Source organism: Natrinema hispanicum (assembly GCF_004217335.1).
Classification (GTDB): Archaea; Halobacteriota; Halobacteria; order Halobacteriales; family Natrialbaceae; genus Natrinema; species Natrinema hispanicum.
The window spans coordinates 57672-108730 of sequence record NZ_SHMP01000010.1 but is presented as its reverse complement, the minus strand read 5'-3'; the positions used below and the strand labels follow the sequence as shown (position 1 = coordinate 108730).

General features: G+C 53.8%; 47 protein-coding genes and 3 pseudogenes (1 of these 50 only partly in view). 36 read left to right on the top strand and 14 right to left on the bottom strand.

All coding sequences use genetic code 11. From position 1 onward, the window contains the following. Positions 1-429 (top strand): annotated as a pseudogene (locus BDK88_RS22020) (methyl-accepting chemotaxis protein); the annotation flags it as partial. Between the two features lie 552 nt (positions 430-981). Here the strand turns inward: BDK88_RS22020 and BDK88_RS20495 are convergent. The 4 genes from BDK88_RS20495 to BDK88_RS20475 all read right to left on the bottom strand — a co-directional run bounded on the left by BDK88_RS20495 (position 982) and on the right by BDK88_RS20475 (position 4422). Continuing rightward, complete coding sequence (locus BDK88_RS20495) at positions 982-1251, bottom strand: HalOD1 output domain-containing protein (protein WP_092935003.1); 270 nt, start codon at positions 1249-1251, stop codon at positions 982-984. A gap of 1329 nt (positions 1252-2580) precedes the next feature. Continuing rightward, the gene (locus tag BDK88_RS20485) at positions 2581-2955 is read right to left on the bottom strand and encodes a hypothetical protein (protein WP_092935029.1); all 375 of its coding nucleotides are present in this window, start codon (positions 2953-2955) and stop codon (positions 2581-2583) included. Between the two features lie 124 nt (positions 2956-3079). Then, a complete protein-coding gene (locus tag BDK88_RS20480; protein WP_130501975.1) occupies positions 3080-3487 on the bottom strand; it encodes a hypothetical protein in 408 nt (135 codons plus the stop codon). Positions 3488-4194: 707 nt separating this feature from the next. Next, complete coding sequence (locus BDK88_RS20475) at positions 4195-4422, bottom strand: DeoR family transcriptional regulator (protein WP_008015403.1); 228 nt, start codon at positions 4420-4422, stop codon at positions 4195-4197. A gap of 145 nt (positions 4423-4567) precedes the next feature. On the opposite strand from BDK88_RS20475, the gene BDK88_RS20470 reads away from it, so the two are divergent. The 10 genes from BDK88_RS20470 to BDK88_RS20425 all read left to right on the top strand — a co-directional run bounded on the left by BDK88_RS20470 (position 4568) and on the right by BDK88_RS20425 (position 20015). Further along, a complete protein-coding gene (locus BDK88_RS20470; protein ID WP_130501974.1) occupies positions 4568-4822 on the top strand; it encodes a HalOD1 output domain-containing protein in 255 nt (84 codons plus the stop codon). A 721-nt stretch (positions 4823-5543) separates the two neighbouring features. Then, the gene (locus BDK88_RS20465) at positions 5544-5999 is read left to right on the top strand and encodes a pilin (protein WP_394342683.1); all 456 of its coding nucleotides are present in this window, start codon (positions 5544-5546) and stop codon (positions 5997-5999) included. Positions 6000-6041: 42 nt separating this feature from the next. Continuing rightward, positions 6042-7796, top strand: a complete 1755-nt coding sequence (locus tag BDK88_RS20460; RefSeq protein WP_130501973.1) for a hypothetical protein — start codon at positions 6042-6044, stop codon at positions 7794-7796. 62 nt (positions 7797-7858) lie between these two features. Then, the gene (locus BDK88_RS20455) at positions 7859-8668 is read left to right on the top strand and encodes a hypothetical protein (RefSeq protein ID WP_242611753.1); all 810 of its coding nucleotides are present in this window, start codon (positions 7859-7861) and stop codon (positions 8666-8668) included. Then, positions 8668-9873, top strand: a complete 1206-nt coding sequence (locus BDK88_RS20450; RefSeq protein WP_130501972.1) for a hypothetical protein — start codon at positions 8668-8670, stop codon at positions 9871-9873. Before BDK88_RS20455 ends, BDK88_RS20450 begins: the two co-directional genes overlap by 1 nt. A gap of 5 nt (positions 9874-9878) precedes the next feature. Next, a complete protein-coding gene (locus BDK88_RS20445; RefSeq protein WP_130501971.1) occupies positions 9879-13196 on the top strand; it encodes a VirB4 family type IV secretion system protein in 3318 nt (1105 codons plus the stop codon). Beyond that, a complete protein-coding gene (locus tag BDK88_RS20440; RefSeq protein ID WP_130501970.1) occupies positions 13189-14337 on the top strand; it encodes a hypothetical protein in 1149 nt (382 codons plus the stop codon). Before BDK88_RS20445 ends, BDK88_RS20440 begins: the two co-directional genes overlap by 8 nt. Then, positions 14327-17347 carry a TraM recognition domain-containing protein gene (locus BDK88_RS20435; RefSeq protein ID WP_130501969.1) on the top strand — a complete coding sequence of 1007 codons (3021 nt, stop codon included), beginning with the start codon at positions 14327-14329 and terminating at the stop codon, positions 17345-17347. Before BDK88_RS20440 ends, BDK88_RS20435 begins: the two co-directional genes overlap by 11 nt. Positions 17348-17703: 356 nt before the next feature. Then, a complete protein-coding gene (locus tag BDK88_RS20430; RefSeq protein WP_130501968.1) occupies positions 17704-18972 on the top strand; it encodes a phage NrS-1 polymerase family protein in 1269 nt (422 codons plus the stop codon). Between the two features lie 5 nt (positions 18973-18977). Next, on the top strand, positions 18978-20015 hold the full coding sequence (locus BDK88_RS20425; RefSeq protein ID WP_130501967.1) for a M48 family metallopeptidase: 1038 nt from the start codon (positions 18978-18980) through the stop codon (positions 20013-20015). Positions 20016-20229: 214 nt separating this feature from the next. Here the strand turns inward: BDK88_RS20425 and BDK88_RS20420 are convergent, their stop codons facing one another. Continuing rightward, entirely contained in the window at positions 20230-20976 is a 747-nt protein-coding gene (locus BDK88_RS20420; protein WP_130501966.1) for a hypothetical protein, read from the bottom strand. A 202-nt stretch (positions 20977-21178) separates the two neighbouring features. Here BDK88_RS20420 and BDK88_RS22450 point away from each other — a divergent pair. The 11 genes and pseudogenes from BDK88_RS22450 (at position 21179) to BDK88_RS20360 (ending at position 29630) form a co-directional block, all read left to right on the top strand. Continuing rightward, positions 21179-21639: pseudogene (locus BDK88_RS22450) on the top strand (hypothetical protein). A 157-nt stretch (positions 21640-21796) separates the two neighbouring features. Next, a complete protein-coding gene (locus BDK88_RS20410; protein WP_130501965.1) occupies positions 21797-22087 on the top strand; it encodes a hypothetical protein in 291 nt (96 codons plus the stop codon). Continuing rightward, positions 22087-22413: a DUF7558 family protein gene (locus BDK88_RS20405; RefSeq protein ID WP_130501964.1), complete on the top strand. Its 327-nt coding sequence runs from the start codon at positions 22087-22089 to the stop codon at positions 22411-22413. The genes BDK88_RS20410 and BDK88_RS20405 overlap by 1 nt, the downstream gene beginning before the upstream one ends. Before the next feature lie 92 nt (positions 22414-22505). Next, complete coding sequence (locus BDK88_RS20400) at positions 22506-22808, top strand: hypothetical protein (protein WP_130501963.1); 303 nt, start codon at positions 22506-22508, stop codon at positions 22806-22808. Further along, positions 22809-23321: a hypothetical protein gene (locus BDK88_RS20395; protein WP_130501962.1), complete on the top strand. Its 513-nt coding sequence runs from the start codon at positions 22809-22811 to the stop codon at positions 23319-23321. It begins immediately after the preceding gene. A 184-nt stretch (positions 23322-23505) separates the two neighbouring features. Further along, on the top strand, positions 23506-23799 hold the full coding sequence (locus BDK88_RS20390; protein WP_130501961.1) for a PadR family transcriptional regulator: 294 nt from the start codon (positions 23506-23508) through the stop codon (positions 23797-23799). Between the two features lie 188 nt (positions 23800-23987). Then, complete coding sequence (locus tag BDK88_RS20385; protein WP_130501960.1) at positions 23988-24260, top strand: PadR family transcriptional regulator; 273 nt, start codon at positions 23988-23990, stop codon at positions 24258-24260. Positions 24261-26044: 1784 nt separating this feature from the next. Then, the gene (locus tag BDK88_RS20375) at positions 26045-26941 is read left to right on the top strand and encodes a DNA-binding protein (protein WP_130501959.1); all 897 of its coding nucleotides are present in this window, start codon (positions 26045-26047) and stop codon (positions 26939-26941) included. 949 nt (positions 26942-27890) lie between these two features. Continuing rightward, on the top strand, positions 27891-28028 hold the full coding sequence (locus BDK88_RS22575) for a DUF7563 family protein (RefSeq protein WP_425607638.1): 138 nt from the start codon (positions 27891-27893) through the stop codon (positions 28026-28028). Positions 28029-28110: 82 nt separating this feature from the next. Next, positions 28111-29001, top strand: coding sequence for a biosurfactant protein 1 (locus tag BDK88_RS20365; protein ID WP_130501957.1), 891 nt, complete (start codon positions 28111-28113; stop codon positions 28999-29001). A gap of 191 nt (positions 29002-29192) precedes the next feature. Beyond that, positions 29193-29630, top strand: coding sequence for a DUF5518 domain-containing protein (locus BDK88_RS20360; RefSeq protein ID WP_242611752.1), 438 nt, complete (start codon positions 29193-29195; stop codon positions 29628-29630). Positions 29631-30002: 372 nt separating this feature from the next. On the opposite strand, the gene BDK88_RS20350 is transcribed toward BDK88_RS20360, so the two are convergent. After that, positions 30003-30827 carry an IS5 family transposase gene (locus BDK88_RS20350; protein WP_130501931.1) on the bottom strand — a complete coding sequence of 275 codons (825 nt, stop codon included), beginning with the start codon at positions 30825-30827 and terminating at the stop codon, positions 30003-30005. Between the two features lie 179 nt (positions 30828-31006). On the opposite strand from BDK88_RS20350, the gene BDK88_RS20345 reads away from it, so the two are divergent. The 4 genes from BDK88_RS20345 to BDK88_RS20330 all read left to right on the top strand — a co-directional run bounded on the left by BDK88_RS20345 (position 31007) and on the right by BDK88_RS20330 (position 34531). Beyond that, the gene (locus tag BDK88_RS20345; protein ID WP_130501956.1) at positions 31007-31429 is read left to right on the top strand and encodes a hypothetical protein; all 423 of its coding nucleotides are present in this window, start codon (positions 31007-31009) and stop codon (positions 31427-31429) included. Positions 31430-31668: 239 nt separating this feature from the next. Further along, the gene (locus tag BDK88_RS20340) at positions 31669-32169 is read left to right on the top strand and encodes a hypothetical protein (protein ID WP_130501955.1); all 501 of its coding nucleotides are present in this window, start codon (positions 31669-31671) and stop codon (positions 32167-32169) included. 6 nt (positions 32170-32175) lie between these two features. Continuing rightward, the gene (locus BDK88_RS20335) at positions 32176-32541 is read left to right on the top strand and encodes a DUF7568 family protein (RefSeq protein ID WP_130501954.1); all 366 of its coding nucleotides are present in this window, start codon (positions 32176-32178) and stop codon (positions 32539-32541) included. Between the two features lie 118 nt (positions 32542-32659). Next, positions 32660-34531: a cation:proton antiporter domain-containing protein gene (locus tag BDK88_RS20330; protein WP_130501953.1), complete on the top strand. Its 1872-nt coding sequence runs from the start codon at positions 32660-32662 to the stop codon at positions 34529-34531. 63 nt (positions 34532-34594) lie between these two features. Here BDK88_RS20330 and BDK88_RS20325 read toward each other — a convergent pair whose 3' ends face one another. Continuing rightward, a complete protein-coding gene (locus BDK88_RS20325) occupies positions 34595-36133 on the bottom strand; it encodes a TrkH family potassium uptake protein (protein WP_130501952.1) in 1539 nt (512 codons plus the stop codon). 235 nt (positions 36134-36368) lie between these two features. On the opposite strand from BDK88_RS20325, the gene BDK88_RS20320 reads away from it, so the two are divergent. Together BDK88_RS20320 and BDK88_RS20315 are read left to right on the top strand one after the other, a co-directional pair. After that, complete coding sequence (locus BDK88_RS20320; protein ID WP_130501951.1) at positions 36369-36614, top strand: hypothetical protein; 246 nt, start codon at positions 36369-36371, stop codon at positions 36612-36614. A 115-nt stretch (positions 36615-36729) separates the two neighbouring features. Further along, positions 36730-37416, top strand: coding sequence for a potassium channel family protein (locus BDK88_RS20315; protein WP_130501950.1), 687 nt, complete (start codon positions 36730-36732; stop codon positions 37414-37416). A 431-nt stretch (positions 37417-37847) separates the two neighbouring features. Here the strand turns inward: BDK88_RS20315 and BDK88_RS20305 are convergent, their stop codons facing one another. The 3 genes from BDK88_RS20305 to BDK88_RS20295 all read right to left on the bottom strand — a co-directional run bounded on the left by BDK88_RS20305 (position 37848) and on the right by BDK88_RS20295 (position 40831). After that, entirely contained in the window at positions 37848-39398 is a 1551-nt protein-coding gene (locus BDK88_RS20305) for a TrkH family potassium uptake protein (protein ID WP_130501948.1), read from the bottom strand. Between the two features lie 127 nt (positions 39399-39525). After that, positions 39526-40212: a potassium channel family protein gene (locus BDK88_RS20300; RefSeq protein WP_130501947.1), complete on the bottom strand. Its 687-nt coding sequence runs from the start codon at positions 40210-40212 to the stop codon at positions 39526-39528. A 268-nt stretch (positions 40213-40480) separates the two neighbouring features. After that, positions 40481-40831 (bottom strand): hypothetical protein, encoded by a 351-nt coding sequence (locus tag BDK88_RS20295; RefSeq protein ID WP_130501946.1) that lies wholly within the window; start codon positions 40829-40831, stop codon positions 40481-40483. Positions 40832-41062: 231 nt separating this feature from the next. On the opposite strand from BDK88_RS20295, the gene BDK88_RS20290 reads away from it, so the two are divergent. Beyond that, positions 41063-41803, top strand: coding sequence for an Lrp/AsnC family transcriptional regulator (locus tag BDK88_RS20290; protein ID WP_130501945.1), 741 nt, complete (start codon positions 41063-41065; stop codon positions 41801-41803). A gap of 77 nt (positions 41804-41880) precedes the next feature. On the opposite strand, the pseudogene BDK88_RS22000 reads toward BDK88_RS20290, so the two are convergent. After that, a pseudogene (locus BDK88_RS22000) lies at positions 41881-42092 on the bottom strand (IS200/IS605 family accessory protein TnpB-related protein); the annotation flags it as partial. A gap of 99 nt (positions 42093-42191) precedes the next feature. On the opposite strand from BDK88_RS22000, the gene BDK88_RS20280 reads away from it, so the two are divergent. Beyond that, on the top strand, positions 42192-42641 hold the full coding sequence (locus tag BDK88_RS20280) for a universal stress protein (RefSeq protein WP_130501944.1): 450 nt from the start codon (positions 42192-42194) through the stop codon (positions 42639-42641). Between the two features lie 16 nt (positions 42642-42657). Here the strand turns inward: BDK88_RS20280 and BDK88_RS20275 are convergent, their stop codons facing one another. Then, positions 42658-44955, bottom strand: coding sequence for an amino acid permease (locus BDK88_RS20275; RefSeq protein ID WP_242611751.1), 2298 nt, complete (start codon positions 44953-44955; stop codon positions 42658-42660). A 113-nt stretch (positions 44956-45068) separates the two neighbouring features. Between BDK88_RS20275 and BDK88_RS20270 the strand changes: the two genes are divergently transcribed. The 3 genes from BDK88_RS20270 (at position 45069) to BDK88_RS20265 (ending at position 46997) form a co-directional block, all read left to right on the top strand. Further along, positions 45069-45821, top strand: a complete 753-nt coding sequence (locus tag BDK88_RS20270; protein ID WP_130501943.1) for an Lrp/AsnC family transcriptional regulator — start codon at positions 45069-45071, stop codon at positions 45819-45821. A gap of 204 nt (positions 45822-46025) precedes the next feature. Next, positions 46026-46235: a DUF3899 domain-containing protein gene (locus BDK88_RS22445; RefSeq protein ID WP_165397021.1), complete on the top strand. Its 210-nt coding sequence runs from the start codon at positions 46026-46028 to the stop codon at positions 46233-46235. A 534-nt stretch (positions 46236-46769) separates the two neighbouring features. Then, entirely contained in the window at positions 46770-46997 is a 228-nt protein-coding gene (locus tag BDK88_RS20265) for a hypothetical protein (protein WP_130501942.1), read from the top strand. Between the two features lie 90 nt (positions 46998-47087). Here BDK88_RS20265 and BDK88_RS20260 read toward each other — a convergent pair whose 3' ends face one another. After that, on the bottom strand, positions 47088-48062 hold the full coding sequence (locus BDK88_RS20260) for a DUF2800 domain-containing protein (protein ID WP_130501941.1): 975 nt from the start codon (positions 48060-48062) through the stop codon (positions 47088-47090). 135 nt (positions 48063-48197) lie between these two features. Further along, positions 48198-48557, bottom strand: a complete 360-nt coding sequence (locus tag BDK88_RS20255; RefSeq protein WP_130501940.1) for a hypothetical protein — start codon at positions 48555-48557, stop codon at positions 48198-48200. A 595-nt stretch (positions 48558-49152) separates the two neighbouring features. Between BDK88_RS20255 and BDK88_RS20250 the strand changes: the two genes are divergently transcribed. From BDK88_RS20250 to BDK88_RS20235, 3 genes are all read left to right on the top strand, one after another. Beyond that, positions 49153-49488, top strand: a complete 336-nt coding sequence (locus BDK88_RS20250) for a hypothetical protein (protein ID WP_130501939.1) — start codon at positions 49153-49155, stop codon at positions 49486-49488. Between the two features lie 368 nt (positions 49489-49856). Further along, positions 49857-50177 (top strand): hypothetical protein, encoded by a 321-nt coding sequence (locus tag BDK88_RS20240; protein WP_130501937.1) that lies wholly within the window; start codon positions 49857-49859, stop codon positions 50175-50177. 165 nt (positions 50178-50342) lie between these two features. Next, positions 50343-51059, top strand: partial view of an ArdC-like ssDNA-binding domain-containing protein gene (locus BDK88_RS20235; protein ID WP_130501936.1) — the 5' portion only. It continues 219 nt past the right edge of the window; 717 of the gene's 936 nt are visible here — the first part of the coding sequence; the start codon lies at positions 50343-50345; its stop codon lies off the right edge, out of view.

Genomic DNA, 51059 nt, shown 5'->3' with positions numbered 1-51059 from the left:
TGCCGCCAGCACCGTGTCAAAAAACATCTCGTCGACCAGGGGACACCGCGGAAGAACCGATTCCGGGCACTCCTTGTGATGAAGCGCTGGGACGAGTTCGCAACCAAGCGTACGAACGGGAGCGGCATTTTCTGGACGCGAGACGATGTTCGGGATGCGCTTACTGCAATCCTTGGAAAGCGTCCCCACGCACAGACACTCAAGCGCGTGTGGAACGAGATGATCGCGATCGGAAGTTCGGACATCGATGTCACTGAACGGCGTGTCTCTGCGAAACAGACGCCAAAAGAGATCATTGCGATGGATATCGAGACTGCCGAGGGACTGTTTGAGTCTCGTTATCACCACCTCGAGTTGCTTGACTCGGATGGACAGGTCACTGGTGGTGTCACACCCGTTGTGACCCAGAACGACAGGGCAAAGGTGTGAGAAAGCGGTTGAACCCATCCCGAGAGGGAGCATCTCTCTAACGAGCACACCGAACGGATCTGGTCGTCGTCGTGGTCCGACGACGTCGTCGCTACCAATAGCTGCAGGTGTAAGAGAAGACCCTCCCTTTCAGAGACTGTGTTTGTTCCTCTAACGCTCGTTCTGGAGTTTCGGCTTTGGGCCCACTCACAACGGGTGTGATCATGACCGATTAGTTATGATCTGCACGATCGCTCTTTCACAGGAGAGGATCGTCGTGAGATCGACATGGTGAGATCCTGTCCAATAGAACGCCATGAATCACTGGGTAATATTGTGGTAATTAAGAAAGTCTGATATGACTTCAATCAAAACGGCGACTTGGGCGTGGGGAGAGTCAGGGGACAACCGTCCTCACGCTCAGTCAGAGGTACATCTCAGACACACGGTCCGTGTCGAATACTCGTCTCCGCACGAGTCGTCTGGGACAGACAGTACAACGTGGAGGGTGGGAGTGGCGTTCGGTAACTCCGGTGGCACCCTGTCCGGGAAGTGATTTCTGGTCAGAGTGTGTTACTCAACGAGTTCTGACTGTTCTTTGACTGTGAGTTCTGGATCGTTACCGAATTCTACAACAACTGTGTAGCCATTGTATTGGAACTCGACTCGGCCAGATCGATCCGTCCCGGTCTGGAACCCCGACGCAAAGAGATCGTCGAGTGCATCTGGGTCAACCGAATCGTACAATGGAGGCAGCTTCAGTGGGTCTGTCTGTTCTCTCTTAGCAACACAATCCACTATCTTCGAAGAAATATTATCTTCATTCCTAGGATTCTTTTTCATAGTAGTAGGTAGATCTCGAGAGCACAAATATATGTTGCCAAATATGCTAATTTCTGTACTCTTATTAGGAATTATTATAAGCTATGGCTAGACTACTTGTGTTTCGAGAGTAGCGTTGTGAGCTGTGTTTGAGCAGCGCTGCTTCTGCCGAAGTATCGCACAACAGTAGCAGAATTTCCAATCTGAAATTCCAAGAGATAGAGATCGATCTGCGCTCTTAATTTGTGCTCGAGCTTGGACCTCTCCCAGGAAGAGTAGTGTCGGTGATGGGGGTGGGGGAGGTAGTGCCTCCGTGAATCACTGTGGGAGGCAACTGATTGTTATTGGCGATCACTATTAATGATTCCTCTTCTGGTCATTTAGACAATAGATTCATACGATACCTATCCTAAAGACACGGATGGGGAGGACAGTGTGGCTCCAAACGGCTTCCTACAGGGAATGCAATCGTTTCGAGACACATCGCTCCTCGCCGCAACTGGGATTGCTCCACCACTACTTGGTGCCATCGTAATCTCAGATCACTCTCCAGTGACACACCATCTGGTTCATGAGTGCGCTGGCGTCGGCCTCTGGCCGGCGTTTCTACAAGATGCTAAAGTTTATATTCGAAGCCACAGCCGACAGCGATGATGGCACTGACTGATTGACAAGATGGTCTCCTAGTCGCAGTCGAATTGGCCGAGTTCTCAATTCACTACGAACAAGCTGATCCCGAACTCGCCGAATACGCTTAGCAGCTGGCCGTCGATCGTCTCCTCAAGCATGCTGTTGAGTCTGCCGCAATTGTCGACGTCGTTGAGGGTGGTTGGAGGTTCAGAAGACAGCAGGTGGAGCAGTATCCATTTCATACTGATCCGAGGCAAATATTCACTCGCCTTGGTACAGTTGGGGGAGGGCGTCATACAACAATTCTCACACCTCATTCTCGTCCCCTTTGTTCGCTTAATATAGGTAAAGAACTGTTTGATTCTCAGTTAAACAGGAGGGTGTTTGATTATTGTGTAGTAGGTGGTTTATTTCTAGATGTAACAGCGAGGTACATTATAATAGCCACTGCTTCGACAAGGAGAACAGGTAGAATACTACCCACGATAAACACAGCAACGATACTCAGGATAAAGATGCTACCGGCTAAAACAAGCGGCGAGCGGCGGTTTTGACTTGAAGCCTCACGATACACGAAGCGTGCAATGAACGCTTGGATGACAAGGTAGATGGGGGTACCAATTCCGAATCCAGGCATACAGCGAATACCTTATCGAGGAGACATATGTTTTCGGGTTATCGTTCAGTTTGCATACGTAGTTACCGGTCAGTACGGATACTCTAGTCAACGAATGATGAGAACGTTATCGATTCATCATTGACGGTGATGTGAAGTCCTTCTGCATCGCTCTCTCCATCAGACCATTCATACGTGTTCTCTAGGCCGTCTTCTGTACTAAGGATTACCTCGACTTGGGAGCCACTAACAACTTCCTCGTACTCCTCAGTGCTATCAACATCAATAGTGGCTGTTTCGTCAAGCAATAGCTCCTCGTTGGAGAGTTGAGTGACCTGAATATGTACGGTTACTGTATTTGATGCCTCATTTGAAATAGTGATATCTGTTGTCCCACTAGCATTTACGCCTAAACACCCAGACAGACCGAGTACTGCAAGCGAGAAACTACTAATGAAATCTCGCCTATTAGGTGTCATCATCTATATGTTTGCCTATGTTAGTAAGTGTTTTTGGGAGCTACACTCAATCGGAGCGTGTCATAGAATCGGTCACAGGCCTATTCGACTCCGTAGTGTGCGGTCAGTACAGGTCTTTCAATCGCTATTCAGATTGATACTGCCGTAACTCTCTAAAAAGAAGGAGTGCGCTGATCCCACTGATTATGAGAAGGATGAGTTGAGATGCCGAGCTGGGTGCTTGAGACCCAGCCATCTTAAAAGGGACTCCAGTCATGAAAGCGAGGACGAACAATTTTGTTCTAACAGATGCTAATTCTGATTTAGTAATATGAATATATGAAGATGAATCTTGTTTACTTTTTGCAAACTCATCTCTTTTCAGCGTATAATATGGGAGAACTAAGAAGCCACCAAGAGGAACAAGAATGGCTAGATCATATCGTTGAAATTCATCAAGATCAAATTGGCGCATATCTACATATACAATCCCAGAAAGCAGAAATTGGACAAAAATCGTAGCTATTAATACAAGTTCTGCTGTACCATCCATTTATCGAATGAGTTGATATTCAGACTGCATAAGTTTTCTTAACGATTGTTCAACCCGAGAAGTTCGCACATCTACTTACCGGCTGATTCAGCCAAAGGGAGATGAAACAAACTCTCTGCGGATCTTTCTATGACACGCTCTCAATCGGTGTATTCGCAGACCTACTGATCAGCCAATTCACTACCAATAGTTCTGGAATCTGCCACCTTGCGAGCTATTCTATGACGCCCTCACAGTTGGGGAACAAATTGATACTTCTATGGGGCATATGACGGGTTGGCGCGGACAAGGTGGGTCAACCTACACCCCTGTATCGTTGACCCTTCCTCGATCACAAGTCAGGGAACACTTGTCCACGCCGGCCGAGATCGGTACGTTCCACAAGATCCACAACTGGTTTCGTCCTCCGATCTCTGGTTTCGAGTGCCATCCGGCCTTCGAGAACCTCATGCTGGCCTTTGGCCGGCTTTTCTGTGAACTCGAGAGTGTATAGCTACTCACTCTCGATATGAAATGTCTTGAGAACTATTGTCTAGTTCAGTGCCTCTTCGGCAGATGTTCCGCTATCGAACGTTTGACTCGGTCGATCGTAGCTATGGTGGTGTCTAAACCGTCACAGTCAGCGGCGAGAGTTAGTTGAATTGACGTGTAAGAAGAGTAAAACAGTTGATCTGCGTTGAGGGAGTTTAAAATCACTTTTTGGCGGATTAGTCGCGCGGAAGCCACCAGACGAAGCGCTTGCCGACATCTTTCTGGTTCAACCGACCTTGTTGATGGAGTTGTTTCAGACGTCGCCGGGCAGTCTGCAAGTGATAGTCAAAATGGTCGGCGACCTCTTTGGTAGTCACAACTTCCTCTTCTTTCACATACTCGAGTAATTCATCGTCTGAAACCTGCTTCGTGAACGGACCACTTCTTCCACCGTCGTCTACCATATAGGAACAATCCTACATGGCTGCTACCCACTCTTATACAGATTTTATGCCTTCAAAAATAACGTCTTCAAAGTACGTGCTACAACATACATTCTAGAGCTACATTTTATGTTCATCGAACACGAAACTCATAGTGAGAGAATAGATGGTGGTTACAACCCAATACGATCCACATTCAGAGCAGACGATAGTATCCAGAATCGTTGAAACTGTATCTAATCTTGCAGAGCAAGAGGTAGAAGAACTCCCGCCCTTGTACGATTCAATAGATCCCGAAGCAGTTGAACGCCTGTTCAGACAGAGTGAGACTCAGGAACTCAAGCTGATCTTCCAATATTGTGGCTACACGATCTGGGTCAATGCAACCGGAACTATTGCGGTAGAAGCATCTCACCAGTGAGGATAGACGCTGTCAGAGAATTCATAGGGCCGTCCAGAGTCTTGCTTACAGCCTTCTATGGTGCATTGACCGTAAGGTGATCTGAGCACTTATCGAAAACACCTTGTTGAATAAATCAATATTCATTGATGGGATATGGAAGATACGCCAGTCATTCAGTTAGTAACTCTCTGGTTTGTTGTCCTTATTTACATACAAACGGGTTCTGGAGGTAGTGGCGCAGTTAATATGATTCTAGGTGCAGTTGCTATCCTTCTTGTGTATATTCTCCCACTTACTTTGATCATTTTTACTGTTCTGCGACTGGTTGACAACTAATTTAGCTGCATTCATTGTATATGGCTCTTCGTAAGTGGTTCTCCTTTCGAGAAGACAGCGGCGTCTCGATCCGAATAAATACTATTAGTAAGGGCCATGGGAAATTTTATATAGGATGGCTAATAAGAGTTCTATGCTAATAGGATCACAAAACAATAAAGCAGAGGTCGCATTCCTATGGACACTATCATCCCACAAATCGACGCAGTACCACACCTTTCGCAAATCGGACCAACTGCGGCCTCCATTAGATCGCAAGATGCACTGGGCGAACAGTTGCCCTCCGCTGAGACTGTCCTTCGTCGTCTTGGAATAGAGTTCAATGACTGGATCGGAGCGACCCACTGTGTGTGTGTGTGATTCGAGGTGCTGTTCGAATCATTGCGGACAGATATCTGTACCAATGAACACGGATACATCACATCAGTCGACAGAATCATCGCCGGAATGCCCTGATTCGGTGACTAGGATCCGACAAGCGTGGAGACGAGTCGTGCCAGTAGCAATCACGCTTGCTGTGTGGCTGGCCTTCTTCGCCCTCGCTTCTGGATCAGTAGCTGCCCAGTCAAATGTGGGTGACGTCTACTGTGGTACCGGTGTCGAGACCGGCATTGACATCGTCTTTGGGGCTGTTGCTGGTCTCGGCCTTCCGGCTACGGGGTTCTACGTCGGTCGAGCTGGCCTCTCGTACATGCGTGCGGGTGGAAACCCTGAGAAGAAAAATCAGGCCAAAGAGAAACTCGTGATGTCGTGTGTCGGGTTTGGGATCATCGTCCTTGCGCTGATCTCACCCGAACTGATTGACAAGGTTGGCAGTCAGATGGGATTCGGCTTCTCAGACTGTGTCCGACCATTCTGAACCACCAGAACCAGAACAGGACTTGCGGTTGCCTGAAGCCCAATGACCACGCCACGTGTGATCGACGTCGCCTTCCTGCTTCTCGTCGCAAGCGGAGGCGCTGTGTTCCTGGCTGTCGGTGTCACTGTTGCCGAGCCGAATTCGAGTACAGCGATCCCTGCTGATGGGCCCGATTACGGCGTGAACGAGACACGGTTCCCGCTGTTGTGGTCGGACGATCTCGATCAGCAAAACCGCTCGAGTGACGAGTTCGAAGAGACGGTTTCCTCTGCACCAGGATTTTCGACTCGGCTTGCAGGGTCGACAGACGTCCCGTTCGAGAAGCCAATCGAAGACGTCGAGAGGTGGAACAGCGGTGATCTCCAGGACTTTGACCCTGGTGGCGAGAAAACCTCAGTCCATCCACAACGGGCACACCTCGTGGATGGGCTCTACATTCGGGATGCGTACACGAGCATCGTTGCAGTCCAGCCGTCGACGGTGCTGCACTCGGAGAATACCTCGACGCGGTACATCACGCCAGACGGCGAGGTCCTTGCGATAGCCGATTACCGGGTCCGTGTCCCAGACGATGACACGAGCGGCTCTGTCCGCCACCGCTGGTCGATTGCTGACACTGCCGTTGACACGGTTGTCCTACAGACAGATAGTTGGGTGCTTGACGCTGATCGTGGCCATCGCTCCACCCTCGAGTATAGGAGATTGTCGAGAGCACAGAATCTGACTGTCGAGGCCACAATCACTGCTCGGCTTCGCCATGAAACCCGGACGTGCACTAATTACAATAGCACAATCGGATCCTGTGAGGGCTCGTGGGAGACGGAGGTCGACTATCCAACCGAACAGGTAACAGCGACTGACTCTCGCTACACAGTTGTCTCGCAGATTGACGACAGAGGCGGGAAGCGCGTTACGTTCGAAAACGATCCAACACACACTGGTGTCGTCATCCACCCCGGAACTCGGTGGTCGGCAATCGATGTTGGCAGTGATGCGCGTTTGCGTGGAAACTGGCGGTTCTATTCGGCGGGCGTCGACGGCTGGCGGACGATGGTGTCTCGGACGGAAACAGGGACGACTCGGACGAACTCGTCCGTTCGTCCGGCACAACTCCACGCTATCCCCACGCAGAAACGTCCGGATATGCCGAGCAAGGCAACAGACGATGCCGAGCCGCCGTTAGTGATCGAAGAAGCGTGGGGGAGCAAACACGCTGGCCCGTCCCTCTCGAGCGAGATCGCCATTCCGGTGGTTGGCAACTATACGAATGCGACGTCGATCGCCGTCCGATCGGAGACGCTTCCAGCAGCCACCTTCGACGAGGTGACCGTTCACGGGATCGTTCGTGGCCAGTCAGAGACGATTTCGGTCACCGACAACGGAACCGTTCGTGACACCACTCTCGAGTTGACGGTTCTCGAGGCGAACTCGTCGGGAACGCTCGTTCAGGCAACCGTCACGGAGACAACGACCGGCGATCCGGTTACGACTGGGCGAGTCGACATCGGCAATCAATCGGCTGCGCTGAACGCGAGCGGAATGGCTGTCCTTGAACTCGAGAAGCGGCCGTCGTCGTTCATCGATGGCCAGTACGTTCCAGCAGACTGGTGGCGTGCAGACCAGCTGTACTCCGCAGCCGAGGATCGGGCGACGGTTCCCCCGAACTATCCCAAGTTCAAGAAGCTTGTCCAGCTGTTCCTCGTAACGCTGCTCTGGTTCCTCCCGGTTGCTCTGGCTGTCTACGGTTTTGACTACCTGACTGGCGGTGCGGTCCTTGGACTACGAGACCATCCATGACAGAAAATACCAATCGAGACGACAGTGGTATCGCTCGCCGAGCAGTCCTTGCTAGCCTTGGTGTGAGTACCGCCGCCCTTGCCGGCTGTACGTCGGACACGTCCACAGACCCATCAAACAGCAGTAACAGTACGGATGGCAACGGGATTAGTGCAGAAGGGAGTGACGTCTTCACCTCTGTCGAGATGGGTGACACAACCCTCGAGATCGAGGTTGCCGATGATGCGTCGGTAGAGTTCATCAATCTCATCGATCCGAACGGCGAGTTGTTTGATCAACAACGCCTTGCGACCGGTGAGACTACGACATCGTTCGAAATTCTCGGTCGCTACGAGGACAGTATCCCCACTGGGGACTACGAACTGGTTGCTCTCGATGGAGACGAGAAGGTCGATACGACGACACTCACGCTCGAGGCGGAGTGTACGATTACGGATGTGCTGTGGGCAGCAGAGAACCCCGACATGGAGTGGGACAAGAATTCGCCTGTCTGGGACAAAAATGCAGCTGTCTTGATTGAGAATAAGGGGAATATCCCGTCGCTGCTCACTGAAATCCAATGGACAGGAGCGCCAATCAATCATCTCCTTTCGACTGAGACAAAATCATACTACCACGAAACGCGCTTGCCGCCCGGTGAGACTACCACCGTATATTCCGGTGGGAGAATTTATCGAACCGAGAGTCCACATAGCTCCGTTGATTGTGGAGAACTTGGGACTGAATCTCTAACCGTGACGGCTATCGTCCAAGTTGGCGATAATCCCTCGTATTCACAACAGATTAGATATGGAGGTACAGAGCAGTCGTGCGATCTCACCATTACCGATAACGGTTCAGACGACTCCTTGTCGGAGAATGGTGATCTCTGATGGCATGGTTAAGACAAGAGGTCAAAGGAGCAATCGAGGATGTCGTCGAGGATATGACAGAGATGCTCCTTGGACTCATGAACACCATTTATGAGGGTATCCTATCTCCGATCGTTGGTGTTCCAGCACCGACATCTGATTCGGGATATATGGTTATCGGAACGCCAGATAATGAGCCTTGGGCTAGTATATACCAAGATGTCTATCTGAAGTATGTGATGCCCCTGACTATTATGATTCTAATCGTTGCCTTCGCATTTATTGGGCTTCGGGCAGGCTCGATTAGCGAGTATCGGAGGAAACGACTCCTGCGGCGGCTAGGGCTTGTATTTATGGCGACATTCGTCTGGTTCCCTCTAGTCTCTATTCCGTTGCAATTTATCGACGCAGTCGGAATGACAATTGCTCCAATTGACGACATGACTGCAAATTTCGAGGGGCTGATCAAAGGAGCACTGGGAGGAATCTTCGCCATTCTTGCGATGGTCGTATTGTCCAATGTGGCACTCGTCGTAGCTGGATTTATTGTTGCCTTCCGAGAAATTGGGATCCTTGTCCTGACACCAGTTATGCCATTGTTGGGTGTTCTCTGGGCGCTCGAGATATGGCCATTCACTCCAGCATCCAACATGGCACGTCGTGTCGCTGGGATCTATCCAGGGCTGGTGCTTGCGGGGCTTCCAGCAGCGGTCTTATTTCGAATTGGCTGGGCAATTGACCTGAACACTACGTTTGAAGGGATCTACTCCGTTTTTGTCGGACTTGCACTGATCCCTGCAGCGATTATCGCGATGGTCATGACGGTCTACTGGAGTAGCCCTGCAATGCGGACGATCGCCCAGAAAGGAGCATCTACGACGAATCCTGCAGCGGCCAAAGCTGGCGCTGCAAAGGCAAAGCGCACTTCTGGAAAAGCGGTCCGTGGTGCCCGAAACGTCCACCGTGGATACGCAGATAACCAGGTCGGCCCCGTCACAAAGAGCGGCCAGACGACACTCGGGAGCGGCGACTCGAGAGCATACAAGCTCGGCTCTTCGGCTCGCTCAACGAAGGATCACGCCGGCCGCTACAACAACTTGCGGAAGTCGAAGACAGGACGGATGCGCGATAAGGCCGCTGATGACGCTCGCAAAGCGACACAGAACGCATCGACCCGAGCGAAGCGTGGGCTCAAAAACACGAAGGAGAAGGTCTCACGGTGGTGAGTTCGATGAGTACGAACACCTCTGATCACGACTATACCGCGCGAAAGATCCATCAGTCGCTGGGTGGCACAACGGCCTTCTTCCGGGGCTACACTATTGGCGAGCTCATGCTGTTTCTCGCAGTGGCGTTCGTCACGGTCGTTGCAGCGACGTTCGTCCCGGCAGCACTGACGATCCCGGTGCTGGGATTCGGGCTTATGCTCGTGACGTTGCTGTTCTTGCTCCACAAGGTCAAGCCCCGATATCTGTGGCTGACTGAGTGGCTCGCTGCTCGTCTTAGCTGGGCGATCAAAAACAAGGAGTACACGCATGGTGGCGAGGACAATAGCGAGGTGCGGTATCTGACTCGCCTCCAGCGAGTGTACCCGCATGCCATCGAACGAACGGATGGCGCACTCGTTGGGGCGATGAAGGTCGAGCCCGCGAACATGGCCCTCGAGGATGATGATGCGTGGGCGAAGGCTGTCCAGTCGCTCTCGGAGTTCGCCAACTCGACTATCGACTTTCCAGTGAAGATCTACGTCACTAGCCGCGAGGTCGATGACGACGAGACCATCCGTGCACACCAGGATCGACTCGCTGACGCCGACGTTCGCTCACGTCCCGTGTTGAAACGGCTGCTCGAGGAGTACGTTGGAGCGAATACGACTGACAACGGCGAAATCGACTCGGAGACGACCACGATCCGCGAGTACTACCTTATTACCGCGGTGAACGACGAGGATATCGAACACTTCGATAAAACGGACGACAGTGTCCTCGCCTATCTTGCTGACCTTCCTGCTGTTGGACGGCTCTTCAGTCGGTTCCAAACCGACGATCTGACCGACGCCGAGCGAGAGCAATTCAAAGAAGAACACCTCGAGTCACGACTCACACAACTCCGCCGTGGTGGGTCGTCGCTCTATCGGTGTTCGGTCAGCCCCGTCGATGCCTACGATCTCGCTCGGATCACGAAGGAGTACTGGACGTGCCATCCCGAAGAGTACGCCGATATCACGAACGCACTCGGGACGTTTCCGGTCGTCTCGCACGGGATAAGCGACGGTGTTCCAGCAACGCCTGATCCTGATGACGTCCTCGATGCGATGGCCGAGCACGACAGTCCTTCAGATACGGCTTCGAGCGATCATAGCGAAAATACCGTTGCCGAAGACACTGTCGACGATCCGTCGGTTCCGTCCGATGATCGGTTACCAGACACGTCGACGATGCACCAGTCGGTGATTGCGCCGTCGACGGTCGACTGGGAGACAACCTACGCCGTGATCAACGACGAGACGTACGTTCGCACATTCTGGATTGAACAGTTCCCCGAAGAACCACCTGATGGCCTCCTCGAACGACTGTTACTCGACACGGAGTTGCAGACCGACATTAGCATTCACCTCGATCCGTTCGACAGCCAGTCGGCCCAGGATATGATGGCAGACTGGATCTCGGATTTGAAGATCAACCAGCACGACTCGAACAGCCTCAAATCCGAGGATCTCCAGGAAGACATCGATCAGGCGAAGTACATGCGGTCGCTCGTCCGTGCGAACAAAGCGTCGTTCTATCGCGGTGGCGTGTTCATTCGCCTCGCCGCTGATAGTCAACAGGAACTCGATAATCAGACGACGCGCCTGCGGTCGATCATCAAGGATGCGCCAGCGAACTGTACGCTCAAGGTCGCAAGTCGCTGGCAGGAACGCGGACTCGCAACAGTGTCGCCGCTTGGCGCGAACGAACTTGGCCGTGACCGTATGTCGACGCTGACCAACCAAGCCGTCGGCGCGATGTTCCCGTTCTCGTCGAACTACCTGATGATGGACGAGAATATCGAGTACGGCTATCACGGCCACAACGGTTCCCCAATTCGAATCAATCCATGGGCGCTCGAGACGGGCCATAGTGAACTCGTCGTCGGGATGCCGGGCGCTGGGAAGACGTTCGGTGATATCATGCGCCACCTTCGGATGATGAAACGCCGCAACGACACCATGCTTGTCCTTGTCGATCCAGTTGGTGGCTTCCGCGGGATCGCAGACACGCTGAACGCGAAGACGATCACCGTCGGTGGCGATACGAAGCTCAACCCACTCGAGATCCGCGAGACGCCCCAGCACGTTCTTGATTCCGGTGACGGGATCTCTCCCCTTTCGGCGAAGAAAGACGAGGTCTACGCCGTCCTCGAGAACTTCCTCAACGCTCGCGATATCGAACTCGGAACCGAGACGGGCGTCCTCTCGTATGTCATCGACGAAGCCTACCGGCAAGCAGGGATCGTTGAAGACGACGTCTCGACGCACACATCGGCAAACTCGCCGACAATGCAGGACGTCCATCGGATTCTCTGTGATATCGCCGAGAACCCGGACGAGCACAATATCGCGGAGTCCGAGTCTGCTCGCGAGCGTGCTGCCCAGTATGCAGATGAACTCGCGATTGCGTTCCAGCCATTCCGCGAGGGAGGCTCCTACGAAAACCTCTCACATCATTCCGAGATCGATATCCTCGAGGGCGACAGCAAAGTTGTCTATATCGACCTCGGTCAGATCGAAGGCAGCGCGTCGGGGATCGATCGCCAGACGTTCTTAATGCAACTGCTGCTGTCGACGATCTACCAGCAGGCGAAAAACACCCAGCGAAACGTCGAACTTGCGATCGACGAAGCCCACTACCTCTTCGAGGATCAAGCGAATCTCGACTTCCTCGAGACAGCGTTCCGGCACCAACGCCACGCGGGGCTTCGGATGGTGTTGCTCTCTCAGACGGCCCAGGAGTTCTACGAAACTGAGCAGGCGGAGAAGATCATTGGCATGTGCCCGATCAAGGTCCTCCACAAGCTCCCTGAATTGGATGACCGGACAGCCGACAAGATTGGCCTCACGGAAGAGCAGCGGCGGTATGTCAGGGGTGCCGACGCCGGGAATGAAGATCTTGGCTACAGTCAGGCACTCGTTCGTGTCGAAGAACACGGGACGTATCCGTTGCATATCGTCGCTGACGACTTCGAGAAACGAGTCATCGACTACGAGCCTGAGGATCAGACCTTCATTGAGCAGGCGATTCGCGACGAGCCAGCAGAGTTGCTCGCCTTCGAAGAGTTCGTCGAGAACGAAGCCCAGCGCAACGCGCTTGCAACGCGTCTCGATCTCACTGCAGACGCCGCCAGTCGACTTCTTGAGGACGATCTCACGAAAGAGGAGGTCCTCGATGCGGTCGTCGAGCATACCCTCGAGACGGACAGTGAAACATCAGCTGTCCGGCCTGATGGTGGAGAATCAGCTACTGCAGAGGACACGACGGAAACTGTGTCTGACACACAAGATCATGACTAGCCTTAATCAAATCAAGACGATCCTGGGTTCGTCGCCACAGTACGAAGCGACGCAACTCGACTTCGGAGAGAACGACTCGTTTGTCCAACGGCAAGCGGACACACCAGGCACACTACTGCGAATTCGTCCCTACAAAGAGAACAACGGTATCGCGGATGGGGCTGGAGTCCTCCAATCGGTCCACGATGTGACGACGAATTTCCGTGGGAAGAACACGAGTGACCACCACTCGTTCGAGGTCTGGTTCGACGAAGGGAAGATCAAGTTCTACATGCACGCTGCCACTGAGGCAGCTGCCGACAAGTTCCGTCGGCGTGTCGGAAACAACTACGCCAACAGCGAGGTCTTTCCGGTTGAGGAGGGCTATGCGTTTCCCGTCATTGACGCTGACGAGTACGTTGCCGGTGCGTGGCTCGAGATGGAGAAGATCCCCTACTATCCGATTCGCCATCACAACAGCGAGGGCTTCGAGACAGATCCCTACGGCGAAATCACGAGCGAGATGTTGTCGCTCGATGAGAGTACAGTCGTTACGCAGGTCGTCTTCCGACCTGCGAAACAGTCGTGGACCGACGGTGACCAGTTCAAACATAATAGCGTCGACGAGCTTGCCCATGCGCTTCGGCAGGGGACATCCGTCGGCTGGCTCAATCCCCGCACGCGACCGCCAAGCGAGAAGGACAAACAGGCTGCAAAAACGATCGAACAACAACGTGGCCAACAGGCCTTCCACGTGAACATTCGCGTGCTTGCTGTCTCGAGCGAACAGGCCGAAGCTGAGGCCCGTGCCCGTGGTGTTGCGGGGATGTTCAGGAAGTACTACAATGCGATCACTGAGCAGGGCCTCGACGACAAGCCTGTCTGGCATCGCCGAGAGCGGAAACGTGCCACACGGCTTCGGCAGTTTGTCGAGCGAATGCGTGACCGCGAGTGGATCGATCGGCACATGATTATGACCGTCGACGAACTCGCCGGCGTCGCACACATCCCCAATGCAGAGATTGAGACGCCGAATATCGACTGGCGATATACTCGACGTGGTGACCGAGCCCCTGCCGATCTCGGGAAATACGAACAGTCCGCCGATAGCAGCGCTTCCACCGAACACAACGGTTCTTCTGGAGGACACAATGGTGTTTGATCGATTCTTTGGCCGTAGCCGCAGCAAACCCGAAGCAGCAACGGACGACACGGAGACAGAGCCAGCAACACAAGCTACTGATGACGGTGACTCGCCGCCTGATTCACCACCTGTTCCCCAGTCACGGCTCGGCGAGACGTACGATATTGATGAACAGAAGACGAACTCTGTCGGTGGAAAGCAGGCCATCACTGAAACGGTCCAGGAGGGTACTGTCGCAGGACCGTTTGTTCGCGAGATGTTCGAGGCAGGTGTTGATACATCGTCTGCACCACTCTGGGTCGGCTACGACAAGGACCCACAGCGGGGCTTCCGTGAAGTGCCGCTCCGCTTTGACTCGCTTTTCCGCCATATCTGGATTACGGGCACCACTGGCTATGGGAAAACCACGGAATTGCTGAATATGATGGTCCAGTGGTCGTATGCTGGCCACGGCTTCACCTACTTCGATCCGAAAGGCCGCGACTCTCGTGAACTCCTGCGAAAACTCCCCGAACACCGACTCAAGGACGTGGTCTGGATCGAGCCTGGTTCGACCATCCATGAGAAGACGATCGGGATGAACTTCCTCGAGGTACCTGAGTGTGAGACGACCGAGGAACTCGAGAACGAGATCGAAAACCGGGTCGAGAATTTGAAAGCGGTCTTCGATACCTCCGACTACTGGGGCATCAATATGGAGGCGATCACCGAGTCGATGGCTCGGGCGATGATGAAATCGGAAAAGCCGTTCTCGATCATCGATATGTACTTCACGTTGCTCAATGCCGAGCGGCGCGAAGACTTCGCGCTCGATGTCGAGGACCCTTACATCAGAGAGTTCTGCCTCGAGATCGCGAATATGGAAGAGGAGACGGTTCGGCCACTGCTGAAACGGATCAAGTCGTGGGTCGAGAATTCAGTGATCCGCCGGATCATCGCCCATCGTGAGAGTACGATCGACTTCCGAGACATTATTGAAGACGACCGAATCGTCATCGTCCGAACGCCCGTCGAGAATACGGATATCAAGAAGATGGTCACGCTCGGCGTGATGCGTAATCTCTGGAGTGCCGTTCAGCACCGGTCGTATGAACGCGATACTGATCCAGATCCCTATTTTGTCGTGTGTGACGAGTTCGACGACATCGCTAGCGACAATCTCGATATCGAGTCGATGCTAGCCCGTGCTCGGTCGATGCGTCTGTCGGTGACGCTTGCCTCGCAGTACCCCTCGCAGTTTGATGAGGATACGCTGAAAGCGATGCAGAACAACTGTGATAACCTCCTTGCCTTCTCGGTCAATGATGTCGACGATGCCCAACTGCTGATGAAGCGGTTCCAGGGCTACACGGCGGAGGATTTGATCTCGACTGATCAGTACAAGGCCTGGACGAAACTCCCGCTTGACGGTGGACGCTACTCTGAGCCGGTCCTCATCAACTCATTCCCGCCGTATCCACCGCTTCGGTCGACCGAGACTATCGATGATATCATCGAACAGAGCCTCGAGCGCTACGGAACTGATCCGCTAACGGACGCGGAGATCCTCCAGAATCTCCTCTACAGCGACGCCAATGAGGCAGCCAATCCGACGAAAATACTGGATGAGACCATGGCAGAAGCCCTTCGCACTGTCCAAATTCGAGAGGGTGTGCGAGAGGCAAACGGCTGGGTTGATGTAACAGCTGTTGACGAGGAACTCGTGGCTCGCCTCGAGAAGACCGAACTCGAGATTGACTATGCAGATGAAGATCTGCCGGACGTGCGTGATGCCTCGCGGCTGATCGAGGTCGATCTACAGAACGGCGAGATCGTCGTGCGCCTCACAGACAAGGGTGAAGAGTTTGTCCAGCCCAAGACGGGCACTGTTGGCTCGGCTGGAGGAACTAGCCATGATGAAGTGCTTTTGGATGCTGAGGTATCACTCACTGAACGCGGGTTCAGTGTCGAGATTCTCGAGCAGGATGGGAGCGAGCAACCTGACGCAGTTGCGACGCACCCAGACCACGATTTTGTGTTTAATATCGAGGCTGAGACAACGACGCCAGACCGACCAGCGAAGGTTCTGCAGAATCTCAAACGCGCTCACGAGGAAGACCGCATTCCGATCTTTGTTGTCCGTCCTGGTGATCCTGAAACGGAGTGGGCGTCACGAGTCGAGAATATCCTCTCGCCGCCATTCCGAGAGCGAACGGACGGCACTGAACAGTTCTATAATTGCGACGAGGTTGTGACCTTCGGCGGTGGTGCGACGGCTCACGGTGGCGTCACTGCGGTTCGTCCCAAGACATCCAATGCGAATCGGACTGTCTGGATACGTGACAACGGAGAACGTGTGCTGTCTGACGGTGAGGCGGCGTTCACTCGTGCACCGGATGATGGCCCGCTCACAAAAGATGACGTGCCGGCCTACTACAGTTACGACCATGAGTCTGGTCAGTACACTGTTCATCAACCCGGTGAGACACTGACCTATGACTCGAAAATCGAGTTCGAGGCAGACTGGATGCCGATCAAACGTCCGTTCCTCCCTGACATTGATCTGCCAGATGCGAACTATTCGCGTGACAGCTATCTCATCCTGATACACCCTACAGACGGTAGTCCCGTACTCTTCCAGCAGGGCGACACATACGAATTGTCTGAATCGCCAGACGACGAGGAGCTATGGCCGGATGCTACCTCCGTTGAGCACTCCAAGAGTGGGGAGTCGCCCCAGTCGGCTGAGTCACGTTCATCAGGAGAGCAATCTGTGCAGATCGAGCCAGATAGTGATGGCATTGAGGCGTTCGCAGCGATGTACATCAGAGAAACAGATGGTACGCAGATACCGAAGGCAACATTGTTTCAGGCGTACTCGAGATGGACTGATCAACAGGACATTGATGGTACAAACGCGAGCTGGTTCGGTCGGAAGCTTGCGAACGTTGTTGAGTATGAGGATGATCGTATCAGAGACGGCGACGATCTGGTGACTATCTACTCTGGTATCGATCTGACCAGAGACGGATCAGAACTCCTTGAATGAGGTTCTTATCACAAATATGATTATATTTCAAGAGGGCGAAGAACTGGATACCTCTTCACTAGCAACGCGATTCCTATCCGTGCTTCTCAGACCATATAACTACCAATCAAGGGTTTATACCCATGTTTGTTCAGGGCAAAACAACTGTTCAGATCAAGCTTCTGATGAATGTTCAGGGCAAAATCGCAGTACGGGAGCGGTGTTCAGGGCAAATCGAGGGGCAAAACCAACTAGTATAGAACGGGTTACCCCCGTTGGACAGGGTAGCGAACAGCCCACTGGATGTCGGTATGTTTGTCAGCATCGTGATAGTGGATGCACGATGTCCAACTGGACGCATATTACGAGGTCGATCGATGATGTCTGAGAGCGCTGTCTCGGTACTCCCCGAGGAACTACGTGAGCGCGACCAGTGGGTCTGCTGGAAAGAAGAACCTCGAGATGGGAAGCCGACGAAGATACCAGTGACGCCAGGGAGTGGTGCGTTCGCGTCATCGACGGATCCCGAAACATGGGCGTCGTTCGAGACAGCCCTCGAGTACGCTGACACAGGGAACGCCGATGGCATCGGCTTCGTCTTTACCGACGACGATCCCATCGTCGGTGTAGATCTAGATGACTGTCGAGATCCCGCAAGCGACGACGTCGACGACATAGCGCTGGACATCATCGAGCGACTCGATTCCTATACGGAGATATCTCCCTCGGGTACTGGGTTCCACGTACTCATCAAGGGAGAGCTCCCGGATGGACGGAACCGCCGTGGTAGCATCGAACTGTATGACACTGCTCGGTTTTTCACCGTGACTGGCGACTACCTCGAGGACACGCCAGCTCGTGTTGCACGTCGGCAGGACGCGCTGGTAGCGATCCATCGTGAATACGTCCAAGACTCTGAGCTGGATCCAGAGCACGAACCTGGGGACCGTCGCACTAGCGACGAGACGGAAACGACGGGCAGTGCAGCCGATACCAACGTCGACCTCGAGGACCAGGAGCTGCTTGAGCGAGCACGGAACGCATCGAACGGCGAGAAATTCGAGCGGTTGTGGCGTGGCTCGACTGCTGGTTATGAGAGCCAGTCAGAAGCAGACATGGCGCTGTGCTGTTTGCTGGCGTTCTGGACTGGTGGGGATCAACAGCAGATGGATCGGCTCTTCCGCCAATCGGGGCTGCTTCGAGACAAGTGGGACGAAGTCCACTACGCAGACGGCTCTACGTACGGCGAGAAGACTGTTGAGCGAGCGGTTGCGAGTACCTCTGAGTTCTACGATCCAGATACTCGAGAGACGTCAACTGAATCTGTTCCCGGAACGAGCGAGTCGTCGACCGCTGCCACCCGTGACAAATCGGAGCGGACTCCGAATCGTGCGTATTTGATCGAGAAGAATCGACTGTTGACTGACCGTGTCGACGAACTTGAAGCCACGCTCGAACAGAAAACTGAGCGTATCGAGCAACTCGAGGCAACCAATCGAACGCTTCGCGATCAACTGACAACTTGTGAGAAACGACTTGAGATGCACGATCAGCGTTCAGAACGCGAGACAGACGTGGATTCGTCTCCCGATCACGATTCACTCTGGACTCGTACAAAGCAGTTCGTTGGCAGAAGAAAGGAGTAGCTCTGATGGTCACACATCTACTACGCAAATCTGTAGCCGAGCTGATACCGTGGATACTGCTCTCGGTAGCTGTATTTCTCGGTTGTACACTCTATGTCAGATGGGCTGTTCCGACCATCGATCTCTCGACGGTTTCCATCTCCTTGGCAGTCGTGAGTATCATGGCATCTGCTTTCGTACACTATGTCGTTTACTCAGCACAACATGTGCTGGCAGAAGTGCAGCGTATTCTCGATGAAGAGAGCTCTCGTGTGGATGCGGTTACACGGATTGCAGTCGTCGGATTCAGCGTTCTCGTATCGCTCGCTGCTGGCGAACTACTCATCTTTGGAGAATCACTACTTGAGCTTGTTGTTGCAGTACTCCTTCTTGCAGGAATAGTGTCGATGTCGGGTACATTCTTTCGGAATCATGTCGCAACACGACCCTTGAACGATCGAGAACGCGCTGCATGTGAGATAGGTGCCGATCAAGACGTTGCATTTCGAGTGGTTACTGGCGAGTTCGGGCAGACGATCAACGGTCTTGCTGCCGGCGTCTTTCCAACTCACAAAGTCATTCTAATCAACGAGCACTCGTTTGAAGCACTTGACAACAAATGCATCGCAATGATTGCCGCTCATGAGCTGGGGCACGTCGACGAAAACCATGCAGTTGTCTCCTTGGTTGGGACGGTAGTGCTGACAGCCCTGTCACTCCTCTCTGTTCGGTATTTTATGCGGCACCATTGGATGCTGTTTCTGGTTGCTGGTAGCGCAGTGCTCGTTGGACGAGTTGTCTTTGTATGGGCTCGTCAACAGCTAGAGTATCGGGCAGATAGATACGCAGCCGAGCTTCTCGATGACCCACACCAAGTTGCCAGTGGGTTACGTGCACTCAGAGACGTCCGGATGACAGAGACAGCTGATGAACAATCCCCCGGAAGGCTATACGAGAGAGCTATACGCCGAATCCGACACTGTTGGACACGCATATTGTCTACACATCCTCCGATAGACGACCGAATTAGCCATGTTGAGCGATTGAGTCGGAACGCTGACTGAATAGTGCCGGTGCGGTTCGATGGAATGTCCGCAGCGCCCGGCTAACTCGATCAGACTTCTCTCGCTGCACGTATTCGGCTCTGCTGAAACCCGCAGGTAGTGATAGGTTCAGAACCCTCTGCGGTAAGTACAGGTGGTAGACTTAGCACCTAATCCCATATTGGGTATATAAGAGAAGAACCATGCTCTGAAAGAGGCTTTGCCACCCGCGTTATCAATCGGAGATTTGTCCTGTCTCTGATTCAATTTCGTTACGCCCTCTCAAGATCTCAACGAGTATCATAGCCCATGTTATCGCAGCTAAGGCATGAAGGTGCCACGATGGGAGTGAGATATCTGTGAACATGAGGAGATAGGGATATGCAAATACTGTCACAACGAGAGCCATCCCGTATCCCGCAGAGGAGAGCGTTGGGTCTGGTGGGCCGACCGTCCACACTCGATAGATAAGGAAGAAGGCATACGGCCCCAATATAGCTAGTTTGACGAAGAATTCAATAACCATATCAAATCCATCCAATGCTGGACCCGGAATATCAAAACTTACTCTCACAAGATACAACTCTCCGTTCGTATCTTCTACAACGGTATAGACGTCGTTAGAAGGGGCCGGCATCTCCTCATACTCATTACAGAGGAGTAGCGTGTTATCGCAGACTGGAGGTTCACCTAAGGACTGCCAACCATTTGGGCCGTAGTCGTCTTCGGTTGGTGTCTGTTCTTGTGCTTGGGTAAAGGCTCTCTGCTCGCTCTGAGAGAGATCTTCTACCGATAGAGCATCGCTTGTGGAAAGATTTTCTTCTTCAATAGTCTCGTTGAATGCTTCTGAGGATTCGTGTGCAATTGAATAGTATTCGCTCTCACCACTATATGGTTGTATGAGCGCGCCTGGATAGATGATAGCACCCAGAAGGAGAAGAGCAGCAAGAAGTGATATACCTAGAAGAGTTCTAGCTTTCATTAAATGACAACTATCGGATCGAGGATAAGTGCTTTCTGGGATTCAGGTGTTCAGTATGCACCTGTAGTGCGCAGTTGTTCCACGGGAATCAATGTCTAAAGAATATTATTACGATAGAGCTACGTATTCTAAAACGATCCCACCGGAGTATTTTTTCGCCCCGAGATGGGTGCGGGGCGATTGAACTGTCCCGAGATAGCGAATGACCACTGAGCGACAGCACCCACGAGACCGTGGAATTGATCGGACACCAACTCACCGGCAGCCCTCCAAGCAACCCTGGTCTGGCCTCGAGTTACGTGTTCCGAACGACCGAAGTCGGGAATCACTCATTTCATTCGTCGAGTGTGTTCTCGTCGAACTCACACATGCAGACGTCGGTGCCGAGTATCGATCGTCGAACGTCTGGGGAGCTAAACTGACGCAGTACATCGCTGCCGATACGGTGAGAGCTTCAAGAAGCGCCATTACGACGAACGGCTTGGCTGGCACGAACAGACGATGTCTCGGCAGGACGTGCGTGATGAACTGATTAATCGCCTCGAACGACCCGCGTCACTGGCGACGAACCAGAGTCATTCCTATCCCGTTGAAGAACCAGATACCTTCAGGGTGAAGCCGACGTGGCAACTGCGAACAGGTCGCCGGACCAGCAAGAGGTAATCACCAGCCGTCAGTACTCCAGCCCGCTGTTGAATATCGATCACTGACTCCAGTACGCATCATGCAGTGTCTTCGACTTGACTGTACTTCCAGCAGTGAATTTTTTGCGCCGTGAGGCATGAGGCGCGCTCAACAGTGAGCCGTCATGTGATTTCCAATGACCAACCCGAATTCGATTGACGACACTGCAGACGATTACAGCCGGTTCGAAGCCAGACTAGTTGCCCATGATCTGGATGCAACTCGCGTCGTGACAGCAGATCTCGGCGAGACAACCGCCCGACAGCTCGTGACTGAACTCATCGATAACAGTGTGGTGACGCCGGTACCTGGCAAGCGGGTGTTCGTCCACGAGCCAAGTGGGACCGCCTTTGACTCGAGCACTCAGCTTGCTGTTTTCCATCAGGGCTGGACGGCGGCCCGCAACGCCGACAAGGAGGGTGAGTGATGCAGCAGACGCTCGCTGGCTGTGCCTTCTGCGACGCCCTGCCTGGCACCGAGGCCGGTGAGGCACATACCTGGGGAAAAGACGAGCGAGTCTCTCACCCGATCTGTGTCGACTGCGCTATCCAGGCGGAGCCGGATCCCAACGAGACAAATCACTACGCCTGTGACAGTTGCGGACTCATCGTCGACGCGCTCGCGGCGCTCACGCGGTTCCGCGTCGAACTCGGCCATCTTGAGGGCTCGCTACAGCTGTGTGCGAGGTGTAGCCCCGGAGGCCCGGCGACATACTGGACACGCGACCTCGAGAACCATATCGTATCTGACTGACGATCGGCCGACCGGTCGTCGACGTGAGGGGAGCGTGGCTCACATTGTACACACGGCAAATGCTAAGTAGACTGGCTCACAATGTACACATAATGAGTAGCGACAAAAAGCGCGTTCAGTTCCGGGCGCCCCACCGACTTATCGACCGGACCGACGCCCTCGCAGACGTCCTCGGGGAAGACCGGACGGATGTCCTCGTAACTGCGCTGCGAGAGTACCTCCAAGAGGCGGCCCATGACGACGCGCTCACGCAGGAAATCGCAGCTTCCTACTACGACGACGAGATCTCCTTCGAGCAACTCAAAGCACTCGTCGGTGCCGAAGAGGCAGCGAACCTCCGAGTGTTGAAACAGCAGCTGGACGAGGACTTCATCGACGAGGTTGCTGACGCATAAATGTCGACACTCGTCGCTGACGCCTCTGCTCTCGTGAGTCTCGGGGTCGTTGCTGACGACGACCCCGATCCACTCGAGCTCTGTCTGTCCTGCTACGAGGTTATCGTCCCAACAGTGGTCATCGAGGAACTCCGAGAGATCGCCTCGTATGATGACGTACACGGTCGGGCTGCAACGACCGTCCTCGACCGAACTAAGACGCTCGAGGTACGATCGGTCGATCTCGACGCCGAATTTCCGCTTGATGACGGCGAAAACGCTGCTGTCACCCTCGCGAATGACCTCGACGCCACACTATTGCTCTGTGATGAGTTCAATCAACTTGGCCTGGTCCACGCCTCGCTCGCCGATACCCGGCTCGTCACGACGCCAACGCTGCTCTCAGTACTCGTTCGCACCGAACAGCTGTCAGCTGCCGATGCTCGTGCTATTCTCGACAAGATCAGCGATGCCCGCAGCTGGGACGCAAACAGCTACGTGCAACGTGCCCGGTCACTGCTCGAGGAGACCTGACACCGACGCTGTCGCCCATTGGTTCTCAGTCACTGTCCTGCATACCCGTCCGTACCTGGCCCCCTGTTCGGTGCAGACCGTGTGCAAGTCTGTCTCGTCGTTCTCACATCTTCAACATACGAGAAATTTCTGAGGTGTCACTTGTTCTCGGAACCTTCATCAGTCGATATACTCACATTCAGATATGTACGATCTCACTGCATTCCAACGTGACATCTTGTACGTGATTGCTGGCCAGACCGATCCACATGGGCTCGCGATCAAAGACGAACTTGAGGAGTACTACGAGAACGAGGTCCACCACGGACGACTGTATCCGAATCTCGATGAGGTCGTCGACAAAGGGCTTGTCGAGAAAGGCGAGGCCGACAAACGAACGAACTACTACACGATCACAGAGCGTGGTCAACGCGAACTTGAGGACCGTCGCAAGTGGGAAGACCAGTACGTCGATGAGCTACTCTCGAATTCGGAGTGAGACGATCACGACCGCTGAGCGTGCATACTGATCGGATCCCTCGAGTGTCGTTCCATTACGATCACAGTCTCAGGATGTCGTGAGCGGAAAGAGAGTTGGCTAGTAATATAAAGAATAGACTAGTTGGATTAGCTTACATCTACGTACGTGTGGAATAACAAATATCACCTCGCCTGAATTGCTGGGCCATGGACGACCTTACAGGATTCCAACGAGACCTGCTGTACGTGATCGCAGGCGCTGACCAGCCATCTGGACAGGACGTCAAAGACGAGATCGAGCAGTACTACAGTTCAGAGATCAATCATGGTCGGCTGTATCCCAATCTCGATACGGTTGTGAATAAGGACCTTGTCGAGAAAGGACAACTCGATAGGCGCACAAACTATTACTCGATTACAGACGAGGGAGAGCAAGCAATCAAGAACCGCCATGAGTGGGTATTACAGTACATCGACTAATCGAGATCCGAAGCGATCTAGATTCTTGCTTTGCTCCCCGAATCGGTAAGTACAGGTAAAGTAGATAACGGAGCGACGAGAAATCTATCAGAGATATTTCAGAAACTGCATACTGAATACAGAGAATCCATGAAAACCCCTCACCTACGCCAAATGTCTAGTCTCCGAATCTCGATTTCACATAAGTGAAAACTAGAAAGACTGTGGCGAGGATCACGCCAGGTACCCCTATAAGAAATGGAGTGAACTCAAAATTCAGTAGCATCGAGATGTACGGCCACAAGATGAGAACCAATCCCAGTGCTGTGAAACTCAGTACAGCGCGAGGATGGGACTCACTTCGAGTGTATGTCATCCACAGGAGAAGGAGGCTATAAATGGTAAAGACAAGTAGCGTCAGGGCGGCTCCAAAAGCTAGTCCCATTGCACTACTATAGAATTTCGTCTGCTGTGCAGTGTAATACTCTCCGTTATATTCTAAGGTACTGACCCGAACGGTTTCGTGTGAAATATGCTCTGGTGACCCAGGGAATTCTGGTGCCTCTGCATACGTATCGCAAACTAACATGTAATCCGCACAGACTTGGATAGTCTGTGTCTGCCAGCCACTCGGTCTCCGTTCAGATGCCCCTCGTGGTTGCTTGAGTAAGTCATGAAACATTTGTTGTGCTTCAGGAGATAACTCATCTACAGAAGTAGCGGTATCGGGGTTAGTTGACATTCCCTCATATGCGTCTGGTGTCGTCCCGTATGCGTCTGTAGATTCGTGTGCGATTCTATACTCCCTCTCTTGGGGCTCGTAAGGTTGATGCGTTGCGCTAGAGCCTAATAGACTTACAGGCAGAAGGAATGCGACAAGAACACCGACAATTACGAGAGTCCGGTACTTCACTACAGTAGAATGATACGTGTTTTATAAGTGCTTTCTGGTATTTTAATTTCCTGCATTCGACACCGCTCTGCTAATATCACCGATAGCTGATGGAGCACCAGCGTTAGATTCGCAGCTGTAGTGTGCGGATGGGTCACTGAAACAACTGTGATGAAGTACCTTTCAGAGAGTAGCTTTCTATCACCACTTTCGATAATAGGGTGAAAGCCCCTGGCACGCTCGAGTCCCGCGCCTGGCGAGACGCACGCGTCTCGCCGCCCTTCGCTCGTTTCACTCGCGAAGACCTCGCTGCGCTCCTTGCAAGCTTGCGGTGCTTGCGTCGGCGGGGTTCCTCGAGCACGCCAGCCCCTTTCAGCCCCACCCACGTGGACTGATCGGGATGCTGTTGCGTTGGTTGCCCGCTCTTGGTATTCGGCCCGCCCCGCTCGTCGCGTGCCGCCCTCCGCGTCGCTCGCGACCGACCATTCCGGGCTGCGGTTCGCTCCTGGCGTCGCTCACCGTTCCGGGCTAAAGTGAATCTGGTCTCGACGCCAGCATTAAGCGCGTTTTCGGTTGCGCCCCTCGCGGGCTTTCGCGTTCCAGCGCTTGGTGCCGCCTGCGCTGTCGCGCGCCACATCGCGGCGCGCGTTCTCGACGACAGTCGCGCTGGACACAGACCCGCAGTCCGGGCCGGACACGAGAAACGGCTTAAAGCTGGCCGCTCGCTTCGGGCGGATCGCCGCGCGGTGCTGGTTGGGACACCGCATTCAGGCGCGCTCTCGCTCGCGCCCAGATGGCGCTCGCGAAGGCGCGAGCGCGAGCGCGCAGATGGTTCTGTCGGTCGGTATCGTCGGAAAACCGCGATGTAGGGATCGCGGTGGCAGGCGCGTGAACGCCTTCAGAGTATACTGCAATGTCTAGTAACAACTCGAGTAGCAAGGTCGTTACGGTCGATGAACAGGCACTCAAACAGGCGGACGAGCAGGCGGTCGATGAAGACGGCTTCCCGGTCGTCGACGAGACGCCGGAATTCGAGGCAACGGTCGAGCAAGAGGTCCAAGCAAAGGTGGATGCGAACCACCCAGACGGGATCGTCGATACGAGCGATGACCGGATTCACGGCGCGACCCTCGAGCAGGAAGAGCGGATTCGAGCACGAGAGGACGAACTCGAGCGAATCAGTGTCCAGGCCGAGATAGGAACACAAGAAGGTCGTGCAAAGCGGACGCGAGTGATCACTGCGAATCGGAACAAAGCGCGGCGTCTCGAGTTCCAGAAACGGGCGGCGAGCGTGGACCCAATAGCAGACCCGGAGCGAGCGGATCCTCGTACAGACCTCTCTCGAGAGCAGTTGGCGGCCGTGAACAAGCAGTCGATGCGACTCGCGAAGCAGTTAGATGGGTGGTCTCGAGCGGCGATCAGCCGGCGGTTGAGTGAGGCCGTCGTCGGTGGCCAAGACCTGACGAGTGCGGTCGTCACCGTGTTCGAGGAGCTGCAGACGGCACCCGGACACGTCATCCCCATTGGAAAACTCGAGGAGGTTGCTCGAAAAGAGGTGAGCATCGAAGGGCGTGTCGAAACCCTGTGGGATCCCTCGCATCCGAGCATCGCACAGGTCGGGCTCATCGCAGACGACAGTGGACAGACACGCGTGACGATCTGGAAGTCCTCAGACGCGCCGTGGATCGAGGAAGGCGAGCAGGTGCGCATTCACAAGGCTGCCCGGAACTGGCACGAAGGCCGTGTTTCACTGGCCGTGACCGGATGGACGACCATTCACTTCCCCGAGCGCGGCCGCTGGTGGGAATAGCCGGGGAGAAGCCCCTTTTTTGCTGGTGTGAACGCAGTCACCGCCACCTCCCACCACCTCCACGGTCCGGGCTGCTTACGGCCGATGGCCGTTGCGCTGCCGGGCTTTCGCCACAGCGTGAATTAGTTCCACGACTTCTTCATTCACAAATATGCTAGAAACTGAGTAGAGCAATTTAGGAACTACATCTGCGGATTGATTGTTTGCTGTTCCACGAATTTTCCTAAAATCATCAGACATTCATATGTGTGTATAAATTAAACGCGTGAATAATGCCCGCGATATCCCTGTTAGGTATTGTATTGTTTGTCCTCCAAGCTGGTGTTGGATACCATCTCTATCGGTCACTTGCTAGTAGTGGAAACGGCTCTGGGATGCTGATTGGGGCTATGGTCACAGGTGTGGGGATCGCATCCCTGTTTATATTTGGTATGATTCCGACTCTTGCGCTTGATTTCGTGCTTTTATTGATATCTGCGTTAGTATCCCGTCAATCAAATAACGTTACGTCCTGAATTGATCCTTGTCTCATGACCTCCGCGATACATGAGGCCTCTGTACTGACCGCGATTTTCACAAAGAACTCTGAATAAAGAAACTCTGCTACTGCCTCCTGATAGAGCGGTTTCTCTGCCCCACGAGTGAGGTGAGGGGCAGTCAGAATTGCTCATTGCCCTTCGTGAACACCATGACTTTTAGAGAGATTTACGAGACAACATTCGACGAAGACGTTCAGCCCAACTCGAGCACCAGTCCGTGTCCCAACTGCAACGGACGGATGACCACCAACGCAGTCGAAACTCGTTGTGAAGACTGTGGACTCCTTCTCGAACCGCAACACTACCAGACCCAGAAAAGAGTCAATCCCACTTAGATAGAATGCCATTGAGAAAAACTACACAAGTATTGGAACAAGATATTTACTGGAGTAACAACATAGATTTGGATAATGCCAGAATGTGATGGCTGTGGCTCTCATGTCACGGAGAACTACTACCGGGTTTTCGCTGTTGATGGTGATCTGCCAGCGTGTATTCATTGTGCCAGCAACCGTGAAGCTCGAGAAGCAGGACTCCGCCAGCAATAGTGTCTCAGTGGTATCATTTCTAGATCTTCTCTCCCGAACTGGGACCTGATCAAGACGCGAGACAACACGATCCACTAAGCCAATGACTGACCGAGATTCTGACTTTGAAGAGCTTCGTCCGACCGGCGAAGCGTCGCATATCCCAGACGAGACACTCAGTGAGGATGATGACGGCGAACCTGATCGACAGCGGATCGCGACGGCGACAGCTGGATATCCGGACACTCCAACGGAAGCGGATACCGAGTGTCGCTCCTGTGGCGCACCGATTCCAGCCGACCGAACCAAATGCCTGTTCTGTCTCACCAACCATCTCGAGAACTCCTCTTCTGGGACAGACGCACCAGCGACAGAGTGGACACTGCTTGGCGTTGTCCACATGCTTGTCGAGTCGTCGACGTTCTACGGCGCTGTCGCGAAAGGCGGGGCCGCTGCGACGCTCCTTGCCTCGAGTGCAACGGAAACAACCGTCGACGACTGCACGTCCATCTATGATCTCGAGGACGAGCCTGCAGCCCAATTGACCGATCGGTGGCCTGTACTACCCGCTGCAGTACGGATCTCATCCACTGACGGTGAGCAGCTTTTCGCAGCGGCCCGCGATCGAACCGCGTGGACTGACCAACCCCACCCGGTCGCAGATAGTGACCACGAACCCACAACGTATCTCTACGACGAAGGTGGAACTGGCATTCGCGACGAGCAGCGGCTTGCGACGTTGCTCGACAACGCCGGCGATGATGCGTGGTTAGTCCCCGCAATTGCTCTCCAGCAGACAGCTGGCGAGCGTGAACCTGAGCGTCAGGACAGTCTGATTCCGACCAAAGAACGCCTCGAGTGTCACCAGTGCGGACGCACAACCGAGCATCGATTCAGCGAGCATGAATCAGTTCCCGACGAAACCTGGACCGGCCACGCAATCTGGGAGTGCCAGGTCTGCGGGACGCCGTGCTATGGGCCGAGTCCAGAGTGAATGAGATGTGGAACATGATCGCTTAGCAGTAGATAGTAGCACTGTTTCTTTATTCAGAGTGAGGCGTAAAAATCGCGGTAAGTACAGGGTGTGTCTTGTTTGCAGAGAGACGCGACAAAGGGTGGCACAATAGCATATTCTGTAAGGAAAATTATTATAATATTGCAACACCAATCATTGATTGAAATACTATGCCTGAAGCTGGTTCTCCTCTACAGCCCGGAATGACCCAATGGAAGTACGCTCTCATCGGTGGGTTGTGCTCTCTTCCATTCACCACCTTCAGTTACTGGCAAACAGGATCCGAACTCTCGCTTGGAGCGGTGTTTTTCGGTGGTATTCTTGCCGGCTATCTGATCGGGCGTGTGAACGGTGAAATTAGTGGAGTCGGGGTTCGGGTCGGGATTATTGGCGGACTTCCAGTATTCTGGGTTGTTTTCGATCTTCTTACAACCACATTCCGCTTGGCCGGCCCAGTATGGTTTGTGGCGAGCGCGATCGGTGCCACGATTGTGTTTGCAGTCCTGGGATTCGGAATTTCAGCGCTCATCGGTGAAGTGGGAGTACGGGTTGGGCGTTGGCTGGCCGGTAACCAACATGACCAATCGACTACTGTGGGAAATAGTTGAGACGGCGGAGTTCAAAGAACACTGTCAGTTGACATCAGTCAAGAGATGTTGGGGTAAAGGAAAATCAACTATACCTTCATATCATGTTTATCTGCGCCGCGATCGGCTGAGGCGCATTCAATGGACCTACGCAACACACCAGGATACAGACTGCATCGTGCACTCAGTCAACTCAATGATCTCGAGGGCGATCAGTTGACTGACGCCGACAGAGAACGAATCGAAACAGCAACGGCGCTCTTGGAGGAAGTGAGTCTTCTCACTCGACCAGAGCGTAGTGAACCTACTGATACCCACATTGATTCCTAACCGAGCGGGTTATAGAATCGGTCACAGCTTATTGTGCTCTGTTGAATAGATGCTGGATCACGGTTACAGCGGCTCACACAGCGATTCTATATTGATGAGGGCGAACATCAAGACAATTTCACGGAACTGGCGATACCAGCCCAGCGCTCGCACGGCGTCGCCGAGCGAGCGCTTCGTTGTTGAGTACGAGGTTTCGGCCATCCAGCGCTGAGAGTATCCTTTTGCCCGGATGAGCGCGTTGTTCATGACTGCATTCGGTGATGAGCCGCGGTAGTGAACAAGGTACTCAACGTCAAGTGCGGAGATTTCGTACTCAGTGTGCCAGTCTTGGAACGCGTTGTCGGCAACCACGGACTGCAGGTCGTCCGCGTTTCGGCGGACGACCTGCGGTCCGGTCTTCGTATCGTGCTTCCACCGTGCTGTGATATGGACATCGAGAACAGCGAGCGACTCTATATCAGTTAATGTCGTCACTTTCAGCGTCTGCACGGTATTTCCTGACCGCTGGCGGAAGTACGACGAAGAACGGCGGCGGTCAAAGAACGTGCTGTCGAGAGCAGCGTGGCCAGACTGCGGGTGTTGCTGCGCTGAAACGCGCAGCAACGCCCGCCACACCCACATTTTCAGCCGATCGAACGACTTGTAGATCGTGCTGTAGTCGGGGAGGTTCTCTCGATCGAGACCGAGTACGTCACAAATCTCAGTCATGTACTTCAACCGATTCGGCGTTTCACGGTAGCTGTGACCTTCTTCGAGCCGAAAACAGTGTAGGACGACATGGACCCAGCGGGCGAACCCGCCGCTGGCGGGCTCGCCCGCGTGCTTCCCCAACGCTTGTTTGGCTAGGTCACGACACTGCTCAATGAAGTCGAGGAGATCGATTTCCATAGGACAGAATCGAATTCCTCGGCTTCATCCTTCTAAGCCAGTGATATCGGCTGATTAGATCGCTGTTCAACAGAGCAGCTTATTGGACTCCGTACCGGACGGTCAGTACAGGCTATGTACTTTCCGTAGAGTGTCAACCCACCATAATTTCTAAGTGAGTGTAATTCTTGCTGCGGAATATGGCTGAAAACTCAGAGACCCCATCCATATCGATGGTTCCGGCTATTTACCGTCTGGTTGCCGGTTTTCTCCATGCAGGTGTCGCTATCTTTCTCTGGAACTTCTTCTCATATGACAATCTATGGGAACTCCTCTTGGTTAAGCCACCCTCAGGAGCGTATATTCTCATCGGAATGTTTGCCCTCGGATTCGTTCCAGTCCTGTATTCCATAACGCAGAAGTCCATTTCGCCCGTTCTACTGGTCAGTGTATTACTAACCGTATCAGCCTATAGTGAGTGGCAGGGTTACTTTACTAGCCCGTTTGGTGGTCCGGGACCATTCGGTGTGTATATCCTTTCTTGGGTCGGCGTAGTCCTCCTTGCGGGTCTGGCAGGCAACGTTGAGCTCAAACTCAAACAAAGAGAGACAGCGGCTCCCTAACCAGCAACCCCACTCGAGGCAGAGGTACAAGTTTCCAAAGGCACCCGTGGTCTTTTCGAAGCTATCGACGAGTCAAGCGACCTGACGACCACTGACGATGCTACTATCGATCCGGATCGCTCTACTCCGTGAGACAGGTACGTTCCAGCAGTGATTTTGTGCGCCGGTGATGGGTGCCGGCGCACTGGGTAAGACCAAGCGAACACTGATCAGAGCGTCGGCGCAGTGAGGTATCCGAGATGCATATGTTAATTTACGCACTGGTAGAGGCATCGACAGCAGAAGAGGCACTGTCAACCGGAAAGACCGTGTTCGATCGACTGGTTGGCGCGGAGCCGCATTCCTGTGCGGTGTTCGACTACTACGTCACTTTCGACCAAGAGGAGACGACAGTGGCTGGAAAAGCACGGTGGGGCGACCTGCCGACGGCTGCGCCCGTTACGTCCGACGAAGGTGAAGAACTCCTCGAGCGGGCCTGGGAGACTACGACGGAAACGTTCCAACGAAATCTGAATCGGGTGAAGCAAGCACTCGAGGAACACAGCGACGACGAGATCATGCGCGACGAAGGCCTCGCTCGGCACGCCTTCCAGCAGGTCGGTGCCTCCCGTGGCCCGTCGATCTGCCTGTATGATCAGTACGCGACTGGGATCCGCCATCGTGGACACCTCGATCGCCTCCTCGAGGACACTGACGAGCGCGAGACGTGCTGGATCGTGCCGGCAGACGTCCATTTCTGAGTACTCATGCCCCGAATCACCAACTGGACACGAGAGAGTCGAACACCCACGCTGGCATATCGAAACACGGAGACTGGAGCGCGAGCAGTCCTGCATCGTGCCCCGGACTCCTACGCGTACAAGTGGCGGGCAGCGATCCTCGTCGACGGCTATCCAGTGTGGTCGCACGGCTTCGAGACAAAAGAAGCGACCAGCGTTCGGGATGAACTTCGGAACCGCCCAGCCCCTGAACTCGCTTGTCCTGAGTGTCCAAACAACGACGTCATCGTCGGCCAGAAATCTGCCACTGGTGCGAAGGTCAAACGATGGTTCGACTGTCCAGACTGTGGCTACGAAGCCCCCTCGAAAATCGTCTACGGTGCAGAACGCTAACAGCAGGTGGGAGCGAGAGCGCAAGCTAATCGCTCAGAATCGAGTTCGTCACTGACTGCAGCGGATTTCACGATTGCTTTATAGTAGGAGTCGAGTCGATCAACTAGGTGCATTCCCTGTGAGTGCCGGTTCTGCATTAATTTCCCTCGTCGTGATCATCTTAGGGCTGGGCGTCGCTTCCCAAGTGTTAGCCGATCGCTTGGAGATTCCCAGTGTCCTCTTTCTGATTCTCGCAGGGGTCGCTGTTGGGCCTGAAGGACTCGACATTATCGGATTAGAATCACTCGGCGGACCTGGACCCCTCTCAGCGATCGTTGGACTGTCAGTCGCGATTATCGTCTTTGAGGGTGCCTTCCATCTGAAACTCACGAAGCTCCGACAGACACCGCGTGAAGCGATTCGGTTGATCACGGTAGGCGCACTTATCGCTCTCGTCGGGACAGCTGTTGTTGTCCGATTCGCACTCAATGTCTCATGGGAGCTGTCGTTTCTCGTCGGTTCACTCCTCATCGCGACCGGGCCGACGGTGATTACACCGATTTTAGATGTGGTGCCGGTTCGAGACCGCGTGGCGGCAGCGCTCGAGACGGAAGGGATCGTCAACGACGTCACGGCTGCGATCTTAGCAGTCGCCGTCTTCGAGATGGTCGTCTCCGAGGAGAGCGAACTGCAGGTTCTGGTCGAAGAGTTCGTGTCTCGGCTCGGGATCGGTCTCCTCATCGGTGTCCTGACAGCAGGCGTTCTTTGGTATCTGCTCACCCACGTCGATCTCTCGCCGTCGAACGCCGTCCGAAACTCGCGCCTCATCGTTCTTGTCGGAGCACTTGCCACCTACGGAATCGCAAACGCGATTATCACGGAGGCAGGCATCGCGGCAGTTGCGACAGCCGGGCTGCTCCTCGGGAACGCTGGCGTCCCGTATGAGGAGGAAATTGCGGCGTTCAAGGGCGATATCACGCTGATCGTCCTCTCATTTGTGTTCATATCTCTCACGACACTTCTCTCGTTTGAGGACCTTCTCTCACTCGGGGTCGGTGGTATCGTGGTTGTCTTCGTTGTGGTAGCGGTCATCCGACCTGTCGCAGTCCTCCTCTGTACGTACGGCGAGCACTTTTCGTTCCGCGAGCAACTATTTATGAGTGGAGTTGGTCCTCGCGGTATTATCCCAGCAAGCGTGGCAACACTCTTCGCACTCGAGCTCCGGTCGTCGAACCCCGAAGCAGCGACCGTTCTCGTCGGGACCGTGTTTCTGGTGATTCTGACAACGGTCGTTTTCGAAGGAGGGTTTGCCAGGCACATCGCACAAGCACTCAAGGTACTACCAATGCGCGTAATCGTTGTCGGCGGCGGTCGTGTCGGTCGCGGCCTCGCCGAACGGCTGGAGGATCGTGGTGAAAACGTGATCATTATCGACAATGACCAAGAAAAAGTCGAGGCAGCACGGAACGCTGGATTCACCGTCCACCATGGCGATGGAACGGACACGTCCGTCCTGCAATCTGCGGGCGCGGCGAACGCGAAGATCGTCGCCGCAGCGACGGGTGACGACGATGCAAATCTCCTCATCGCCCAGCTCGCAAACTCGAAGTTCGACAATGAGACGGTCATCGCTCGAGTGAACACACCAGGGAATGCCGACGCGTTCGAAGACCTGGGTGTTCGAGCGATTGCAGCTGATGAATCGATCGCTCAGTCGATGGATAATGCGATCGAACGACCAGCCCTCTCGGAGTGGATGACTGAACTCGGACGAACCGGTGACGTTCAAGAAATCGAGGTGACGGCCGAAAAACTGGTCGGAAAATCGATCCGCGAACTCGACCAAGAGCTCCCAGATGGCGTCTTAGTCGCACTCGTTAGTCGCAATGGTGAGTCGGAGGTCCCTGATGCAGACTTGACGCTTCAACACGGAGACCACCTCACGTTCGTTGGCCGCCGAAACGCGGTTCACGAGGCACTCGAGCAGTGCCACCCGCATCTCCGTACCTAACCGTGGACTCAACACCCAGTGAGAGAACAGGACTTTAGCCAGGTATGACAATTTGAATGATATTCAGCGTGTCCAGAAGCCACCAGTGAACAGCACAAGCACAGGAATGATCTCGAGGCGGCCAATCCACATGAGAAAGACCATCACGAGCTTCGAGCTATCCGGAAACTCGAGGTAGCTCCCAAACGGGCCGAGCGAGCCGAACCCAGGACCAATATTGCCAATCGTCGCGAGACTGGCGCTGAATGCTTCGAGCGGCGTCAACGTGTAGCCGATACGGCTGGCATCGAGCGCGATGAACAGCGTTGCGATGGCGAAGATGAGGAGATACATGAACGTGAAGCCGAGGACGCCGCGGATCGCGTCCTCGTCGACGACGTTACCGCCGAGACGGACTGGTCGAACGACTTCGGGGTGAGAGGCTGTCAACAGTTCCCGTCGGAGGACCTTGAAAATGATCACCCATCGAACCACTTTGACGCCACCGCCGGTCGACCCGGCGCAGCCGCCGACTAACATGGCAAACAGGAGGACGATCTTCCCCGTCGAGGTCCACTCGACGAAGTCGCTGGTCGCGTAACCGGTTGAGGTCAGCAGCGATCCGATCTGGAAGGCGCTCTGGCGTAGCGAGTTCCCGAGGACGCCCTCGGTCACGCCGCCGAGGCCCGATAGCGCTGGCGCGGCACCGGAATAGAGCATTCCAGCGAGGAGGACGGTCAGCCCGGCGATTGCGGCGATGTAGGCGCGAAACTCGGTGTTTCGAACGAAGCGATGACCGTCACCGCTGAAGACGTGCCAGAACAGGGCGAAGTTCGTCCCGGCGATGATCATGAAGGGGATTGCCGTCCACTGGACGATCGCAGAAAAGGCCGCGACGCTGTCGGCCTCTGGGGAGAACCCGCCCGTCGGGAGCGTTGTGAACCCGTGGGCGATGGCGTTGTACAGCCCCATGTTCGGTGCCATCCCTGCAAGATGAAAGCCATAGAGCAGCGCGATATAGATAGCAGTAAAAGCGAAGTAGACGAGCCAGAGGATCCGTGCCGTCTCGGCGATCCGCGGGGTCAGTTTCTGTAGCTCCGGACCCGGCGCCTCCGACTCGATGAGTTGGGCACCGCTGACGGCGATCTCTGGCAGGATCGCGACCATCAAGACGATGATCCCCATCCCGCCGAGCCACTGCGTGAGCTGTCGCCACATCATCACGGCGTGAGAGTGGCGCTCAAGAGAGATCTCCCCGAGGACGGTGGCCCCAGTGGTCGTAAAGCCAGACATCGACTCAAACAGCGCGTTGACTGGGTCGGCAAGCGTCGATTCGGTTCCCCAGCCAGCGAGCACATACGGGACCGCGCCGACGGCGGCGACGGCGAGCCACGAGATCGCGACGAACAGCATCGCCTCCCGGATCTGCAGGTCCGGATCGAGGTCGAGTTGCTCGAGGCCGTGGCCAACGGCGATCGTCAGTGCGATCGTCGCGACGAACGGGAACACCGGGTCGCCGTAAATGAGCGCCACGACGATTGGGATCACTAACGGAACGGAGAGATACTTGAGGACGGTCCCGACGAGCGCGAAGCTGGCGCGCCACTCAGTTCGGAGCCGCATAGAACCCCCCACTCACGGAGTCACGTCTGGACACGGTTGTAACGGCATTTCGCTAAGGCCGTAATGAATCCATCGTGACCGACGCGCTGCCCGGCGTCCTCAATCCGGCCGCCGCTCGCTCCGTGCGGCGGGATGGTATCCGACAGTATCACCACCGCGAGCGCCGATTCTGAGCTCGTGGCACCGACGCGAGACGGGTACAGGTACTTTATACGAACCGTGCGTAGTGTGACCTATGAACGTACAATTGCCAAGTGTTCGCCACCCACACTCGTTTTACGACGTGTTCGGTGTCGTCGCTACAGCGGTGGCAATCATGGCACTTGTCCTCACGGTTCGACATGGATCGGTCGTCCGGATCGAGATGGTCGCATTCATGGCGATCGTCTTTCTGTGGGCTGGGTGGGCGATCGAGCGAATCCTGGCTGAATCGGAGGAACAGTCGAAGCGACGACGACAGCGACCTCCCTGGGATCAGTAAGTGGTGACGGCCGTCCGCCGAACGAATTCAGCTGACTGTCGCTCGAGGCCGGGAGATGGGGGCGAGCAGTGCCGAAGCGGTATGTTTTCATCCGAGACGCGACAAGCTTAGCACCATGTATATCATCGTCGTCGGTGCGGGCGATATCGGGATTCCGCTGATCGATATCGCGACTCGATCGGGAAACGAGGTCGTCGTCATCGAGAAAGATCCCGAACGCGCGGATCGGGCCGCCGGTGAGTACGACTGCCTGATCTTAAACGACGACGCCACGGCCCATGAAGCGCTCATCGACGCTGGAATCGGGAAGGCTGACGCCCTGATAAGCACGACCGACCGGGACGCGACCAATATCATGGTCTGTCTGCTCGCGCAGGAACACGAGGTACCGTCGATCGTCTCAGTCGTGCACGACCCCGAGCACATGAACGTGTTTCGCCAGATCGGCGTCAACACCATGGAGAACCCCCAGGAACTCATCGCGGAGTACCTGTATCGGTCGGTTGCTCGCCCCGCTATCGTCGACTACATGCGAATCGGCGAGGAGGCGGAGGTCTTCGAGATCCGAGTCACTGAAAACGCGCCGATTATCGGAAAAACGATCCTCGAGGCCGCGAATGAAGAAATCATTCCCGACGATGTGCTGATCGTTGCCATCGAACGTGAAGGACAGGAGCCGCCAATTACTCCAAAGGGAAGCACGACCATCCAGACCGGCGATCTGTTAACCGTCTACTCTGGATTTGGTGCCGAACCCGAACTGACAAACGTGTTCGGCCATTACGAGGACCGGGTGAAATGACGCCTGAACCGAACGACGATGGACTCGTGACTTTCGACAACTCCCCTCATTGAGGACATAAATTCAAACGAATTACTATTTCGACGTGTATATCAACCGAAACCGGGGGAAAATAGACAAGGCGACGGAAACAGTCGGCTGAGACTTGCGGCTGATGTTTCGGCGCTAACTGAACTCTTGTACGTCTCGCTGCTCAAACCCCTTGATCTGGAGCGCGTACTACGCGATTCCAGAAGTGCTTATACTACGGTAAATTATGTATGAGATGAAAGATAATATATAGATGATTGCACCAGCAGATGTGAGAATCGACCGTCCCACGACAGCGATGAAAAGAATCATCAGTGGACCAATAAGCAGCAGTACATCGAAGACCCGATCCTCAGCACCTGCCCCAAGGAGTTCTCCAACGAACGGGAGGTCGCGAAGATTCATTGGTATATTCCACCCCGGCGGAAGATTGCCCGAAGCGTCACTAGCACGGGGATGATCTCGAGGCGACCGATCCACATATTGAACAAGAACATGAGTTTCCCAAGCGTCGGAAGCGACTCCGGCCCGGTGATGCCCGCGGAGAGGCCGACGTTGCCCTGAGCGCTCGCAACCTCGAAGATGACGTTCTCGAGGGTGTACTCCCCCTGTGGAAGTATTAGGAGAAGCACAAACATCCCAATGCCAAGGAAGACAAACCAGAGAAAGCCGATAATGGCCGCTTCCTCGAACTCCTGGCGGACTTCCTGTTCGTTAAGTCGGCGACCGTTGATTTTCAGCCGGCGAACTGCTGTCTTGGGATAAAAGACATCTGCGATACGGAATCGGATTCCTTTTAATAGCGTGAGCGCCCGGATGAGCTTAATTCCGCCGACTGTCGACCCAGCCGCACCGCCGACGATCATCCCGAAGACCACCGTAAGCTGGGCCTGTGCTGGCCACCGGCCAAGCGCGACATTCGTCGAGTCGACTGCAGTCTGGAAGCCAGCGCAGGTCGCCGCCGAGACGAACTGGAAAGAGCTGTAGCGAAACGCGGTAAACAGGGTGTCATACGTTTCGGTGACGTAGACGAGCGCGGTAAGAGCGAGCGTGCCAGCGCTCATGTAGATGAATACCCATCGGGTCTGGAGATCCGTATAGAGATTTCGGAGGTCGCCTTGCAGGATGAGATAGTGCACCGGAAACGCGATACTGCCGAGTAGCATGATCGGCAGGAGCGCGAAGTCGATAGCGGCGCTGTCGTAGGTAGCGATCGAGTTGTCCGTGATCGAGAATCCACCAGTTGATAAGCCTGTCATCGCGTGGTTGATTGCGCCCCAGAGCGGCATCCCGACAACCCAGAGTAACAGGATCGAGACGAACGTAAAGAGGAGGAAGATCCACCAGATCGTCTGCACCGTCGAGACGATACTCGGATGAATCCGTTCGGATCGCGCTTCGCTCTCATAGAGCGTCAGTGACCCACTGCCAGGGCGGGCGAGGATCGCCGTCGTCAGGACGATCACGCCGACGCCACCGACCCACTCGATGAACGACCGCCACCACTGCAGCGTCCGTGGTAAGACCTCCTCGTTGTCGGTCATCGTCAGGCCAGTCCCGGTAAAGCCGCTCATACTCTCGAAGACGGCGTTGAGTGGATTGGTAAACGCCGCGAGTGTCTCCGTCTGTGCCGGCGTCTCGAGGACTGGTAGCCCAAGCTCAACGGTCCACGCAATGAGGAGGAACGGGACCGATCCGAAGAGCGCGACGCAGAACCAGCCCGTCGCGGCGATGATCATCCCGTGTAATTTCCCAGGCTGGGTCGCCTCCCGAAACGTCGATGTCAAGAGGTAGCCGATCCCAAGCGGGAGTAACCCGGAGACGATGAGGGCCGGCATCGCCCAGTACTCTCCCCAGACAAGCGGGATGAGCAGCGAGACGAACAGTAACCCGGCCAGCGCTTGAAACATGCGCCCTAAATCTCGGCTGATTGTTTCCATCGCATCGTTCATACACATCTCACCTTCATCGTCGAATTTTTATTTGTATTGATGTACTGAATATCCATTTGAAGTAACACTTTCTGATATAATTGGTTTAGAAAGTACATATTACCGCTTCAACTCCTCATTTCGATCGTCATTTAACTTGGTCTTCAGGATGACCGAACACGTCAGTCAGTTCTGGGTCAGCGCCGAACGCCGAATAGACGGTCAGCAGATCGCCGGTTTCGATCTCCATCCCACCTTGCGGGGTAAGTGGTGGGTCCTGTCCTTCCCGTTCGATCGCGACGATCAGGACGTCGTCAGGGAGGATCTCCTCTTCTGCTGCCTCAACGATCGTTTTGCCGGCGATCGGGGCGTTCTCGGTGACAGTGATCTCGAAGACCTCCGCCTCCTCGCCGATTCGCATGTAGTCGACGATCGCGGGACGAGCGATCGCCCGGTAGAGATATTCGGCGATGAGTTCCTGCGGGTTCTCCATCGTGTTGACGCCGATCTGGCGAAACACGTTCATGTGTTCGGGATCGTGCACGACTGAGACGACTGCTGGCACCTCGTGTTCTTGGGCGAGCAGACAGACCATGATGTTGGTCGCGTCTCGGTCGGTCGTGCTGATTAGGGCGTCTGCCTCTTCGATCCCGGCATCCATGAGTGTCCCATGGGCCGTCGCATCGGCATTGAGAACCAGACAATCGTACTCACCGGCAACTCGATCAGCCCGTTCTTCGTCGTTCTCGATGACGACGACTTCGTTGCCTGACCGAGTCGCGATGTTGATCAATGGCGTTCCGATATCGCCTGCTCCAACGATGATAATATACATGTATACTTACACCTCGAGTCGCCGCATGGTTACTTTTTGAATCGATAGAAGAGAACCTGCTGGCCCACATTTCGTCACAACTGTTCCATCCGTTTGTTCACCGACGTTTTCCAGAAGGGAGACATCGTCTTTTCCACGGCATTGATACCTGTAACGCGGTGGAATTGATAACGTTCGAAGATAGCTGCCATGTCCCGTGCGTTCGCCTCGGTGGAAACTGGAACAACGTGGAACAACGATAGATTCTACAGGAGATTGCATTAGCAAATCACTCTCCCAAATCTCCAAGAAATGACCAGTTGAGAGTTTCTTCTCCATCTGGATGTCTCTCTCGAGTCACGTGGTAGAGAGAAACAGGGGGTGAGTCACTGTCCGAATCGCCCGTGTCAGGAGACCGCATTTTGACTAATGTGTAGACTCCCTCATCCTCAATGGCGAGAACATCACCTTTCGCTTCTTCGCGGATCTGTTTCTCTATCGGCGGATGAGCTTTTTCAAGAAGCTGTTCGACGTATTTGTGTACTGTGCGAAGTTCTGGCGGTTCAAGGTTGTCAAGTTGCTCAACAAGGGCATCTGGGAGCCGCTCTGAGAGTGATCGTTCGTCGTCTGAATTGCTCATACATGGACCGCCATTCTGGAAAGCAAAATAACTTCCGCTAGATTTACGGATGCGTTTCTTCAACCCCAGAATTCTTTCTTATCGTTTATCAGCCTTGAGATACCGTGTCCGCCGTGAAATCCCTACTTCTCCATCAAACAGTATCTCGTATGTGGGATGGTTGATGCTGTTTCCAATCGAGAACAAAGGTCAAGTTAAAAGCCAAAAGGGAACCAATTATCTCATATAAGTATGTCCAAAGGTATCGATGGGATAGACGAGGAGATACTGTATTATCTTACGCAGGAGGGGCGTCATACGTCCGCACCTGATATCGCTGAGAAAGTAGATGTCTCTGCTCCGACTGTTCGTAATCGGATTCGCCGTCTCGAAGAAGATGGAATTATTCAGGGCTATCATGCTCATGTGGACTACGAACAAGCCGACGGTCGATTAACAAATCTATTCACCTGTACCACGCCAGCGACTGATCGGCAGGAACAGGCCCAGCGGGTTCTCGATGTTCCAGGCGTTATCAACGTCAGAGAGATCATGACTGGCAAAGGAGATCTCCAAATCAAGGTAGTTGGTATGGATACTGATGACCTCACACGCATCGCACAGGATATTACAGCTCTTGGTATCGAAATTGATGATGAGGGCCTTATTCATCGAGAATATGTCCGCCCATACGCTCAGTTCGGTCCCCGGGAAAAGGAACCAATTTCGCCAGTAACCGGTGTTGCAGGTCTTGCTGGAGATGCAGATGTAATCGAAGTCATTGTGAAGGAGGGTGCACCAATCACTGGCAAAACGCTTCAACAGGCCAACAAAGAGAACCTTATCCCCGCAAGTGTACTGGTAGTGAGAATTGATCGAGGCGATCAAGCCATTACTCCAACAGGAGAGACCACAATCAGGGAGGATGACTTCGTTACGATTCATTCGCGATCGGGAATCACTGATGATACCTTAGAGGTATTCACTGGGTGAACTATCCCACCCTACCGCTCGCCTGACGGCTCGCGCTTGAAGGAAGTGCTTCCTGCTTCCAAGACGCGCTTTGCAGGGGTCGTTCCAGACGGATCAACAGCGACGAAGTGCGTACCTCGGTTCGCACTTGTATTCGAGCATTGGAGAAACGTACCCCACGCTGCACTAACACGGTTGTGGCTGTTCGATGGGAGCTCCATCAACCTATTCGCGTTGAGATCTTTGACCGCCACGAGTCGTACTCTCGAGCGTAGTGATGCGACAGTTTGTGCAGGAAATCGTGCCACTTCCCTTCGGTCGGCGCTTGCTGAGAAAAAGGCATTAGCGCCTTGATTAAGGTTATTGGGGTACCCAACTGTTATGCTGTGTGTTATCTTCCTTCTCTTGTATGGGCAGTACACCTGATTCCTCCCATGGTAATCTTCTTGCACACGTTCTTGTTCCGGTCGCAAACGAGAACGATGCCGAGAAGACAGCGCTGGCGCTTGAACCGTACGATCCAGACAAGGTGACAGTACTTCACGTCGTCGAAAAGGGAGAGGGCGTTCCGGATAAGACGCCTGTCGAGCAATCCGAAAACATCGCTGCAGAATCATACGCCGCTGTCCGCAGGGTCTTTCCTGATGCGAACGACCACACTGCCTACGCTCGAGATATCGTCGCTGCTATTTTCGAGGCTGCTGATGAGGTAGATGCGAGCGCTATCGCGTATCGTTCCCGTGGTGGAAACCGAATCATGCAGTTTCTATCGGGTGACCACTCGCTCAAACTCGTTACCCAAGCCAATCGGCCCGTCATCGCACTACCGCGGACAGATGGAGACGAATCAGCTGAGTGATTACACGCTAAGTGTCTCAACGGCGGCCAAACAGCCGATCGCGGAGCGAACGCGACGATGGGCGTTCGGTCAACAGAACCGGTGTGTCGAGTTCCTCGATGACATCAAACACGAGTGAACCCTGAACAATACGTGACAGGAGTCCACGCTCTGTCGCGCCGAGTATGACGAGATCGTGATCGGCACTGATGCGTTCGATCACGGTCTCGGTATCACCAGTCTCGATGTGTAAGTCGGCATCCGACAACTGATGGCTGTCGGCCCAGTCACGCAGGAATTCACGCCCTTCCGCTTCTTCTCCCTCGTTGACGACGTGTAACAACGACACTTCGGTATCGAGCGTTTCCTGCAGTGCGAGGGCTACCTCTGCGGAGAGATCCGACGACGCTCCGCCGGCAGTGGGGACGACTATATCGGTCGGATCGAACTCCGTTGCGTCTAGGACGAGAAAATCACACGGCAAGTCGTGTGTTAGTTCATCAAGGGTACGTTCGGCACGCCCACCCGCAAACTGCGTGCCGCCATAGCCCATCACGACTCTGTCGGCATCGTTCGATTGCGCTGCATCGTACACTTCTTCGAGACTGCGATGGGACAGGATCGTCTTCGTCTCAATGGGCACATCGAATGCCGCTGCGTCTTGTTTAGCGGCGTCGAGAAGCGTCTCCGAGGCAGCGTTAAGATCGCCGTTCTCGGCGGCAGCGGTAAGCGTTGTCTGGTCTGGCACGGTGACGATGTGTGTTGCAAGCACACGCCCGCCTTCGTGTTCAGCGATCGCACTGGCAAGTGTGATAAGAGCACTCTCCGTTCGCGGGTTGGCCAGTGCGACCATGATCGTCGGCCCGTCCGATCCACTTGGTGCAACTGCGTCGGCAGCTCCGACGACGCGATCCGGCAGTTCTTCTTCACGGCTTCGAATGTAGTGCGAGAGCACACCCTGTTGTGACGTTTTATCGCGGGCGTAGAGGAAGTACCAGAGAACGGCAACGACGACGAACGCTGCAGACAGTGCAATCTCCAGATTGTCCATAAACGCGACGAGTCCAAGCGATAATACCGCGCCGAGGATCGGCGTGATGGGATAGAACGGGACCCGGAAATCGGGATCGTACTCCGGGACGTCCGCCTCTCGGAACACGATGAGCCCGACGTTCATCAGCGCGTAGACGATGAGGTGGAGGACGCTCGCTGCTTTTGCGAGTACCTCGAGGTCTTTCCCTAAAAATGCAATAAATACGATGATGAGCCCACCAGTGACGAGAATCGACCGATAGGGCGTCGCAAAGTTCGGATGAATCTCGTTGAGCCAGTTCGTGACGATCTTGTCACGGCCCATCGCGAAGTTGATGCGCGCTGAGGCGAGGATCGAGGCGTTCGCCGACGATGCCGTCGCCAACAGCGCACCAACGGTCATCAGGGCTGCTGCCGCAGCAGCGACACCCCCGACGGGGCCGATAGAGGCGGGAAACGCGACCTCAGCAGCCTGTGCGACCGGTGCATCTTGACTGAGGTCTGGCCACGAGATAACCCCGAGCATCGTCGTCACGAGGATCGCGTAGATGACGGTCACGATCCCGACACTCCCGATAATGGCGATGGGGAGGTTCCGTCCCGGATTTTTCAATTCCTCGGCGACAGTTGCGATCTTCGCGTAGCCGAGAAACGACACGAACACCAGTGCAGTCGCCGGCAGAATCGCACCTGTCCCGAACGGTGCAAGGCCGCCCTCGTTAGCCAGTGTCGCGTACTCGAACGAGGAAAAGCCCGCGAGTGAGAACGCAGTGAGAATCGCAAGCAACGTGAACACAATGATCGTCTGGATGCTCCCGGTCTCCTTGGCTCCAATATAGTTGACGCCAACGAAAACACCGCCGGCAAGGAGCGCCCCGAGCTGGATTGGGCTGAGGAACGCAACCTCGGGTAACGGGACAAAAACGGCGAGATACTGCCCGAATCCAATACAGTAGAACGCGGAGGCGAAGGCAAGCCCCATCCAATCACCCATGCCCGCGATCGATCCGAACATCGGCCCGAGTGACTTGTTGATGTAGTAATATCCACCACCCGCTTTCGGCATCGCAGTCCCGAGTTCGGAGATGGACAGTGCGTTTACCATCGCAATCAGTCCGCCGACGACGAACGACACGACGACGATCGGCCCTGCTGCGTTGGCGGCAACACCGGGTAAGACGAAAATCCCGGCACCGATCATCGTTCCAATACCGATTGTCATCGCAGAAATGAGGCCGAGGTCCTTTGCCAGTTCCTCGTCACCCTCGCCGTGGCTCATACCGAGCAATTGAGCACCACTCATATAAGAACCCCGGTATGATTTCTCTATCAGTAATATGTACCCCATGTGATTACTGATTAAGTAATTCACATTCAGAGCATTGATATAAAGTACCACAATACTAGACGGGTATCATGGACTATCGGCTTGATGAAATCGACCGGCGCATTATTTACGAATTGATGCATGATGCCCGGAATACGTCCTCGCCAACGATCGCTGACCAAGTGAACGTCTCTCCTGCAACGATCCGAAATCGAATCAGCCAACTCGAGGAAAACAATATCATCCGTAAGTATACCGCTGAGATTGACTTCGAACGAGCAGATAGCCACTTGACAAACCTCTATATTTGCAACGCACCAGTCTCCGAACGCAAAGCACTCGCACAGAAGGCGAGTGCTGTCCCAGGTGTCATCAATGTCCGTCAATTAATGACTGGCCGTCGAAACCTACATATCATGGCTGTTGGTGAAAATACAGAACACCTTAGACGAATCACTCGCGCACTCTCCCACCTGGGTATCGAGATTGAAGATGAAACGCTCGTGGAGTCTGAAAATCATAGCCCCTATACATTATTTGGCCCTGACGAGGAAATTTCGGCCAAGACGGCAGCAGATTTTATTAGCCTTACTGGAGATGCAAACATTGTTGATGTGACTGTGCAGGCTGATGCCCCTATTGTCGATCATACACTTGAAGAGGCAGTCCAAAACGATATTCTTGATGATGACTCACTGGTCATCGCTATTGAACGCGGAGATCGCGTATTGACACCTCACGGAACAACCGTTATTCAATCAAATGATATCGTCACAGTGCTATCCCATAGCGGTGACACTGAACACACACTTGACGCATTCATCGCTGAAGAAGCCACTTGAAAATTGACTACAGAAATCCGGTGCTTGCTACGGGTAGCACGCCTCTGGGAATGGTGTCTGCCTCTAGTGGATCGCTCGGGATCAAGAAAACGGGGACAGTTGGAACTGTACTACGACGAACACTCGGAGCAATTCAGGGCCCTTCAACAGCCACTATCATAATGCTGAAGACATCTTTTTGAATATACGACGAATCTATCCCGTATGCCCGAACAAACTGACAAACGCTCCGAGTCAAATCATCGTTGGCTAGTATACACTATGTTTTGTGGCATTCTTTTCATCGCAATTTCAATAATTTTGCAAATTATTGAATACCCATATTCAATATCAACCTCTACTTCGAATGGGATTGGATACATAGGTGTCTTTTTATTTCTCAGCTCATTTCTTGTTCAAATCACCCTCGAATGACCCCATTATCCAGATAGAACAATCTTAGTGCTCGGTGTGGTTTCCCTTACCCTATAATCCAATATATTCAAAAATGCCGTGTGAATATTTATTATAAGTTGTAAAGAACAGATTTTGTGCGGAATTATTAGATTTCTATGGTATGAACAGAGCAGGGATGTTTAGTACAAGTGTGTTTAACTAGATCTCATGAAGTGTGAACGGTGTGGGAAAGATACCTCCGTTGAATGCCACGACGTAGACGGATTTTCTGGGTATCTTTGTGAGGAGTGTGAAGAAGTATGGAAAACTCTTTTAGATGAGTGAGATTCTATGGTAGTAGAAACAAAGGACGATAATGTGTGATATGTTTTTGAGATTTGTGTCTGAGACCCTTATAGTTTATTTTAGAACACTGAACCCTATGTCTGTCCTTCGTTGATCTATGTGAATTTCCTGTACATACCGCAGAGAATAGCTATTCTCTCGCTCACAGAGATTCTCAACAGAGCAGCACAGTTTTTCGTGCCTCAACAGGAGTAGAGGCAACATCCAATGAGCGACACGCCAGAACACACACAAGACTCGAGCGGACTCTCACCAGCACAGCGACTCGAGGCACCGAACACACGACTGATTGATGCCAGCATCGCGACGATCAACGATATGGAGACGCTTCGAGCTTGCATTGCCTACGAAAACCAGCACCAACAACGTGTCCCGATACTCCAGCTACTCGAGAAGCGGGCCAACGAACTCCGCTCACAGGACGACGATGACTAACTCAACGCTATTGTTAACAGATTACAGGACGTCCGGCAACACCCCGTCAACCCCTTACTCTGTACATGATGCCACAAAAGCCGTCACCAGTCATCCTTGTACCTCCGTCCCTGCCCGGAAGCTTGTGAGGTCGTCAATACGCTCTTCGAGTGCTTCGATTTCCTGTTGCAGTTCTTCAGCTTCTGTCTCCTCGCTGGCGGCAAGTCGGTCCTTCAAGCCCTGGAGGCGCGACTCCTTGACGTCATCATCGACCTCCGCCTTGCGAACGTACTCGCTCTCATCGATCTTGTAGACATCGGACTCGGTGAGTGTCGTCACCTCGAGTGCTTCGTCGACCTTCTGGCGATCAACACTCATGACGCGCTCGCGGTCGATCCCTTCTGCCTCGAGTATCGAGAGGACTTTCTCGTCGTCTTTGAGCGAGCGGTTGCGACGACTTGTGCGCTGGACGGAGCCGTACTGACCGGCGACAGGCCGGTCGTGATGGAGTCGGGAGAGAAGCACATCGGCGACCTCCTGGCGAAAGTCGTTAGCGTCACGCTGGACATCCGACAGCAGCGTGTAGAGATTTGCGAGGGTGGCCGTCTCCAACTCAGGCAGGTCAGTTACGTCGTGGCGCTCGAGTGCATCGATCAGTAGCAGCGCATCCGAGTAGACATCAAGGCCCTCAGGTTCGGTGCGGTCGTCATCGGTATCTGGTTCGTGTGCTGTGTCGGCCAGTTGGGTCGTCGTCGGCCCGTCTGTCTCAGCGATCACACCCGCGTCTTCGTCGATCTCGAATCGGGGATGAACGCTCAACACTGCTGGATACGGGTCAGCATCTGGCGGCAGCCGGTCGAGATCGAACCCATCGTGAGCGGTCTGTATCTGATGGTAGAGTGTCTCAAACTGATCGCGTTGAAGCGGGCGTTTCTCGTTTGACTCATCAAACTGGACGATAATGCGATGTTCCTGGATATCTGAGATGTGGATCTGGGAGTGCGACAATGGTGTGATCAGTGTCGCGTCCGCCGGTAGCTCGTCCAGATGCTCGAGAAGCGTGTGCCAACTGACGCTGAATGGCATACGGGGAAGTTACGCGCCAACTCGACTAAACCTTGTTCTCGACGGGTGTCAGAGAACTCTCCCACTGGTTTGATCCACCGACTGCGACGGTGAATTGGCCGGTAAGTAGATGTGCGAATCTATCGAACACGCCAATCATGCTTCATCCCGGTAATGGACGGCGAACAATTCTACAAAGATACCGGTAGTTGGAATGAGATGAGCGACTGTTCCAGTGAGTTCGCCCATCGGTATGAGCTGGTACAAGGCCAATGTGAACCCACCGAGTATCAGTAAACAGCCTGCGGTTGAGGTCAGGGTATCTCCTACACCGTAGAGATAGAATCTAGAGACACCCCAAAAAATGAGACCCAGTGGAATAGTCCACTCAATCACGGGTAGAATCTGGGGATACAGAGAGAGCAATCCAACTACGAGACCAACACCTACAACGAGGGTCAAGAGGCGGACAGACAGATTCCCCCAAGCCTTCTCGGCTGATTGAATGACACTCATCACTCCTATTTCACGATGGATTACAATAAGTACTCTTCCTACTGAGCGTGTGTCAGAACTATAACTATCATTAGATTATTCAAGCCATCAGCCTTCCGTAGAAAACAAAAAGCTAACCAATTAGAACGCGAACGTATTTCTGTGAAGGGCCTGAACCTGACTCGGACCGAACAAAAGAAAATTGGAGCAATAGTTGGTGGTCTCACACTTGGAATGCCAATTTTGGCGATACTATTCAGCGCAACAGGCCTAACTGACCAACCAATTACTCTGTCGTTCCTCAAATTCTCAGTCGTATTCTCATTCTTTTTTTCACTTCCACTGGTCGCATTTTTTATTGCAATCAAAGATAAGACGCCATAATCCCACCTGTCAATTAATAAAATAGATTGACCCCGCTGTTCTACACTCATCCTACACTGAACGGGATGTACTTCGCCTGTACTGAACGGTAGCTGCGTGTGTGTAGTTGAAGACTGCTCTAAACCCCAATCATATTGCCATGTAGTTATTTAGAGCTGTGCGACAACATCAAGACATAGCCTTGGTAGACTCAGACCGATTGCGTCAACTTGTGCTATTTGCGTCACTGGGCGTGATCGGTCTTCTCACAGGGGTGCGTGTCATTAAGTATGAGCCATCACCATGGAATTGGATTGCAATCTTCGCTATCGGAACAGCTTTCATATTTGGCCCGATCACGTGGGCTATCCGCGACCGGCTTCCGAAAGAACGGCGCGAACAACTCAGTTACATTGCTGGTGGTGTCGCTCTGCTCTGTGTACCGATAGTCCTCGGACTTGGGCTCATTGGTGGTAGGCTCCTATTCTTCCTTGACATCGTTGTACTCGGCAGTCTCATCGGCTTTGCAGTCGCATCGGTCATTGAGAGGATAATTATTCCAGAACAGCTTCGCGGCACTACTCAATGATTCTCCGAACATACCGGTAACTACGTGTGCTTATTGTTCATTTAGAGATCCTGCTAGCCAAATCAGCAAAAGAATCGTGCCAAAACCGATAGCCATGATACCGAGGGCAAATTCGGGACTTGTGAGGGGAAGTCCTCGCACATATCCTGTTATCTGATTCATCCCCCAGATAGCAACGAGAAGCAAAATGGCGAGGCCTGTGATGAGGAGCTCATAGTCGAACCAAGTCTTTAGGCCTTCTAACGACGGCATAGTAACAAGTTGCATTTAGAAGGTTATAGTATTTTAGTCAATCCGTTATTTACAGTTACTGGCGCTAACTCTTTGGTCTGTACTTATTGCTAACTCAAGATCGTCCGTCCGACCCTGTGGGAGTTCTCGGACACACGATCAGGAAGTATAGAGGCGCATATATCGATTTAGATTTAGCTGATTTTATGTACACCTTCTTAGAAAAGAGAAACATGTCTGGTTGGTCTCCACCAACAATTCCCCAGAAATGGTTTATCGGAATCGGTGTCCTCTACGGGCTTTTGGTAGTCTACTTATTTCTCACTCAACATATAACATCTATAATCTGGCTTGGCATACTGCTCGGGGTACTTTATCTCTCGTGGCGGTTCGTCGCTGCTGTGGAGGCGATCGCTGACGCTCTCCAACGGATTGCTTATCAACAGGAACAGAACTGATCGGTTTGCATCTGTCGTTACTGCTACTCGAGATCCTGGCGTCCGCTGACTGACGGCTCTCTAGCTGCTCGAGTCCGGCGTATTTTTGAGACCCCCTGAGGGGCGGAGGTCTTCTCGAGTTCAATTCGATTCGATCCGACTCGACTCGAGAGGCAGTGATCAAACATGGCTACGAGCAGCAGCTCCCGGGAAACGTTCGACGATTCGGACACCCGGCACGACGAGATGCACAGTACGATCGAGGCATGGGTTCAGGACCTCGTCGACGAGGTCGATGACGCCGTCTCGAGCGAGCAGTTCACAGAGTGGTTGGACGTCCAGAGTCGGTTCCACGACTACTCGCACCGAAACACGCTGTTGATCAAACTCCAGTGTCCGCAGGCAACACGCGTTGCTGGCTACCGAACATGGCAAAACGAGTTCGACCGGCACGTCAAAGAAGGGGAGACAGCGATCTGGATCTGGGCACCCATCATTGCAAAGCAATGTCCCGACTGCGGAAACTCGCCGTCGTACCACGATCGCAATGACTGTGAATACGATGAGACTCCGCCGGACAGCTGGGAAAAGGGACTTGTGGGCTTTCGGCCAGCGCCCGTCTTCGATATCTCGCAGACTGACGGCGAGCCACTGCCCGACCTCGAGACCGAAGCCAAGGGACAAGCTGACGAGTTGGTTCCCGCACTCCTCGAGGCAGCAGATCCCCTCGAGGTAGACGTAGAGGTCGTGCCACCCCAGGACTGGTCGCATGGGAGTGCCAAGGGAATCTGTGAGTACCGCCCTCAAGAGCAGCCACGCGTCGCCGTCCGAGATCGTGAGAACGACGCTGACCTCGCCGTCACGCTCGTTCACGAGTACGCGCACGCACTCTTGCACAGTGGC

Coding starts and splice junctions, on each gene's coding strand:
- BDK88_RS20320 (WP_130501951.1), top strand. CDS start 36,369: ATGAACGTACAATTGCCAAGTGTTCGCCACCCACACTCGTTTTACGAC.
- BDK88_RS20405 (WP_130501964.1), top strand. CDS start 22,087: ATGCAGCAGACGCTCGCTGGCTGTGCCTTCTGCGACGCCCTGCCTGGC.
- BDK88_RS20385 (WP_130501960.1), top strand. CDS start 23,988: ATGGACGACCTTACAGGATTCCAACGAGACCTGCTGTACGTGATCGCA.
- BDK88_RS20340 (WP_130501955.1), top strand. CDS start 31,669: ATGCATATGTTAATTTACGCACTGGTAGAGGCATCGACAGCAGAAGAG.
- BDK88_RS20345 (WP_130501956.1), top strand. CDS start 31,007: ATGGCTGAAAACTCAGAGACCCCATCCATATCGATGGTTCCGGCTATT.
- BDK88_RS20280 (WP_130501944.1), top strand. CDS start 42,192: ATGGGCAGTACACCTGATTCCTCCCATGGTAATCTTCTTGCACACGTT.
- BDK88_RS20325 (WP_130501952.1), bottom strand. CDS start 36,133: ATGCGGCTCCGAACTGAGTGGCGCGCCAGCTTCGCGCTCGTCGGGACC.
- BDK88_RS22445 (WP_165397021.1), top strand. CDS start 46,026: ATGCCCGAACAAACTGACAAACGCTCCGAGTCAAATCATCGTTGGCTA.
- BDK88_RS20335 (WP_130501954.1), top strand. CDS start 32,176: ATGCCCCGAATCACCAACTGGACACGAGAGAGTCGAACACCCACGCTG.
- BDK88_RS20450 (WP_130501972.1), top strand. CDS start 8,668: ATGGCATGGTTAAGACAAGAGGTCAAAGGAGCAATCGAGGATGTCGTC.
- BDK88_RS20400 (WP_130501963.1), top strand. CDS start 22,506: ATGAGTAGCGACAAAAAGCGCGTTCAGTTCCGGGCGCCCCACCGACTT.
- BDK88_RS20440 (WP_130501970.1), top strand. CDS start 13,189: ATGACTAGCCTTAATCAAATCAAGACGATCCTGGGTTCGTCGCCACAG.
- BDK88_RS20260 (WP_130501941.1), bottom strand. CDS start 48,062: ATGCCATTCAGCGTCAGTTGGCACACGCTTCTCGAGCATCTGGACGAG.
- BDK88_RS20435 (WP_130501969.1), top strand. CDS start 14,327: ATGGTGTTTGATCGATTCTTTGGCCGTAGCCGCAGCAAACCCGAAGCA.
- BDK88_RS20465 (WP_394342683.1), top strand. CDS start 5,544: ATGAACACGGATACATCACATCAGTCGACAGAATCATCGCCGGAATGC.
- BDK88_RS20395 (WP_130501962.1), top strand. CDS start 22,809: ATGTCGACACTCGTCGCTGACGCCTCTGCTCTCGTGAGTCTCGGGGTC.
- BDK88_RS20305 (WP_130501948.1), bottom strand. CDS start 39,398: ATGAACGATGCGATGGAAACAATCAGCCGAGATTTAGGGCGCATGTTT.
- BDK88_RS20430 (WP_130501968.1), top strand. CDS start 17,704: ATGATGTCTGAGAGCGCTGTCTCGGTACTCCCCGAGGAACTACGTGAG.
- BDK88_RS20290 (WP_130501945.1), top strand. CDS start 41,063: ATGTCCAAAGGTATCGATGGGATAGACGAGGAGATACTGTATTATCTT.
- BDK88_RS20365 (WP_130501957.1), top strand. CDS start 28,111: ATGACTGACCGAGATTCTGACTTTGAAGAGCTTCGTCCGACCGGCGAA.
- BDK88_RS20360 (WP_242611752.1), top strand. CDS start 29,193: ATGCCTGAAGCTGGTTCTCCTCTACAGCCCGGAATGACCCAATGGAAG.
- BDK88_RS20265 (WP_130501942.1), top strand. CDS start 46,770: ATGAGCGACACGCCAGAACACACACAAGACTCGAGCGGACTCTCACCA.
- BDK88_RS20300 (WP_130501947.1), bottom strand. CDS start 40,212: ATGTATATTATCATCGTTGGAGCAGGCGATATCGGAACGCCATTGATC.
- BDK88_RS20425 (WP_130501967.1), top strand. CDS start 18,978: ATGGTCACACATCTACTACGCAAATCTGTAGCCGAGCTGATACCGTGG.
- BDK88_RS20420 (WP_130501966.1), bottom strand. CDS start 20,976: ATGAAAGCTAGAACTCTTCTAGGTATATCACTTCTTGCTGCTCTTCTC.
- BDK88_RS20460 (WP_130501973.1), top strand. CDS start 6,042: ATGACCACGCCACGTGTGATCGACGTCGCCTTCCTGCTTCTCGTCGCA.
- BDK88_RS20485 (WP_092935029.1), bottom strand. CDS start 2,955: ATGACACCTAATAGGCGAGATTTCATTAGTAGTTTCTCGCTTGCAGTA.
- BDK88_RS22575 (WP_425607638.1), top strand. CDS start 27,891: ATGCCAGAATGTGATGGCTGTGGCTCTCATGTCACGGAGAACTACTAC.
- BDK88_RS20375 (WP_130501959.1), top strand. CDS start 26,045: ATGTCTAGTAACAACTCGAGTAGCAAGGTCGTTACGGTCGATGAACAG.
- BDK88_RS20410 (WP_130501965.1), top strand. CDS start 21,797: ATGACCAACCCGAATTCGATTGACGACACTGCAGACGATTACAGCCGG.
- BDK88_RS20350 (WP_130501931.1), bottom strand. CDS start 30,827: ATGGAAATCGATCTCCTCGACTTCATTGAGCAGTGTCGTGACCTAGCC.
- BDK88_RS20275 (WP_242611751.1), bottom strand. CDS start 44,955: ATGAGTGGTGCTCAATTGCTCGGTATGAGCCACGGCGAGGGTGACGAG.
- BDK88_RS20480 (WP_130501975.1), bottom strand. CDS start 3,487: ATGGATGGTACAGCAGAACTTGTATTAATAGCTACGATTTTTGTCCAA.
- BDK88_RS20255 (WP_130501940.1), bottom strand. CDS start 48,557: ATGAGTGTCATTCAATCAGCCGAGAAGGCTTGGGGGAATCTGTCTGTC.
- BDK88_RS20475 (WP_008015403.1), bottom strand. CDS start 4,422: ATGGTAGACGACGGTGGAAGAAGTGGTCCGTTCACGAAGCAGGTTTCA.
- BDK88_RS20495 (WP_092935003.1), bottom strand. CDS start 1,251: ATGAAAAAGAATCCTAGGAATGAAGATAATATTTCTTCGAAGATAGTG.
- BDK88_RS20270 (WP_130501943.1), top strand. CDS start 45,069: ATGGACTATCGGCTTGATGAAATCGACCGGCGCATTATTTACGAATTG.
- BDK88_RS20445 (WP_130501971.1), top strand. CDS start 9,879: ATGAGTACGAACACCTCTGATCACGACTATACCGCGCGAAAGATCCAT.
- BDK88_RS20295 (WP_130501946.1), bottom strand. CDS start 40,831: ATGAGCAATTCAGACGACGAACGATCACTCTCAGAGCGGCTCCCAGAT.
- BDK88_RS20470 (WP_130501974.1), top strand. CDS start 4,568: ATGGTGGTTACAACCCAATACGATCCACATTCAGAGCAGACGATAGTA.
- BDK88_RS20315 (WP_130501950.1), top strand. CDS start 36,730: ATGTATATCATCGTCGTCGGTGCGGGCGATATCGGGATTCCGCTGATC.
- BDK88_RS20390 (WP_130501961.1), top strand. CDS start 23,506: ATGTACGATCTCACTGCATTCCAACGTGACATCTTGTACGTGATTGCT.